Annotated in this window: 49 protein-coding genes; 31 read left to right on the forward strand and 18 right to left on the reverse strand. The window is 32.8% G+C overall.

What is annotated here, in order from left to right:
- The 17 genes from AC15TD_RS00780 to AC15TD_RS00860 form a co-directional block, all read left to right on the forward strand.
- A partial coding sequence (locus AC15TD_RS00780; RefSeq protein ID WP_484450275.1) for a 50S ribosomal protein L18 occupies positions 1-87 on the forward strand: 87 nt, incomplete at its 5' end.
- A gap of 6 nt (positions 88-93) precedes the next feature.
- Entirely contained in the window at positions 94-618 is a 525-nt protein-coding gene (gene rpsE, locus AC15TD_RS00785; RefSeq protein ID WP_484450230.1) for a 30S ribosomal protein S5, read from the forward strand.
- Between the two features lie 11 nt (positions 619-629).
- Positions 630-812, forward strand: a complete 183-nt coding sequence (gene rpmD / locus AC15TD_RS00790; RefSeq protein WP_484450231.1) for a 50S ribosomal protein L30 — start codon at positions 630-632, stop codon at positions 810-812.
- Positions 813-824: 12 nt separating this feature from the next.
- A complete protein-coding gene (gene rplO, locus AC15TD_RS00795; protein WP_484450232.1) occupies positions 825-1,277 on the forward strand; it encodes a 50S ribosomal protein L15 in 453 nt (150 codons plus the stop codon).
- Positions 1,278-1,291: 14 nt separating this feature from the next.
- Positions 1,292-2,638, forward strand: coding sequence for a preprotein translocase subunit SecY (gene secY, locus AC15TD_RS00800; RefSeq protein WP_484450233.1), 1,347 nt, complete (start codon positions 1,292-1,294; stop codon positions 2,636-2,638).
- 10 nt (positions 2,639-2,648) lie between these two features.
- Positions 2,649-2,864, forward strand: coding sequence for a translation initiation factor IF-1 (gene infA, locus AC15TD_RS00805; RefSeq protein ID WP_028289261.1), 216 nt, complete (start codon positions 2,649-2,651; stop codon positions 2,862-2,864).
- Positions 2,865-2,920: 56 nt separating this feature from the next.
- Positions 2,921-3,037 (forward strand): type B 50S ribosomal protein L36, encoded by a 117-nt coding sequence (gene ykgO, locus AC15TD_RS00810; RefSeq protein ID WP_074961360.1) that lies wholly within the window; start codon positions 2,921-2,923, stop codon positions 3,035-3,037.
- Between the two features lie 2 nt (positions 3,038-3,039).
- Complete coding sequence (gene rpsM / locus AC15TD_RS00815) at positions 3,040-3,414, forward strand: 30S ribosomal protein S13 (protein ID WP_484450234.1); 375 nt, start codon at positions 3,040-3,042, stop codon at positions 3,412-3,414.
- Positions 3,415-3,513: 99 nt separating this feature from the next.
- Positions 3,514-3,897: a 30S ribosomal protein S11 gene (gene rpsK, locus AC15TD_RS00820; protein ID WP_484450235.1), complete on the forward strand. Its 384-nt coding sequence runs from the start codon at positions 3,514-3,516 to the stop codon at positions 3,895-3,897.
- 118 nt (positions 3,898-4,015) lie between these two features.
- Positions 4,016-4,621 (forward strand): 30S ribosomal protein S4, encoded by a 606-nt coding sequence (gene rpsD, locus AC15TD_RS00825; protein WP_484450236.1) that lies wholly within the window; start codon positions 4,016-4,018, stop codon positions 4,619-4,621.
- Between the two features lie 95 nt (positions 4,622-4,716).
- Positions 4,717-5,709: a DNA-directed RNA polymerase subunit alpha gene (locus AC15TD_RS00830; protein WP_484450237.1), complete on the forward strand. Its 993-nt coding sequence runs from the start codon at positions 4,717-4,719 to the stop codon at positions 5,707-5,709.
- Positions 5,710-5,768: 59 nt separating this feature from the next.
- Positions 5,769-6,263 carry a 50S ribosomal protein L17 gene (rplQ, locus tag AC15TD_RS00835; RefSeq protein ID WP_484450238.1) on the forward strand — a complete coding sequence of 165 codons (495 nt, stop codon included), beginning with the start codon at positions 5,769-5,771 and terminating at the stop codon, positions 6,261-6,263.
- Positions 6,264-6,348: 85 nt separating this feature from the next.
- Positions 6,349-7,455 (forward strand): glutamine-hydrolyzing carbamoyl-phosphate synthase small subunit, encoded by a 1,107-nt coding sequence (gene carA, locus AC15TD_RS00840; RefSeq protein WP_484450239.1) that lies wholly within the window; start codon positions 6,349-6,351, stop codon positions 7,453-7,455.
- A 151-nt stretch (positions 7,456-7,606) separates the two neighbouring features.
- Positions 7,607-8,896 carry a phosphopyruvate hydratase gene (gene eno, locus AC15TD_RS00845; RefSeq protein WP_484450240.1) on the forward strand — a complete coding sequence of 430 codons (1,290 nt, stop codon included), beginning with the start codon at positions 7,607-7,609 and terminating at the stop codon, positions 8,894-8,896.
- A gap of 196 nt (positions 8,897-9,092) precedes the next feature.
- Positions 9,093-10,421 carry a citrate (Si)-synthase gene (locus AC15TD_RS00850; RefSeq protein ID WP_484450241.1) on the forward strand — a complete coding sequence of 443 codons (1,329 nt, stop codon included), beginning with the start codon at positions 9,093-9,095 and terminating at the stop codon, positions 10,419-10,421.
- Positions 10,422-10,557: 136 nt separating this feature from the next.
- The gene (locus tag AC15TD_RS00855; protein WP_484450242.1) at positions 10,558-11,844 is read left to right on the forward strand and encodes a citrate synthase; all 1,287 of its coding nucleotides are present in this window, start codon (positions 10,558-10,560) and stop codon (positions 11,842-11,844) included.
- Between the two features lie 65 nt (positions 11,845-11,909).
- Entirely contained in the window at positions 11,910-12,824 is a 915-nt protein-coding gene (locus AC15TD_RS00860) for a dimethylarginine dimethylaminohydrolase family protein (RefSeq protein WP_484450243.1), read from the forward strand.
- Positions 12,825-12,929: 105 nt separating this feature from the next.
- Here AC15TD_RS00860 and AC15TD_RS00865 read toward each other — a convergent pair whose 3' ends face one another.
- Both AC15TD_RS00865 and AC15TD_RS00870 read right to left on the reverse strand, forming a co-directional pair.
- Positions 12,930-14,387 carry an amino acid permease gene (locus tag AC15TD_RS00865; RefSeq protein ID WP_484450244.1) on the reverse strand — a complete coding sequence of 486 codons (1,458 nt, stop codon included), beginning with the start codon at positions 14,385-14,387 and terminating at the stop codon, positions 12,930-12,932.
- Positions 14,388-14,554: 167 nt separating this feature from the next.
- Complete coding sequence (locus AC15TD_RS00870) at positions 14,555-16,042, reverse strand: cytochrome C (protein WP_484450245.1); 1,488 nt, start codon at positions 16,040-16,042, stop codon at positions 14,555-14,557.
- A 181-nt stretch (positions 16,043-16,223) separates the two neighbouring features.
- On the opposite strand from AC15TD_RS00870, the gene ctlX reads away from it, so the two are divergent.
- A complete protein-coding gene (gene ctlX / locus AC15TD_RS00875; RefSeq protein WP_484450246.1) occupies positions 16,224-17,162 on the forward strand; it encodes a citrulline utilization hydrolase CtlX in 939 nt (312 codons plus the stop codon).
- On the opposite strand, the gene AC15TD_RS00880 is transcribed toward ctlX, so the two are convergent.
- Positions 17,163-19,220, reverse strand: a complete 2,058-nt coding sequence (locus AC15TD_RS00880) for a tetratricopeptide repeat-containing sensor histidine kinase (RefSeq protein WP_484450247.1) — start codon at positions 19,218-19,220, stop codon at positions 17,163-17,165. It lies immediately after the preceding gene.
- 394 nt (positions 19,221-19,614) lie between these two features.
- On the opposite strand from AC15TD_RS00880, the gene argS reads away from it, so the two are divergent.
- Positions 19,615-21,393 carry an arginine--tRNA ligase gene (gene argS, locus AC15TD_RS00885; protein WP_484450248.1) on the forward strand — a complete coding sequence of 593 codons (1,779 nt, stop codon included), beginning with the start codon at positions 19,615-19,617 and terminating at the stop codon, positions 21,391-21,393.
- Here argS and AC15TD_RS00890 read toward each other — a convergent pair whose 3' ends face one another.
- The 11 genes from AC15TD_RS00890 to AC15TD_RS00940 all read right to left on the reverse strand — a co-directional run bounded on the left by AC15TD_RS00890 (position 21,394) and on the right by AC15TD_RS00940 (position 30,862).
- The gene (locus AC15TD_RS00890) at positions 21,394-21,849 is read right to left on the reverse strand and encodes a tRNA (cytidine(34)-2'-O)-methyltransferase (RefSeq protein WP_484450249.1); all 456 of its coding nucleotides are present in this window, start codon (positions 21,847-21,849) and stop codon (positions 21,394-21,396) included.
- On the reverse strand, positions 21,839-22,063 hold the full coding sequence (locus tag AC15TD_RS00895; RefSeq protein WP_484450250.1) for a hypothetical protein: 225 nt from the start codon (positions 22,061-22,063) through the stop codon (positions 21,839-21,841). The genes AC15TD_RS00890 and AC15TD_RS00895 overlap by 11 nt, the downstream gene beginning before the upstream one ends.
- 3 nt (positions 22,064-22,066) lie before the next feature.
- On the reverse strand, positions 22,067-23,587 hold the full coding sequence (locus AC15TD_RS00900) for a carbon-nitrogen hydrolase family protein (protein WP_484450251.1): 1,521 nt from the start codon (positions 23,585-23,587) through the stop codon (positions 22,067-22,069).
- A 119-nt stretch (positions 23,588-23,706) separates the two neighbouring features.
- Positions 23,707-24,438, reverse strand: coding sequence for an SIMPL domain-containing protein (locus tag AC15TD_RS00905; protein WP_484450252.1), 732 nt, complete (start codon positions 24,436-24,438; stop codon positions 23,707-23,709).
- 28 nt (positions 24,439-24,466) lie between these two features.
- Positions 24,467-25,228 carry a tryptophan synthase subunit alpha gene (gene trpA / locus AC15TD_RS00910; RefSeq protein ID WP_484450253.1) on the reverse strand — a complete coding sequence of 254 codons (762 nt, stop codon included), beginning with the start codon at positions 25,226-25,228 and terminating at the stop codon, positions 24,467-24,469.
- Positions 25,229-25,231: 3 nt separating this feature from the next.
- Positions 25,232-26,413: a tryptophan synthase subunit beta gene (trpB, locus tag AC15TD_RS00915; protein ID WP_484450254.1), complete on the reverse strand. Its 1,182-nt coding sequence runs from the start codon at positions 26,411-26,413 to the stop codon at positions 25,232-25,234.
- A 52-nt stretch (positions 26,414-26,465) separates the two neighbouring features.
- Positions 26,466-27,110: a phosphoribosylanthranilate isomerase gene (locus tag AC15TD_RS00920; protein ID WP_484450255.1), complete on the reverse strand. Its 645-nt coding sequence runs from the start codon at positions 27,108-27,110 to the stop codon at positions 26,466-26,468.
- The gene (gene trpC / locus AC15TD_RS00925) at positions 27,107-27,892 is read right to left on the reverse strand and encodes an indole-3-glycerol phosphate synthase TrpC (RefSeq protein WP_484450256.1); all 786 of its coding nucleotides are present in this window, start codon (positions 27,890-27,892) and stop codon (positions 27,107-27,109) included. The genes AC15TD_RS00920 and trpC overlap by 4 nt, the downstream gene beginning before the upstream one ends.
- Before the next feature lies 1 nt (position 27,893).
- Positions 27,894-28,886, reverse strand: coding sequence for an anthranilate phosphoribosyltransferase (gene trpD, locus AC15TD_RS00930; protein WP_484450257.1), 993 nt, complete (start codon positions 28,884-28,886; stop codon positions 27,894-27,896).
- A gap of 3 nt (positions 28,887-28,889) precedes the next feature.
- Entirely contained in the window at positions 28,890-29,456 is a 567-nt protein-coding gene (locus AC15TD_RS00935) for an anthranilate synthase component II (protein WP_484450258.1), read from the reverse strand.
- Between the two features lie 2 nt (positions 29,457-29,458).
- Positions 29,459-30,862, reverse strand: coding sequence for an anthranilate synthase component I family protein (locus AC15TD_RS00940; protein ID WP_484450259.1), 1,404 nt, complete (start codon positions 30,860-30,862; stop codon positions 29,459-29,461).
- A 252-nt stretch (positions 30,863-31,114) separates the two neighbouring features.
- Between AC15TD_RS00940 and AC15TD_RS00945 the strand changes: the two genes are divergently transcribed.
- The 11 genes from AC15TD_RS00945 to AC15TD_RS00995 all read left to right on the forward strand — a co-directional run bounded on the left by AC15TD_RS00945 (position 31,115) and on the right by AC15TD_RS00995 (position 37,230).
- On the forward strand, positions 31,115-31,660 hold the full coding sequence (locus AC15TD_RS00945) for a TlpA disulfide reductase family protein (RefSeq protein ID WP_484450260.1): 546 nt from the start codon (positions 31,115-31,117) through the stop codon (positions 31,658-31,660).
- A 32-nt stretch (positions 31,661-31,692) separates the two neighbouring features.
- Positions 31,693-32,277, forward strand: coding sequence for a thioredoxin family protein (locus AC15TD_RS00950; RefSeq protein ID WP_484450276.1), 585 nt, complete (start codon positions 31,693-31,695; stop codon positions 32,275-32,277).
- A gap of 82 nt (positions 32,278-32,359) precedes the next feature.
- Positions 32,360-32,668 carry a rhodanese-like domain-containing protein gene (locus tag AC15TD_RS00955; RefSeq protein WP_484450261.1) on the forward strand — a complete coding sequence of 103 codons (309 nt, stop codon included), beginning with the start codon at positions 32,360-32,362 and terminating at the stop codon, positions 32,666-32,668.
- Positions 32,669-32,676: 8 nt separating this feature from the next.
- Positions 32,677-33,069: a rhodanese-like domain-containing protein gene (locus AC15TD_RS00960; RefSeq protein ID WP_484450262.1), complete on the forward strand. Its 393-nt coding sequence runs from the start codon at positions 32,677-32,679 to the stop codon at positions 33,067-33,069.
- Positions 33,070-33,312: 243 nt separating this feature from the next.
- Entirely contained in the window at positions 33,313-34,080 is a 768-nt protein-coding gene (locus AC15TD_RS00965; RefSeq protein WP_484450263.1) for a hypothetical protein, read from the forward strand.
- A 250-nt stretch (positions 34,081-34,330) separates the two neighbouring features.
- Positions 34,331-34,615: a hypothetical protein gene (locus AC15TD_RS00970; protein WP_484450264.1), complete on the forward strand. Its 285-nt coding sequence runs from the start codon at positions 34,331-34,333 to the stop codon at positions 34,613-34,615.
- 128 nt (positions 34,616-34,743) lie between these two features.
- Positions 34,744-35,283 carry a hypothetical protein gene (locus tag AC15TD_RS00975; RefSeq protein ID WP_484450265.1) on the forward strand — a complete coding sequence of 180 codons (540 nt, stop codon included), beginning with the start codon at positions 34,744-34,746 and terminating at the stop codon, positions 35,281-35,283.
- A gap of 242 nt (positions 35,284-35,525) precedes the next feature.
- A complete protein-coding gene (locus AC15TD_RS00980) occupies positions 35,526-35,837 on the forward strand; it encodes a hypothetical protein (RefSeq protein WP_484450266.1) in 312 nt (103 codons plus the stop codon).
- 319 nt (positions 35,838-36,156) lie between these two features.
- Entirely contained in the window at positions 36,157-36,492 is a 336-nt protein-coding gene (locus AC15TD_RS00985; protein WP_484450267.1) for a hypothetical protein, read from the forward strand.
- Positions 36,493-36,753: 261 nt separating this feature from the next.
- Entirely contained in the window at positions 36,754-36,939 is a 186-nt protein-coding gene (locus AC15TD_RS00990) for a hypothetical protein (protein WP_484450268.1), read from the forward strand.
- A 102-nt stretch (positions 36,940-37,041) separates the two neighbouring features.
- Positions 37,042-37,230, forward strand: a complete 189-nt coding sequence (locus AC15TD_RS00995) for a hypothetical protein (RefSeq protein WP_484450269.1) — start codon at positions 37,042-37,044, stop codon at positions 37,228-37,230.
- Here AC15TD_RS00995 and AC15TD_RS01000 read toward each other — a convergent pair.
- Positions 37,227-40,469 carry a WD40/YVTN/BNR-like repeat-containing protein gene (locus tag AC15TD_RS01000; RefSeq protein ID WP_484450270.1) on the reverse strand — a complete coding sequence of 1,081 codons (3,243 nt, stop codon included), beginning with the start codon at positions 40,467-40,469 and terminating at the stop codon, positions 37,227-37,229. The genes AC15TD_RS00995 and AC15TD_RS01000 overlap by 4 nt on opposite strands.
- Positions 40,470-40,717: 248 nt before the next feature.
- Between AC15TD_RS01000 and AC15TD_RS01005 the strand changes: the two genes are divergently transcribed.
- Positions 40,718-43,384 carry a glycoside hydrolase family 3 C-terminal domain-containing protein gene (locus tag AC15TD_RS01005; protein WP_484450271.1) on the forward strand — a complete coding sequence of 889 codons (2,667 nt, stop codon included), beginning with the start codon at positions 40,718-40,720 and terminating at the stop codon, positions 43,382-43,384.
- A gap of 289 nt (positions 43,385-43,673) precedes the next feature.
- On the opposite strand, the gene AC15TD_RS01010 is transcribed toward AC15TD_RS01005, so the two are convergent.
- From AC15TD_RS01010 to AC15TD_RS01020, 3 genes are all read right to left on the reverse strand, one after another.
- Positions 43,674-43,913 (reverse strand): CDGSH iron-sulfur domain-containing protein, encoded by a 240-nt coding sequence (locus tag AC15TD_RS01010; RefSeq protein ID WP_484450272.1) that lies wholly within the window; start codon positions 43,911-43,913, stop codon positions 43,674-43,676.
- Between the two features lie 490 nt (positions 43,914-44,403).
- Complete coding sequence (locus tag AC15TD_RS01015) at positions 44,404-45,651, reverse strand: cation:proton antiporter (RefSeq protein ID WP_484450273.1); 1,248 nt, start codon at positions 45,649-45,651, stop codon at positions 44,404-44,406.
- A gap of 714 nt (positions 45,652-46,365) precedes the next feature.
- On the reverse strand, positions 46,366-46,777 hold a 412-nt coding region (locus AC15TD_RS01020), incomplete at its 5' end, for a T9SS type A sorting domain-containing protein (RefSeq protein WP_484450274.1).

The raw sequence follows: 46,777 nt of genomic DNA on the forward strand, positions 1-46,777 counted from the left end.
ATCGCTTTTGATAGAGGTGGATATTTATATCATGGTAGAGTAAAATCATTAGCTGAAGGAGCTAGAGAAGCAGGACTTAAATTCTAAGAAATTATGTATCGAAAATACAAAAGCGCAGAGTTAGTAAAACCAGGTGGATTAGATCTTAAAGATCGTTTAGTTGGTGTACAAAGAGTTACAAAAGTAACTAAAGGTGGTAGAGCATTTGGTTTCTCAGCAATAGTTGTTGTTGGTGATGAGGCGGGAGTTGTAGGCCAAGGTTTAGGAAAATCTAAAGATGTGGCTAGTGCAATTGCTAAAGCCATTGAGGATGCAAAGAAAAACCTAGTTAGAATTCCTATAATAAAAGGGACATTACCGCATGAACAAAAAGGTAAATATGGTGGAGCAAGAGTAAACATTATTCCGGCTGCTCCTGGTACTGGAGTTATTGCTGGTGGAGCTGTAAGAACTGTTCTTGAGGCTGTTGGAATTCATGATGTATTATCAAAATCTCAAGGATCCTCGAACCCTCATAATGTGGTAAAAGCAACGTTTGATGCTTTATTACAATTAAGAGACGCCAGAAGAATAGCTTCAGATAGAGGTATTTCACTTGAGAAAGTTTTTAACGCATAATCATATAAGAGATGGCAAAAATTAAAGTTACTAAAGTTAAAAGCGCAATCAATAGAACGTTAAGACAAAAAAGAATTTTAGAATCTCTTGGTCTTAAAAAAATTGGTCAAGTAGTAGAGCACGAAGCTACATCAAGTATACTTGGTATGGTTAATAAAGTAAATCACTTAGTTTCTGTTGAAGAAATTAAATAATATAATACTGAAATGGATTTAAGTAATTTAAAACCTGCAGAAGGTTCAGTTAAAAATCAAGGAAAAAGAATAGGTAGAGGACAAGGTTCCGGTAAAGGCGGAACTGCTACACGTGGTCACAAGGGTGCTAAATCTCGTTCTGGTTATTCTAAAAAGATTGGATTTGAAGGTGGGCAAATGCCACTTCAAAGACGTGTTCCTAAATTTGGTTTTACCAATATTAACCGTAAGGAATATCAAGGAATTAATTTAGATACGCTACAACAATTAGTAGATGATAAAAAAATTAAAGATACAGTAGATTTAGAGGTATTGTTCTCAAATGGATTAACTGGAAAAAATGATCTGGTTAAAATTATGGGAAGAGGAGAATTAAAAGCTAAATTAAAAGTAACTGCTCACAAGTTTACTGCAACAGCAAAAGCTGCTATAGAAGCTGGAGGAGGAGAAGCTGTAACTTTATAAGATATCATAGGTATATGAAATTTATAGAATCAATAAAGAATGTTTGGAAAATAGAAGAGCTAAGAAACAGAATAGCTGTTACATTAGGTTTATTATTAGTGTATCGTTTTGGTGCACAAGTAGTATTACCTGGTATTGATGCCTCTCAGTTAGGTGGTCTAAGTGATAGCACTGATTCAGGTTTATTAGGACTTCTTAATGCTTTTACGGGGGGAGCTTTTGCAAATGCATCCGTTTTCGCTTTGGGTATTATGCCTTACATTTCTGCTTCTATTGTAGTTCAATTGATGGGAATAGCAATTCCTTATTTACAAAAGCTACAAAAAGAAGGTGCTAGCGGACAAAAGAAAATTAATCAGATTACACGTTGGTTAACCATTGCAATCTGTTTATTACAAGCTCCGGGCTATTTAGCAAGTTTACCAGCTTTAGGTATTCCTCAAAGTGCATTTTTATTGGGATATGGTCCTTTGTTTTATTTCTCTTCAGTTACGATTTTAGTAACAGGTTGTATCTTCGCCATGTGGTTAGGTGAAAAAATAACTGATAAGGGTATTGGAAATGGTATATCGCTATTAATTATGGTAGGTATTATCGCGAGAATGCCATCATCGTTTATACAAAATGCTGCGAACCGATTAGAGGGTAACAATGTTATGCTTATCCTGTTTGAGGTGGTTATATGGTTCTTGGTTATATTGGCATCAATATTATTAGTATTGGCTGTGAGAAAGATAGCTGTTCAATATGCAAGACGTACGGCATCTGGAAGTTATGAAAAAAATATTATGGCTGGGTCAAGACAATATATTCCATTGAAGTTGAATGCTTCTGGGGTTATGCCAATCATATTTGCTCAAGCTATCATGTTTGTGCCAGGTTTAATAGGAGGAACTTCTTTTTTAAAGGATTCTGCCACCGGTGCATGGCTACAAACACAATTCTCTGATATCTTTGGGTTTTGGTACAATTTAGTCTTTGCTTTATTAATTATAGTATTTACATACTTCTATACAGCAATTACAGTGCCTACAAACAAAATGGCGGATGATTTAAAACGTAGTGGCGGTTTTATTCCTGGTATTCGTCCAGGTTCTGAAACTTCTGAATATTTAGATAAAATAATGTCTCAGATAACCTTACCGGGTTCAATATTTCTAGCATTAATCGCTGTGTTCCCAGCTTTTATTGTAAAACTTATGAATGTGCAACAAGGTTGGGCTCTGTTTTTTGGTGGAACTTCACTTATTATTTTGGTAGGTGTTGCCATTGATACTATGCAACAAGTAAATTCATACTTGTTAAATAGACATTATGATGGCTTGATGAAAACAGGGAAAAATAGAAAGGCTTTAGCTTAATTTATATACCATGGCAAAACAAGCAGCAATAGAACAAGACGGAACAATCATTGAAGCATTATCAAATGCGATGTTTCGTGTTGAATTGGAAAATGGTCACATAGTGACGGCACATATTTCAGGAAAGATGCGTATGCATTATATTAAATTGTTACCTGGAGACAAGGTGAAATTGGAAATGAGTCCTTATGATTTATCTAAGGCTCGAATAACTTATAGATACTAATAGGATGAAATCATGAGATTTTATCTGACAGTAAAAAAACAACTAATAAGGAACAGATGAAAGTTAGAGCATCAGTTAAAAAAAGAAGTGCAGATTGTATAATTGTGCGCAGAAAAGGTAGACTTTACGTAATTAACAAAAAGAATCCTAGATTCAAACAAAGACAAGGGTAGTTATGGCAAGAATTGCAGGTGTAGACATACCAAAAAACAAAAGAGGAGTTATCTCTTTAACTTATATCTATGGGATAGGTAGAAGTAGAGCAAAAGAAATTTTAGCGATAGCTAAAGTTGACGAAAGCATAAAAGTTCAAGATTGGAACGATGACCAGATAAGTGGTATTCGTGAAGCTGTAGGTACTTTTAAAATTGAAGGTGAATTGCGTTCTGAAACACAAATAAACATTAAGCGATTAATGGATATTGGATGTTACAGAGGGATTCGTCATAGATCGGGTCTTCCTTTAAGAGGACAACGTACAAAAAACAATTCTAGAACTAGAAAAGGTAGAAGAAAAACAGTTGCTAACAAGAAGAAGGCAACTAAATAATTAAAAGTCATTAGTATTTAGGGGTTAGATGAATCTGCTTGAAATGTAAAAGTTTAGGATTCTATAAACTAACAACTAACATCTAGAAACTAAAAAAATATGGCAAAGACAAGTACTAAAAAACGTAAAGTTATTGTAGATTCTGTTGGTGAAGCTCATGTTACGGCTTCTTTCAACAACATTATTATTTCACTTACCAACAAAAAGGGCGATGTTATTTCATGGTCTTCTGCTGGTAAGATGGGATTTAGAGGTTCTAAGAAAAACACACCTTATGCTGCTCAATTAGCAGCAGAAGATGCTTCAAAAGTAGCTCAAGAAGCTGGTTTAAAGAAAGTAAAAGTGTATGTTAAAGGTCCAGGAAATGGTAGAGAATCTGCTATCAGATCAATTCATAATGCTGGAATTGAAGTGACAGAAATTATTGATGTTACTCCTTTACCACATAACGGCTGTAGACCTCCAAAACGTAGAAGAGTTTAAGTTCACTGAATAATTCAGTAATTAATATTAATTAACAAGTATCACAAAGAGATCAACGATTATCGAAGGATAAGATTAAGACCTTAATTCATAATCACTCTTATAATAAATTAAAAAAATGGCAAGATATACTGGTCCTAAAACTAAAATAGCTCGTAAATTTGGCGAGGCTATTTTTGGAGACGATAAGTCTTTTGAAAAAAGAAATTACCCTCCTGGTCAACATGGTGCAAACAAGCGTCGTGGAAAAAAATCTGAATACGCTATCCAATTAATGGAGAAGCAAAAAGCTAAATATACCTATGGTATTTTAGAAAGACAATTTAGAGGTTTATTTAAAAAAGCTAGAGCAGCACAAGGTATTACAGGTGAAGTTTTATTACAACTTTGCGAATCTAGATTAGACAATGTAGTATTTAGAATGGGAATTGCTCCTACTAGAAGCGCTGCAAGACAATTAGTATCTCACAGACACATTACGGTTAATGGTGAAGTGGTAAACATTCCATCTTTTTCATTAAAAGCAAGTGATGTTGTAGCTGTAAGAGAAAAATCAAAATCACTTGAAGCTATTGATAGATCTCTATCAAATTCAAGTCACGTATACGAATGGATTACTTGGAATACAGAAACGATGCAAGGAACTTATGTTTCTATCCCTTCAAGAATTCAAATTCCAGAAAATATCAATGAGCAATTCATTGTCGAATTATATTCTAAATAATAAATTAATCATATTGGTATTTGGCCAAAGGATTTATTAGTCTTCTTCAAACTTTTAAATCGCGCAACTAAATAACAATTAAAACGAAGAAAGATATGGCAGTATTTAATTTTCAAAAGCCTGACAAAGTAATCATGATCGATTCTACCGATTTTGAAGGTAAATTCGAATTCAGACCTTTAGAACCAGGGTATGGCTTAACAGTAGGAAATGCTTTGAGAAGAGTTTTATTATCTTCTTTAGAAGGATTTGCAATTACTTCGGTTAGAATTGAAGGTGTAGACCATGAATTTTCTGCAATTTCAGGTGTAGTTGAAGATGTAACAGAAATTATTTTAAATTTAAAACAAGTATGTTTTAAAAGACAAATTGAAGATATAGATAATGAGTCTATTTCAATTTCAATTTCTGGACAAGAGCAAATTACCGCAGGTGATTTCCAAAAGTTTATTTCAGGATTTCAAGTATTAAATTCAGAATTAGTTATCTGTAATTTAGATCCTAAAGTGAGTTTAAATATGGAAATTACTGTTGAAAAAGGTAGAGGATATGTTCCTGCAGAGGAAAACAATAAAGCTTCTGCGCCCGTTGGAACCATCTTTACAGATTCAATTTACACGCCTATAAAAAATGTTAAGTATAGTATAGAAAACTATCGTGTTGAGCAAAAAACTGATTATGAAAAATTAGTTTTTGAAATCATTACAGATGGTTCTATTACACCTCAGGATGCTCTAACAGAAGCCGCTAAAACATTAATTCACCACTTTATGTTGTTCTCTGATGAGAGAATTACTTTAGAAGCTGATGAAATAGCACAAACAGAAACTTATGATGAAGAATCACTTCACATGAGACAATTGCTTAAAACGAAGCTAATTGATATGGATTTATCTGTACGTGCATTAAACTGTTTAAAAGCTGCTGAAGTTGATACATTAGGAGACTTAGTGTCATTTAACAAAAATGATTTAATGAAGTTCCGTAATTTTGGTAAAAAATCTTTAACCGAGCTTGAAGAGCTTGTTATTGTAAAAGGTTTAAATTTTGGAATGGATTTAAGTAAATATAAATTAGATAAAGATTAATTAATCATATTTTGCTCCTCGCAAGTCGAGTTTGGTAGCAAGATGATAAAATAAATGTCATGAGACACGGAAAAAAAATAAACCATTTAAGTAGAAAAACCGCACATAGAAAGTCAATGTTGGCAAATATGGCGTGTTCATTAATAGAACATAAGCGTATTAACACTACTGTTGCTAAAGCAAAAGCTTTAAAGCAATTTGTTGAGCCAATGATTACTAAGTCTAAAGAAGATACGACTCACAACAGACGTATTGTGATGGCGCGTTTAAGACAAAAAGAAGCTGTTGCTGAGTTGTTTAGAGATGTTGCGGCTAAGGTTGCGGATAGACCAGGTGGTTATACAAGAATCATTAAACTTGGAAATCGTTTAGGAGATAATGCTGATATGGCAATGATTGAGCTTGTAGATTATAATGAAATTTACAATGCGGATAAACCTAAGAAGAAAACGACTAGAAGAAGTAGAAGAGGTGGAAGTAAGACGGAAACACCAGCTGCTCCAGTTGCTGAAGCTCCGGAAGTTGAAAAGCCAGCTTCAAATGAAGAAGAATAAATGTTATTAACAAACATAAATTTTAAGGATAAACTTTTTTAGTTTATCCTTTTTTTTGCAATTTTGCGAAACCTTTCGAAAAAAAATGAAGTATCAAAAAAAACAAATCGCTATTATTTTATTGGCTGATGGAACCATATTTTATGGTAAATCAATAGGAAACAAACAAGGGACAGCTTTTGGAGAAGTCTGCTTTAATACTGGAATGACTGGTTATCAAGAAATTTTTACAGATCCATCTTATTTTGGGCAACTCATGGTTACTACCAATGCACATATTGGAAACTATGGCACGAATGTAGATGAAGTTGAATCGGATTCTGTTAAAATAGCAGGGTTGATATGTAAAAATTTTAGTTATAACTATTCACGAGAAGCTGCAGATGCTTCATTAGAAGATTTTTTAAATTCAAATAATTTGTTTGCTATCTCTGATGTTGATACAAGAGCCTTAGTAAGTTATATTAGAGATCATGGCGCTATGAATGCTGTCATAACTACAGATGTAGAAAACATTGAATCGCTAAAAAGACAACTAGCTCAATTTCCAAGTATGAATGGTCTAGAACTTGCTTCAAAAGTTTCAACGAAAGAACCATACTATTTCGGCAATGAGAATGCAACGTACAAAGTATCTGCACTTGATATTGGGATAAAAAAGAATATTCTTAGAAACATTGCAAAACGAGATGTTTATATAAAAGTATTTCCTTATAATGCAACGTTTGAAGAATTAGAGTCTTTTAATCCGGATGGTTACTTTTTATCAAATGGGCCTGGAGATCCCGAGCCATTGGTTGAAGCCCAGACTTTAGCTAAAGAAATTATAAAACGGGATTTGCCTCTTTTTGGGATATGTTTAGGGCATCAAGTAATAGCTTTAGCTAATGGTGTATCAACTTATAAAATGCATAATGGTCATAGAGGAATCAATCATCCTGTAAAAAATTTAAAAACAGGTAAAGGTGAGATTACATCTCAAAATCATGGTTTCGCCGTTAATAGAGAAGAAGCAGAGTCAAATCAAGATTTAGAAGTAACTCATGTGCATTTAAATGATAATACGGTTGCAGGGATTGCTATGAAATATAAGAATTGTTTCTCCGTGCAATATCATCCTGAAGCTAGTCCGGGTCCACACGACTCATACTATCTTTTTGATCAGTTTATAGAAAACATTAAAAATAAATAGCCAAAAGCCTTAAAAACATGAAAACTTTTTAAGGCTTTTATGTTACTAAAACGTTATAGGGTGAAATTTGTGTAATTCTTTAAAAACATATAAATTAAAACAAGATTAAACCGTAAATTTGAATATTAAACAAAGTTAAAATAGAGTACTTATGAGTATAATAATTAATATCCATGCTAGACAAATTCTAGATTCTAGAGGAAACCCTACTGTTGAGGTAGATGTTGTTACAGAAAATGATATTTTAGGAAGAGCTGCAGTACCATCTGGAGCATCTACAGGAGAACACGAAGCTGTTGAATTAAGGGATGGTGGAAAAGCCTATATGGGAAAAGGTGTTTTAAAAGCTGTAGAAAATGTAAATTCTATTATAGCTCCGGAATTATTAGGAACATCTGTATTTGAACAAAATTTAATTGATCAATTAATGATTGATTTAGATGGCACAAAAAATAAATCTAAGTTAGGTGCAAATGCTATTTTAGGTGTATCTCTAGCGGTTGCTAAAGCTGCTGCTTCAGAGTTAGGTTTGCCTTTATATCGTTATGTTGGAGGAGTTTCTGCAAATACACTTCCAGTACCGATGATGAATATAATTAATGGGGGTTCTCATAGTGATGCGCCTATTGCGTTTCAAGAGTTTATGATTATGCCTGTAAAGGCTAAAAGCTTTACGCATGCAATGCAAATGGGAACTGAGATTTTTCATAATCTTAAAAAAGTGTTGCATGATAGAAACTTAAGCACTGCTGTAGGTGATGAAGGTGGTTTTGCACCAACTCTTGATGGTACAGAAGATGCTATTGAAACGATAGCAAAAGCTGTGGAAAATGCTGGATATAAGTTTGGAGAAGAAGTAAAAATTGCATTGGATTGTGCTTCTGCTGAATTTTATGAAAATGGAAAATACGACTATAAAAAATTTGAAGGTGATACAGGTGTTATAAGAACATCGAAAGAACAAGCTGATTATTTAGCTGAGTTAGTAGCTAAATACCCAATTATTTCAATAGAAGATGGCATGGATGAGAATGATTGGGAAGGTTGGAAATATTTAACTGAGCTTGTTGGAGATAAAGTGCAATTAGTTGGTGACGATTTATTTGTTACTAATGTTGAACGTTTATCAAGAGGTATTGAAGAAGGTATTGCCAATTCAATTTTAATAAAAGTAAATCAAATAGGTTCTTTAACAGAAACTATTGCGGCTGTTAATATGGCTAAAAATGCCGGTTATACATCTGTAATGTCTCATCGTTCTGGTGAAACGGAAGATAATACGATTGCAGATTTGGCAGTTGCATTAAACTGTGGACAAATCAAAACTGGTTCTGCATCACGTAGTGATCGTATGGCAAAATATAATCAATTACTTCGTATAGAAGAAGAATTAGGAGAAGTTGCTTACTTTCCACAAGAAAAAGCGTTCAAAATAAAGTAAAAAGGATACTCAATATATTTAAAAAGCCAAATTCATTTATGAATTTGGCTTTTTTTATGACTAGAATATTTTATATGCTATCTGTAACTATTGTTACAAGTCTATTATTTAGTGACATAAGTCATATTTTAAGTCTTAATTATGTAATAAATTTAGGGGATTTACTCTTTAGACAGAACAAACTAATATTACGATTATGAACAATTTAAAAGATATACTATATCAAAAAATCCAGGAGCATAGACCGAGAACTTCAAAGTTATTAAAGGAGCATGGAGATAAAATTATAGATCAGGTTTCTGTATCCCAAGTTATTGGCGGTATGAGAGGTATCAAAAGTTTAATAACTGATATTTCCTATTTAGATCCTTTTGAAGGAATTCGTTATAGAGGATATACATTACCTGAGGTTTTAGAAAAATTACCAAAAGCAGATAATGCTGAGATGCCCTATGTAGAGGGATTATATTATTTACTTTTAACAGGTGAAGTCCCCACAAGGGAAGAAGTTGAGTCGTTGGTAATAGATTTTAAAAATCGTCGAGTGGTTCCAAGATATGTGTGGGACGTTATTGATGCATTTCCAAGTAATAGCCACCCAATGGCTATATTATCTGCAGCCGTAATGAGTTTAGAAAGAGAGTCTCATTTTAGTAGTAATTATAAGAAAGGGATGAGCAAGATGGATTATTGGAGCTGTACTTATGAAGATGCTACGAATCTACTTGCTAAAATGCCGTTAATTGGAGCTTATATCTATAATAAATTATATCATCCAGAACATGGTCATCGTTTCCCAGATCCATCTTTAGATTTAGGAGCGAATTTTGCTTACATGATGGGAAAGGATAAACCATATGATGATGTTTCGAGAATGTATTTTATTATTCATGCAGATCATGAAAGTGGAAATGTAAGTGCGCATACTGGACATTTAGTAGCTAGTTCCCTTTCTGATATTTATTATGCAACTTCTGCAATGATAAATGGATTAGCTGGTCCACTCCACGGATTAGCTAATCAAGAAGTGCTTAGATGGTTACAAGGTTTACGAGAACAAATGAATGGCGTATTACCAACTGAGGAAGAAATGAAAAAATATGTTTGGGATACTTTAAATAGTGGGCAAGTTATTCCTGGTTATGGTCATGCTGTTCTTCGTAAAACGGACCCAAGGTATTCCGTTCAAAGAGAATTTTGTTTAAAACATATGCCGAATGATGAGTTATTTAAATATGTGGACGCTTTATATAAGGTTGTTCCTGATATTTTAAGAGAGCATGGTAAGGCAAAAAATCCTTGGCCCAATGTTGATGCTCAATCTGGCGTAGTTCAATGGCATTACGGTGTTACACAATATGATTTTTACACGGTGTTATTTGCCATTGGCAGATCTTTTGGTGTATTGTCAAATATCATTTGGGATAGAGCGTTAGGGTACTCATTAGAAAGACCTAAATCGATTACAACAGAAATGTTAGAAAACATGGTTGAAACCGAAAAACATCTTTCTCAACCTGTTTAAATTTATTTCCAACAGGAAGCTATTTATAATTTTTTTGTATCACATCCAATCAATAATTATAGTAAGTTGATATAATAATAGTAGTTATTTTTGTAAATTAGCATTCCGCAAAAAACAAGAATTAATTAATTTATTTATGTTAGAAAAAGCCACCTTAGAAGTAAACGGTAAAAAATATGATTTTCCGATTGATATTGGAACAGAGAATGAAACTGCTATTGATATATCAAGCCTTAGAGGTTCAACGGGAGGAGTAATTACACTAGATGCTGGTTTTAAGAATACAGGTTCTTGCAAGAGTGCTATTACTTTTTTAGATGGTGAAAAAGGTATTTTGAGGTATAGAGGATATTCAATAGAGGAATTAGCTGATAAGGCAGATTTTTTAGAAGTATCTTATCTTTTAATTTTTGGAGAACTTCCAACAAAGGAACAACTTGATAAGTATCATGCAGATATTAAAGCCCAGTCTGTAGTAGATGAAGATATTAAAAAGATATTGGATGCATTTCCTAAATCAGCCCATCCTATGGGAGTGTTATCGTCGCTTACCAGTGCTTTAACAGCTTTTAATCCGTCTTCAGTAAATGTTAATTCTGAAGAAGATATGTATAGAGCTATTGTTAGGATTATGGGGAAATTTCCTGTACTTGTAGCTTGGACACTTAGAAAGAAGAATGGATTACCACTAGATTACGGAGATAAAAATTTAGGTTATGTAGAGAATGTCTTAAAAATGATGTTTAGACAGCCTAATGAAGATTATGTTCAAAATAAGGTCTTAATTGAGGCTTTAGATAAATTATTAATCCTCCATGCAGATCATGAGCAAAATTGTTCGACTTCGACCGTAAGAGTTGTGGGGTCATCTCATGCTGGATTATTTGCATCTCTTTCTGCGGGAATATCGGCACTTTGGGGTCCACTTCATGGTGGTGCGAATCAGGCCGTATTAGAAATGCTTGAGGCAATAAAGCTTGATGGTGGTGATACTAAAAAGTATATGGCTAAAGCAAAGGATAAAGAAGATCCGTTTCGTTTAATGGGATTTGGTCACAGAGTTTACAAGAATTTCGATCCTAGAGCGAGAATTATTAAGAAAGCAGCTGATGAAGTATTAGACGATTTAGGAATTGAAGATTCAATTTTAGATATAGCAAAAGGATTAGAGCAAGAAGCCTTGAAGGATCCTTATTTTGTTGACCGTAAATTATATCCAAATGTGGATTTTTATTCTGGAATTATTTATAGAGCTATGGGTATACCAACCGATATGTTTACAGTTATGTTTGCATTAGGACGTTTACCTGGATGGATAGCGCAATGGAGAGAAATGAGATTAAATAAAGAGCCCATAGGAAGACCAAGACAACTTTATATTGGTGCAACAGAAAGATCTTTTGTTGAAGTTGATAAAAGATAAATTTATTTTATAGTGAAAAGAGAAAGCTTCATATTTTGTATGAAGCTTTTTTTTATCTTAGGCCTATGTTAAAACTTAATATAAAAAATGAAACCTCACGCTTGCGTGCCGTTGTTTTAGGAACTGCTAAGAGTAATGGACCAGTCCCAAAAATAGAAGATTGCTATGATCCTAAAAGCATACAGCATGTAAAAGCAGGTACCTATCCAAAAGAAGAAGATATGATTTTGGAAATGGAGGCTGTTGCTGCTATTTTAAAAAAGTATAACGTACAGGTTTATCGGCCAGAAGTTATTAAAGATTGTAATCAAATTTTTTCAAGAGATATCGCCTTTGTTATAGAAGATAAAATAATTAGAGCCAATATTTTACCTGATAGAGATGAAGAAATTCATGCTATTGATTATTTATGGAATCAAATAGCGCCAGAAAATAGAATTATATTACCTGACGAATGTCATGCCGAGGGAGGCGATGTTATGCCTTGGAATGACCATATTTTTATTGGAACTTATTCTGGTGATGATTACGCAGATTATATTACTGCAAGAACGAATCTAGATGCTGTAATAGCCATACAAGAATTATTTCCTAACAAAACGGTTAAGAGTTTCGAATTGCGAAAGTCCAATACAGATCCAAAAGAAAATGCACTTCACTTAGATTGTTGTTTTCAGCCTATAGGAAAAGATAAGGCCATTATTCATAAAAATGGATTTCTTATTGAAAAAGAATACGAATGGTTAGTGGAATTTTTCGGAAAAGAGAATATTTTTGAAATCACAAAAGAGGAAATGTATAATATGAATAGTAATGTGTTTTCTATTTCTGAGAAAGTCATTATTTCTGAAAAAAACTTTACCCGTTTAAATACATGGTTAAGACATCAAGGTTTCACGGTTGAAGAAGTCCCTTATGCTGAAATAGCCAAACAAGAAGGTTTATTACGTTGTTCTACACTGCCTTTAATAAGGGATTGATTTTTAAAGTTTTATTTAGTTTCTTGTTTTTTAAACGGAATTTGAATTCGTTTGAGATCTCTGCAAAAAGCTGTAATCTGTAATTTTATGATAAGAACATTTTGCTTACTTCTTTAGTGGATTCAACCTATAGTCACGTAGAGAAGCGTAACGCAAAACCAAACCTAATCCGATCAATATGAGAGGTCCTACATATATAATACAGACGTAAATCCAATCAATTTTTTCAGCCTCCAAAGCAAATAAACCAGCGCCAAGGTATCCGAAAGTAGAGACCAATAACACGATGATGCCGATTGTGATAGCAAGTGGAGTTGATTTTACCATCTTGAACGGTGCATCCATACCTTTTCGACGCGCTTGGATATAGGCTAGTGCTATGAATACATAAGGAATTACAAGTGAAAGCGATGATAGATCGTTCAATAAACCGACCAAATGTTCTGAGCCACCGGAACCCGTCAAGTTTGAGGTTAATGGAATTAGAATCAACAATATAACAACTAGAGCTTGCAGCCACAACGCCTGCTTATGAGTTCCGCTAGAGTCTCTGCGGATAAGAGCTTTAGGGAAGGTGCCAGGAGGTATCTCGGTAAACATAGCTCGGATAGGACTTTCAGCCCAAATAATGAAACTAACGATTGAGCCTATGGTTATCAGGCTCATACATACTTTAGCAATTGGTAAACCGGGCAGACCCAACATTATTGCCAATTTAAACCAGATATCGTAAAGTCCTGTAGACTTGGTTAATTGGTCTAGAGGAAAAACGATTGCAACCGCAAGACTTGCCATTATATAAATTGCAGCTATCAAAAAGGTTGAAATCAAGATGGCTCGTGGAAAACCACGAGAAGGGTCTTTGACCTGCTTTACATAAGGGGCGGCTACTTCGGCGCCAGCTACAGCGAATAACAACCAAGAAAATGTGGCGAAGTATTTAATATCTAGAGTTGGACAAAGTGCATCATAACTGAATTTGTTAGCTGGTGAGACTTTTCCTAAAAAGGCTAACAGTAAAGGTGCCACTATTAGAAAGGCTACTAAAATCAGAGTGCCTTTACCTACCCAGTCGGCTAGATGGGAAAATAACCGTATGCCACGACTCGCAAAATAGGTAATAACTATGCAAACAATTACTGCGAGCAAAGGCAACAATGTTGCTTTAGAGGCGAATTGATCTACACCAGTTATTGAAAGTGATATCCTAATAGGTAACTTACTGAATGCTGATTGCAAGAATACGAGATTTGCGACGAAATAAGACCAAGTTCCAACGAAGGCCCAATGAGCACCAAGACCACGTTCCATGTAACTGTAGATGCCTCCTGATTCTGTTGTGTCTGATGCAAATTCCGATAGGATGAGTGCTAATGGTAGAAAATATAGCATGCCTACTAAGAACCATGAGGGAATGGCTGTTAAACCCATCTCTACCATATTGTCAATAACGTTTGTAATACCAAATGTGGCTACTAGAATTAGCATAGCGACTGTGATTACCGACATCTTAGTAGACGATTTTTGCTTTTCCTGTCTAATTATTTTTTTGTTTTTATGCATTTATAATCTACGTGTTGGTTGGCGAATTTTATCACATTAAAAAAAAACCAATAAGGCTCATTTCGTAATTGAAATTATATTTATTTCATATAAATTAATTTCATTATCAAAATTATTCCTAAGGGGAATTTGAATGGTTTTCAAAATATAAATCTGCTATTTCATTTTTATAAACACATCATATAAGCAGTTAAAGCCTCTTTCTCTTCTTTTTTTAAATCTAAATCTAATACTAAATTAAAAAACTCAACGGTATCATCTAAAGTTGGAAGCCTGTCATCGTGCAGATACGGGGGAGAATCTTTTATACCTCTTAAAGGGAAGGTTTTAATAGGGCCTTCAGGTCTTCCTTTGTAGAATCTTTCAACTTTTAAATCATGCATATAGTCATCTACGAAAGCCGGACCATAATGGCAAGTTATGCATTTGGCTTTTCCATTAAACAATTGTTCGCCTAATAATTCTTTTTTAGTGGCTTTTTCAGGAATTAATTTTCCCATTGCATCTAATTTTGGTGCAGGAGGAAAATCAATAATGGAATTAAAATCACCCATTCTATTAGCAATGGCCTTTTGATGAGCCCTCGCACCTATATGTTGCATCATGCCTGGGTCTCCATCAAAATATTCTTCTATTTCTGAAAAGTGATCCATACTTCTTATAGACCGTTTTGATGCTAATAACTGTAAATTATAATTTCCTCTCATGGAAGGTGTGCCAACCCGCAATCGGGCTAAGTGCGGTCTGGAGTCAGGCGCTAATTCAAAAGCACCGTTTGTATGGCCGTTAACATGGCATGAGAAGCAAGATACTCCAGCGCTTGGTGCTTCTGTAACCCTATGAGTGGTTTGATTAAACCATGTTGTTGGTGTTGTTCTAAGTAATTCTTTTAGCCCTTCCATCTGTTCAGGAGTTAATATTCCATTAAATATTTCATAGTAATTACCAAATGTGATTTCTCTTCCCTTGGCTACGTCACCTAATTCCTTATGAGTAGTTAAAAACATTGCAGGCGGGAATTCAGGAAGGTATTGATCTGGATAATCATGGTCAACATCAATTCTAATGTGTTCAGGGTGTACTTTATTCCAACTATCTGGAAAAACCATATGGGCTGTTGATGCCAAAGGATGTGCCAAAGGTTTAAATGGAAATAAATCCTTTTCCTTTATTTCATCAGCAGATAATTTCGCTAAGTCTTCGTAGGAGTTAACTTTTTCTGAAAGTTTAGAGATTGGACCTTTCATTATTTGTTTTCTACCACCAGACATATATTTTCCTTCAAAGACTTCTCCAGTAAAATTGTAGCGAGAATTCATATATTTTTTGGTGTCATCCATCAACTTAGGTTTTTGGTTTTTATGAAAAGACAACCATTCATTCCATTCCATAGGAAGATTTGGATCCATAAAAGAACTTTTACCTTTGCCACCGTATTTCCAAAGATCAAAAGGAGTTCTTTCTCCTTTTTCTACATCGGGATAGGGCATAAGAGAATCAATATGCCCACTTCCCAGCTCATAGTCCGGTTCAACATAGTTCTCAATTTTAGCTCCCGGAGATTGCAGTAAGTGCAGCCCTAATTTATCTGAGACTTGGAATGCAGTCAAAATTAATACTCCTGAAAACAAGAGCAACAGTAATTTTTTTTTCATTTTTATGATTATTTAAAACAATATATATTTTTATTAAATAACTAAATTTAAGGTGTCAATCATTTACCCATATCATTGCCCAATTTATAATTTTTTATTTTAAAAACAAAGTAAAATTAAGTACTGCAACATCTTATTATATATGTTTAATTGTTATACTTTTGTGCCGAAATTCATATAGATGCAACAAGCCACAAATACTATTTTAATGGTTCGTCCTGTTAGTTTTAGGATGAATGAACAAACTGCCGTAAACAATTATTACCAGCATGTGATTGACGGTTTGTTACCCGCAACGGTTAATGCAAAAGCACAGCAAGAGTTTGATACCTTTGTTGAAAAACTTCGGGGTATTGGTGTTAATGTTATTGTGGTTAATGATACCAAGGACACCGATACACCAGATTCTATTTTTCCTAACAATTGGATTTCATTTCATCAAAATGGAACAGTTGGTTTGTATCCTATGTTTGCAGAAAATAGACGACTAGAGAGACGCGAGGATATTTTGGAAATACTTGAAGCTAATGGGTTTGTTGTAAAAGATATTATAGATTATACAAGTGCAGAAGAAGAATCTTTGTTTTTAGAGGGTACTGGAAGCTTGGTGTTAGATAATGTAAACAGAAAAGCGTATTGTGCACTTTCGCCCAGAGCCGATGAAGATTTGTTAATAGAGTTTTGTGAAGATTTTGAATTTACACCGGTTATTTTTACAGCTAATCAAACGGTTCAAGGTGAGCGAAAGGCTATTTATCATACAAATGTTATGATGTGTTTGGGAGTAACCTTTGCGGTTATTTGTTTATCTAGTATTGACGATAAGAAAGAGAGAAAAAATGTCATCAAACATTTAAAAGATGATGGTAAAGAAATTATTGAAATTACCGAAACTCAAGTTAATAATTTTGCGGGTAATATGTTACAAGTTAAAGGAAGGGATAATGACTTATATTTAATTATGAGTCAATCTGCTTATGATTCGTTAACAAAAACACAATTGGAAACATTAAAAAAACACAATAAAGATATTCTGTCGAGTTCTTTAGATACCATAGAAGCCTGTGGTGGTGGAAGTGCAAGATGTATGATGGCAGATATTTATTTACCTAAAGCGTAATTAAGCAGGTTTAGATTTTGGGAGTTGTACATAAAATGTACTACCAACATTTAAACTACTTTCTACCCAAATTTTGCCGTGGTTCAGTTCTACCAATTCTTTACAAATTGACAATCCAAGACCTGTTCCTTTTTCGTTTTTGGTTCCGGTGGTAGTAAATGAATTACTTTTAAAGAGCTTTTCTATATTTTGTTTAGAGATACCTGTTCCTGTATCAGCAATACTTATAATACAACTACCATTACTAATATGGTTTGAAATAGTAATTGAATCACCTTCTTTACAGAATTTCACAGCGTTAGCTAATAGGTTTTGAATAACTATTTCAAACATACTTCTATCAGCATAAACAAAATCGCGCAAGGAATGGTCTATTAAATCAATACCTTTATTATCAAGTCTCTGTTCAATTAGTTTAACTTTATCTTCAAAAACTTCCTGAACATCAAACAATGTAGGCTTTGCGTCAAGTGAATGCATTTGGGATTTTGACCAGTTTAATAAATTAAACAATAATAAAGAGGCATTGTTGGCATTTTCGCTTAATTCAGGAATTAGATTATCAAATTCTTCTCTTGATAAGGAGCCGTCTTTTAGTAAATCGATAAAACCATTAATTGATGAAAGGGAATCTTTTAAATCATGGGATATAATTGAAAACAATTTATCCTTTACGTTATTTACATTTTCAAGATGCTTGGTTTGTTCTTGAAATGCTTTGTTTTGAATCTCTATTTTCGCGTTTTTTTCCTCTAATTCTTGGGTGTATTTTATGCTATTATTGCGTTTTAAAAATATGAGAACTAAGAATGTAGAAACAATAGCCAGAGCACCTAAAAGCGCATAAAAAATTAATTGAAAACGGTTACTTTCATCTTCCCTTTTAAGCGTTGCTTTATTTTCTAAATCAGTTGTTTCTTTATCTGAAAGATTTTGATCAAAGTCAGGGTTAAGCTCTAGCGAAGCAGATGTTAAAGTGTCTTTTATAATGCTTTTGCTTTTTAGGCTTTCTTTTAAACTGTAGTATTCTCTTTGCCAAATATAAGCTCCAAAATAGTCTTTTTTGGTAGAGTCTAATTCTTTCATCAGTTTATAAAACTTGAGTAATTCCTCATTATTATTAATAGACTTAGCAAGAGATCCTGCCTCAAGGAGTTGTTGTTCTGCAAGTTTTAATTCTTTTAGATTAAGATTTAATTCGCCAATATTATTTAATGAAATTGTTAATCCTAACTTGTTTTTTAACTTTCTGTTTAAAACTAAGCCTTTTACTAAATATTTGGCAGATCTATCAAAATCGTTAAATTTTAAATATTCTCCACCCAATTTTGGCAAAATCCTAGCCGTAATAGAGTCATTATCATTTCCAACTAATTTTAAAACCGTTTCGTAATATTCGATAGATTTTCTGTATTCTTCCTTATTAGAATATAATTCAGCTAATCTGCTATTAGATTCTATAATGCCGTCTGTTTTATTTAATTCTTTTTGAAGATTTAAGGCTTTGCTGTAAAACTCAATAGCTTTTTCTTCAGCATTCATTTTGTAATAGGCTTTTGCTAAATTACTGTATGCCAAACAGAGCTCTTGTTTTAAGTTCCTTTTTTCAAGTTCTTTTATAGCCGATAAAGAATACTGTAGGCCTTTTGCATAATTACCGCGTTTTATTTCAATGAGTCCAATACTGTTATTAACCTTTGCAATACCAAGCGTATCTTTTAATTGTCCAAAAAGCGCTTTTGATTTGGCATAACCAGTTACAGCATTAATGTAATCGTTTCTTTGAGAGTATATTAAAGATTTAAAATACGCGATTTCGGCAATGCCATATGTGTAATTCATAGCATTAGAAAGTTTTTCACTTTCATAAATATATTTTAAAGCTTTATCATAATCTTCAATGTCATAAAGTTGCTTTATAATTTTTAAAGAGGTGTCTACCTTTAATGAGTCTGATTCTTGAAAGGCTAATTCAATGTATAAGCTATCTATCTCTTTGGTTTGAGCATAACCAGAGCATACAAGTAAGAATATAAATAAAGTAATTATTTTCCTCATACAATATTTAACATACAACCTTCAATATCACATTTATATAAGGTTTCTTATTGAGTGAATTAAGAATTCTTATATGGTTGAATTATGTCTGTTAATCTATAATTTTACCTTTTTAAAATAAAAAAGCACAATAGCAATACACTAACAAAAGTTGCGAAAACCCTGTTAAAAATCTAATTTTTGCGTTTTTCTACCAATATATTAGATTAAATGAATATGTTAATTTTTTAAATATTCGATGAATAGATGAACGGCATATAATACAGAAAAACGGCATACTTTTTTATGCTTTTTTTTTTAAAGTGAAATTTGGAGGTTTGTTTTATTAAACTCATTTATACAATCAAACATTAATAAAAGTTTTATCTTTGCTCTCTTAAAAAAGTTATAATTAATGAGCCTTCAAGAAACCTTATCAAATCAGGTTATAAAAGCGGTAGAAACGCTATATAATGTTACCTTAAATACTATAGAATTTCAAGCAACGCGTAAAGAATTTTCGGGAGATATTACCGTCGTTATTTTTCCTATGCTTCGTTTTTTTAAAGGAAATCCGGTTCAAATAGGAACTGATATTGGCAATCATCTAGTTAATCATGTGGAGGAGGTTAAAGCTTTTAACATGGTCAAGGGGTTTTTAAATATTGAAATTGAAGATCGTTATTACCTTCAGTTTTTTAATAGTATAAAAGACGATGCGCATTTTGGTTTTATAAAACCAAATAAAAATGACACAGCTTTTATGGTAGAGTATTCATCGCCAAATACTAATAAACCACTTCATTTAGGGCATATACGAAATAATTTATTAGGGTACAGCGTTGCGGAAATTTTAAAGGCTTCAGGAAAGAAAGTCTATAAAACCCAAATTATTAATGATAGAGGTATTCACATTTGTAAAAGCATGTTGGCATGGAAACGTTTCGGAAATGGAGAAACTCCTGAAAGCACTGGTTTGAAAGGGGATAAGTTGGTTGGGAATTATTATGTGAAATTTGACCAGGAATATAAAAAAGAAGTTAAAGAGTTAGTTAGTAAAGGAATTTCTGAAGACGACGCCAAAAAGCAATCACCTATTTTATTAGAGGCTCAAGATATGCTTTTAAAATGGGAAGCTGGTGATGAAGAAACTGTTGCGCTTTGGAAAATGATGAATCGTTGGGTTTATGATGGTTTTGATATAACTTATAAAAATCTAGGAGTAGATTTTGATGTCCTGTATTTTGAAAGTAATACGTATTTGCTAGGAAAAGAGTTTGTAGCAGAAGGCTTGACATCTGGTGTCTTTTTTAAAGAAGAAGACGGTTCTGTTTGGTGTGATTTGACCGAGGACGGATTAGATAAAAAAATAGTACAACGTGCCGATGGAACCGCGGTGTATATGACTCAAGATATAGGTACAGCCATTCAACGTATAAAAGATTATCCAGATGTTGGAGGTATGGTTTACACCGTCGGAAACGAGCAAGATTATCATTTTAAAGTGTTGTTTTTAATCTTGAAAAAACTTGGATTTGATTGGGCTAAAAACCTGTATCATTTAAGCTATGGTATGGTTGATTTACCTTCGGGAAAAATGAAGAGCAGAGAAGGTACCGTAGTTGATGCTGACGATTTAATTGATGAAATGGCTTCAACTGCTGGAGAAATATCAGAGGAACTTGGTAAACTTGATGGGTATTCTGTTGAAGAAAAAAAGGAGCTTTATAAAACAATTGGTTTAGGTGCTTTAAAATATTTTATATTAAAAGTAGATCCTAAAAAGCGAATACTATTCGATCCTAAAGAATCTATAGATTTTCAAGGAAATACTGGCCCTTTTATTCAATATACCTATGCTAGAATACAATCCATTATTCGTAAAGCACATTTTGATACGACAAAAGAAGTAACCACACTTACTTTGCATGAAAAGGAAAAGGAACTTATTAAACAGTTACAAGTTTTTCCAGAAGTGATTCAAAATGCGGCAGAGACTCATAGTCCAGCTTTAATAGCTAATTACACGTATGATTTAGTTAAGGAATTCAACTCGTTTTATCAGAATGTATCTATTTTGGGTGCAGACCAACTAAACGATAAGATATTTAGAGTCCAGCTTTCAAAAAAAGTAGCTTTAACCATAAAAAATTCTTTTAGTCTATTAGGTATTAATGTGCCTGAACGGATGTAATTAGGGTATTAAAAATTTTAAGCCTTCATAAACTACAATGCCTACAGCATTAGCTAGGTTTAAGCTCCTTACATGTTCGTTGTATAGAGGAATTTTATAAAGATTATTTAAGTTGCTGTCAATCAATTGCTTTGGTAATCCTACAGATTCTTTACCGAAGATTAAAAACAGATTATCCTTAAACGGAATATCCCAATGATTTTTTGTCCCATGGCTGGAGAGAAATACCATACTTTCATTCTTGTTTACATTGAAAAATTCTTCCATATTTTCATAGAAGATAACGTCAAGATGTTTCCAATAATCTAGTCCGGCACGTTTTAAACGCGTGTCATCAATTTCAAAACCAAACGGTTTTACTAAGTGTAATTTAGAACCAGAAGCGAGTGCTAACCTTCCAATATTACCTGTGTTATTAGGTATTTCAGGTTCAATTAAAACAATGTTAAGTGCCATTATTTTTTAACAATTTTAGAACAATAAACCGAATCAAAAGAACAAAAGGGAACCCGTGAAGTACGGTGTCAAACCAATCCATGAGCTGCATGCCTTTTGCTCCGCCCGCAATCCAACGAATTTTACCTAAAACATGTGGTTCGGGAAAAAAGGGAGCTAAGCCTAAAGTTAGGCAAAGCAGTAGAATGAGTTTCCAATTATTAAATGGTGACATGAATTATTTCTTTTTCAATTCAAAAAGATCCTTACGACGGTCTTTTAGGTTTCTGACACTACCAAACTGATTTAATTCTCTTAACAAATCAATATCAACATCGGCTATTAAAATCATTTCTGTATTCTGAGTAGCTTCAGCTTTAACACCATTGGTTGGAAAGGCAAAGTCACAAGGTGTAAATACCATTGATTGCGCAAACTGAATATCCATATTTTGAACTTTTGGCAAATTACCAACGCTTCCAGCAATGGCTACATAACATTCATTTTCAATGGCTCTGGCCTGAGCACAATGTCTTACCCTTGAAAACCCATTTTGTGTATCGGTTAAAAATGGCACAAATAAGATGTCCATACCTTCATCAGCTAATAATCTACTCAATTCTGGAAACTCAGAATCGTAACATATTAAAATACCTATTTTTCCACAATCTGTATCAAAGGCTTTTAATTGGTTACCACCAACCATTCCCCAAACCTTCGCTTCATCTGGTGTTACATGTAGTTTTTCATAGCGTTCCATACTACCATCACGCCTACATAAATACCCTGCGTTATGAAGCTTACCATCTACCATTTCTGGCATACTCCCTGTGATGATGTTAATGTTATATGAAATAGCTAACTTGGAAAAACGTTGTACAATTTCATCTGTGTGTTTCGCTAATTCTCTTATGGCTTCTGGCGTCGATAAATGATTGTTTTCAGCCATTAATGGCGCATTGAAAAACTCTGGAAATAAAGCGAAATCACTGCGGTAACCTGATACGGCATCAACAAAAAATTCAGCTTGCTGCATCAATTCGTCCATGTCTTTGTATAAACGCATTTGCCATTGTACAAGACCAAGTCTAACTATTTTTTTTATGGTAGAGGCTTTTTTGTTTTTCTTTTCATAATAGATATTATCCCATTCCAAAAGGACAGCATAATCCTGAGATGATGCATCACCTTCTAAATAATTTTTTAAAATTCGTGCCGGGTGAAAATCATTAGAAATTTGAAAGTTTAAAACAGGGTCGTGAATTTCCTTGCGTCTTACTTTTTCAATATATTCTTTCGGAGTTAATTTGTCTGAATATTTGTGGTAATTAGGAATTCTGCCCCCAAAAGCAAGCCCTTTTAAATTCAAGCGTTCACACAACTCTTTTCTGTAATCATACAACCGGCGCCCTAAACGGAGGCCTCTAAACTCAGGTTTAATAAACACATCGATACCGTAAATAACATCGCCATTATTTGTGTGGGTATTAAAGGTGTAATTTCCTGTAATTTCTTTATACGTGTGGTAATCATCAAATTTGTCGTAATCGACTATAATTGATAGTGCACATCCTGCAATATGATTATTAATTTTAATAACCACTTGACCTTCAGGGAACTTCCTAATTAATGTTCTAATATGATCTTCATCCCAAATCGCATCTGGCATGGTGTTATAAGATTCTATCATAGCCTTTTTAAGTTCTTGATAGTCATCTAAATTTAAAAATGCTAATTCAATATTCTCAATGTCTTTCATAGTAGTGTAAGTGGTATTCTATAGTTTCGTGAATATCATAAAAAATAAACAAATAATTAGAATTGTAAGTTGATAATTATAATTATTTTAAAAAAAGTAAAAGTATAAGTTAATGAGAACTACTTAACAAGATAGGTTAGCTTCATTGTGATAGATGCTGTTTTTTCTTTTGAAGACGTATTAAATGCCCCACCCCATGAATAATCTTCGTTTGAGTTTTGACCTGTTATTTGGAAAATTCCCATATTCGCTACAGAAAGTTCTCCTAATGTAGCTCCAGAATTTTCTGAAATGCTTTTAGCTCTTATATGCGCATTCTCGGTAGCTCTAGAAACCATTTCAATTTTTAAATCTTCAAGTTTTGTGTAATAATATCTTGGAGCCATAGAATATAATTGAATGCCTTTGTTTAGTAACTCTGTCACTTCTCTTGATATTTTTTCAACTTTTTCAACCTCTTTAGAATTTATTTGAACCGTTTGACTTAAGGTATAACCGGTAAATTCTTGTCCTAAATATTTACCGTCTGGCGTATAATTTTGTTTGAAATTTTTATTGGTTTCTACAGCATTGAAAACAATGACACTATCACTTAGCCCTTTGGAATTTAAATATTCAGAAATGGTTTCTTTGTCTTTTTTCAAATCATTATAAGCTTGTTTTAAATCGCTGTTTATTTGAGAAAATCTGGCTTCCCATACAATAAGGTCTGATGTGAAATCTGTTTTTCCTAAACCAGTAACAGAAATGGTTCCTGTTTTTTGGTTTCTATTGATAACTGCATTTCCTAAAATTATAGATGCTGCTATGATGGCAACGGAAAAGACGATGGCACTTAGATGTTTTTTCATTTGAAGATGTAATAATTTTAAACGCTACTTAACGAATGGTTTTTATGAATTTATTAATATTTTTCAAAGCATTTTTAGAAATGTATTTTATAAAAGCACTTCCAATAATTGCACCTTTTGCGTATTGTGTTGCTTGATTAAAAGTAACACGGTTATTAATTCCAAAACCAACAATTTGTGGATTCTTTAAATTCATATTTGATATACGCTCAAAATATTGCTTTTGGTCGTCACCAAAACCAGATTGACTTCCAGTGACGCTTGCACTACTCACCATATAGATAAATCCGTTTGAGATAGAATCTATAAATCGAATTCGTTCATTTGATGTTTGAGGCGTGATTAAAAACACATTAATGAGTCCGTATTTTTCAAAAGTTGACTTGTATTTTTCACTATAAACATCCACTGGTAAATCTGGAATAATTAAACCGTCAATACCTATGTCGCGACATTTTTCACAAAAAGCTTCCACCCCATATTGCAGCATGGGATTAAAATACCCCATTATGATTAATGGAATTCCAACCGATTTCCTAATGTCTTTTAATTGGTCGAAAAGGACCTCGGTAGTCATGCCGTTTTTTAGAGCATTGGTGGAACTCGCTTGAATAATTGGTCCATCAGCAAGTGGATCACTAAATGGCAAGCCTATTTCTATCATATCAACACCACTTTTCTCCAAATTTTGAATAATGGTAACCGTATCATTAAGATTAGGATATCCAGCCGTAAAATATATAGAAAGAAGTTTTTTGTTTTCTTGTAATTTTCGATGTATTCTATTCACAATTTAAATTTTAAAATATTCAACGTAATTCTGTAAGTCTTTATCTCCACGACCCGATAAACTCACTACAACAACGTCATTTGGGTTGAATGTTTTATGTTCAAAAATAGCTAGGGCATGGGCAGTTTCTATGGCGGGAATAATACCTTCTAATTTGCTTAGGTCTAACCCTGCATTCATGGCATCTACATCTGTAATGGACATAAATTCTGCCCGTCCGGTTTTAGATAAATGCGCATGCATAGGTCCAACACCCGGATAGTCTAAACCTGCCGAAATAGAGTAAGGCTCAGTAATCTGACCATCTTTTGTTTGCATCAGTAATGTTTTGCAACCGTGAATAATTCCTTCTTTTCCCAATACAGAAGTCGCGGCACTTTCACCGGAATCAATACCTAATCCCGCGGCTTCAACAGCAATAATTTTTACGTCTTCTTCATGAAGAAAATGATAATAGGTTCCGGCCGCGTTACTACCACCACCAATACAAGCGACTACATAATCTGGGTTTTCTCTGTTTTCATGTTCCTTTAATTGCCATTTTATTTCTTCGGAAATTATCGATTGAAACCTTGTTACCATATCTGGATAAGGGTGGGGTCCAATGGCAGATCCAATAATATAATGTGTGTCAACAGGATTGTTAATCCAATCTCGTATCGCTTCGTTTGTGGCGTCTTTTAAGGTGCGACTTCCTGATAATGCCGGAACAACGGTGGCACCTAGCATCTTCATTCTTGCAACATTTGGTGCTTGACGCGCAATATCAATTTTACCCATATAAACAATACATTCTAATCCCATTAAAGCGCAAACAGTTGCCGTAGCCACGCCATGTTGTCCAGCACCGGTTTCAGCAATAATCCGATGTTTACCCAAACGTTTAGCCATTAAAACCTGACCAATAGTATTGTTAATTTTATGAGCTCCTGTATGATTTAGGTCTTCACGTTTTAAATAAATTTTAGTGTTGTATTTTGCGCTAAGGCGTTTAGCAAAATATAGTGGAGATGGACGACCTACATAATCTTTTAAAAGCTGATTGAATTCTTCTTTGAACGAAGGTTCTGCCATTATTTCAAGATAGTTTTGGCGTAATTCTTCAACATTGGGATAGAGCATTTCTGGGATGTATGCACCACCGAACTCCCCATAATATCCTTTTTCGTTTACGTTGTAATTCATATAATTATTTTTATTGTCACTGCGAATGAAGTGAAGCAACCTTTTGAAGAGATTACTTATTCATTCGTTTCTCATTTCTCGTTATGACGATATTTTTAAATTCTTTTAATAACTCAATATTCTTCATTCCAGGTTCTGTTTCAAATTTACTGTTTACATCGATGGCATAACAGTATTTTGATTCGTCACTCTTTATAAATGATTTAATATTCTCAATTTCGTTTAGCCCAATACCACCACTTAAGAAATAGGACTTCGTTGATGAATATTTTTTTAAAACATTCCAGTTAAATGTGTAACCATTACCTCCAGGTAATTTTCCTTTGGTATCAAATAGGTAGTAATCACAAACGCTTTCATATGGTTTTAACGTATCAAAATTAAAGTTGTCTTTAATGGAGAAGACCTTGATGATTTCTATGTTTTCTGTATTTAGTTTTTTGCAATATTCGGGAGATTCATTACCATGAAGTTGAATAGCTTGTAATTGATGCTTTTTAATTTTTGTAATAACTTCTTTTGAATCCGCATTAACAAAAACGCCTGTTTTTTTTATGTTATTAGATATTTCGGGTATTTCTCCTTCAAAATATCTAGCAGATTTTTCATAAAATATAAAGCCCAAATAGTCAGGTTGCAAATTTGCAACACTTATGATATTATCTGGATATTTCATTCCGCAAACCTTTAGTTTCATGATTCTAATGCTTTGATAAATTCTTTGGCACTTTCACCTGCATTATCAGTTTTCATAAAATTTTCACCTATTAAGAAGCCTTGATAACCAAAGGGTTTTAATTCTTTAATCGCTTCGATATTGCTGATACCACTTTCAGACACTTTTACAAAATCATTTGGGATGAGTTCGCTTAAAGTTTTGCTGATATCTAAACTAACTTCAAATGTTTTTAGGTTTCTATTATTCACACCAAGCATGTCCAAACTAGGCATGATAGATTTTTGTAATTCGTCTTCATTATGTACTTCTAAAAGAACATCAAGTTGTAAGCTTTTTGCCAGTTCAGAAAATTGCTTTATTTCTTCTTTTGTTAAAATGGCAGCAATTAACAAAATCACATCTGCTCCATGAGCTTTGGCTTCAATAATTTGATACGCATCAATAATAAACTCTTTGCGTAATAAGGGTAAATTACAACATGCTCTAGCAAGCAAAATATCATCTAGAGAACCTCCAAAATATTTACCATCAGTTAAAACAGATATCCCACAAACACCGGCATCTTCATAACCTTTAGCGACATCATACACATTTAAGTTTTGATTGATAATAGATTTTGAAGGTGATCTTCGCTTATGTTCAGCAATAATACCGGTATTACTTTGTTTTAAATTTGTCGCCAATGACATAGTTGGTTTAGTAAATAAAACAGATGCTTCAAGCTGTTTAATAGGAATCAAACCCTTTTTTAAGGCGACTTCTCTGCGCTTATCAATTACAATGTTATCTAAAATAGTCATACTACTTGCTTAATTCTTGAATGGTTTGTAATGCTTTTAGACCTTTGCCAGAGAGTAATGATTCTTTAGCCAATTCAAAGCCTTTTTTATGGGTTATTTGTTTGGTAGTGGCAATAGCTAAACCAGCATTGGCACAAACGACATTGTTTTGGGCTTCTGTTCCTTTTCCTTGAATTACATTCATAAATATTTTTGCTGCATCTTCAACCGTACTTCCTCCAAAAATGGCTTCTTGTTTTATTTGTGAAATACCTAAATCTTCTGGCGAGAACATACTTTCGGAATGGTTGGAAATTACTTTTGTATTACCAGTTAACGAAATTTCATCATAGCCATCTAAAGCATGAACTATCGAATAGTTTTTATCTGTATTTTGATATAGATATCCATATAAACGAAGCAGTTCTAAATTAAAAACGCCTACCATTTGATTTTGTGGAAATGCTGGATTTACCATAGGTCCCAACATATTAAAAAAAGTTTTAACACCTAGTTCACGACGAATAGGCGCTACATTTTTCATGGCTGGATGAAACAGCGGTGCGTGTAACACACAAATACCTGCTTTGTCAATAGAACGTTTTAAAAAATCTTCATCATTTGAAAATTTTATACCTAAATATTCCATGACGTTAGATGATCCACATGCTGATGATACACCGTAATTTCCATGTTTTGCTACATGCACCCCTGCACCCGCTGTAACAAAAGACGATAGTGTTGAAATATTAAAAGTATCTTTACCATCACCGCCAGTTCCGCATAAATCTATAGCATTAAAATCTTTTAAATCTATGGATATGCATAATTCTAAAAGAGCATCTCTAAAACCTCTTAGTTCTTCAAGGGTTATATTCCGCATCATATATACCGTTAGGAATGATGCTATTTGACTTTGGTTATACATGCCGTTAGATATATTAACCAAAGCTTGTTTAGCTTCATTGCTTGATATGCTTTCGTGATTTATAAGTCTATTTAATAAATGTTTCATCGCTTAAGAATTTAACCAGTTTTTAAGAATTTGTTTTCCATTTGGTGTTAAAACAGATTCCGGATGATATTGTACACCTTTTACATCATAAATCTTATGGCGTAAAGACATAACTTGTCCGTTTTCGTCAAAAGAAGTCGCTTCTAATACCTCTGGTAAATTGGGATTAACTACCCAAGAGTGATAGCGCCCAACTTCAATAGTTTTATCTAAACCTTTAAATAGAGGTTCATCATCAACACTTATGGAAACATTGGTTGAAACGCCATGGTAAACATCCTCCAAATTAATGAGAGAACCGCCAAAAACCTCTGCAATCGCTTGTTGACCTAAGCATACCCCTAAAATACTTTTTGTAGCGGCAAATCTTTCAATAATGGGTTTTAATAAACCTGCTTCATCTGGAATTCCCGGTCCGGGCGACAGCACTATTTTATCAAAGGGCTCTGCGTCATCCAACGATAATTTATCATTTCTTACAACGGTTACGTCACAATTTAAATCTTCTAAATAATGAACTAGGTTATAGGTGAAACTATCGTAATTATCTATCACTAAAACTTTCATCATTTTCAAATATTTTCTGCTAATTCAATAGCTTTTGTTAATGCTCCTAACTTATTATAAACTTCTTGCAATTCTGTTTCTGGATTTGATTTCGAAACTAACCCAGCGCCTGCCTGCCAATGTAATTTGTGGTTTTTACTTATGAACGTTCTAATCATAATAGCATGATTAAAATTCCCTTGAAAATCCATAAACCCTATGGCACCGCCATAAAAGGAACGACTTGTTTTTTCATATTGTTCAATAAGCTGCATGGCACGATGCTTAGGTGCGCCACTTAAGGTTCCTGCAGGGAAAGTGTCTGCCACCACTTGCATGGTTGAGGTTTCTTGATGTTTTTGCCCTGTTACTTTACTTACTAAATGAATAACATGAGAAAAGAACTGAACTTCTCTATAGGTGTCAACGGTAACATGACTTCCATGTCTACTTAAATCATTTCTAGCTAAATCAACCAACATAACGTGTTCGGCATTTTCTTTGTCATCAATTTTTAATTGTTTGGCTAATTCGGCATCTTGTAAATCATTTCCAGTGCGCTTAAAAGTTCCTGCAATAGGATGGATTTCTGCTTTTTGGTCGCTAACGATGAGTTGGGCTTCAGGTGAACTTCCAAAGATTTTAAAATTTCCGTAGTCAAAATAAAATAAATAAGGAGACGGATTGATGCTTCTTAAAGCTCGGTACACATTAAACTCATCACCTTTAAATTCTTGTGAAAAACTTTTTGATAACACCAATTGGAATACATCACCACGAGCGCAGTGTTTTTTTGCTAATTCCACATGATGTTTGTATTCTTCGTCGCTTAAATTAGAAGTAATATTTCCATTAGGAGCAAATTCATATGAAGCAAAATTTCTAGCTTTTATTAAGTGGTCTATGTCATCAATATTACTCTCACTTTCAAAACAATGGGCAAAAATATAAGCCTCGTTTTTATGATGATTTATGGCAATAATGTTTTGATAAACGGCATAATAAACATCAGGAATAGTTATGGAGTTTTCTTTTTTGGAGATATCTACATCTTCAAAATATCTAACAGCATCATAAGCTATATATCCAAAAATACCATTATTAATAAACTTAAAATCTGTATCAGAATTTACTTCAAAGCGTTGCGTGAATTGATGAATTTCTTGTGATACGTTGGTGCTCTCATCTATTTTAGTTGACAATGAACTTTTATCAGGAAAACGTTGTACAATTTCTTCATTCTCTACTTTAATCGACGCAATGGGGTTAAAACAGATATAAGAAAAGCTATTATCATTCGCATGATAATCGCTACTCTCAAGAAGAATGCTATTGGGATATTTATCTCTAATTTTCAAATAAATACTAACAGGAGTTATAGTGTCTGCTAGAATTTTTTTGTAATGGGTGTACAAGTTAAATGTTTTCATTTTTATTCATTAAAAAAAGGCTTGTCGTGAATGACAAGCCTTTTTGATATTTTTAATTTAAATATACTAAGTGACTACTTCACGAAATTTTGTTTCGAAAGCTCCACCACCATGTATTATTTAAAATTGAGTTCATATTTTTATTTGGTCAAATATAGAAAAGACAATATAATTATACAATACTTTATAGTTTTTTTATTTAAAAATTTGTTAAACCCTCTTTATATGAACAAGTAATAAGTAAATTTAAAAATGAAATTTATTTGGTTATTTGTTTTATTAGGTGTTTTTTCAAGTTGCAATCAAAATAAAAGCAATAACAATGTATCTATTAAAAAGGAGAATGTGGTTGAAAATACCATCATCAATACAGATAGTATTTATCTTGATATATATGATTTTAATGGTTTTAAAAACTTCTTAAACAAAAAAAATGACACAGTTTATGTTATAAATTTTTGGGCGACTTGGTGTGCGCCTTGCGTGAAAGAATTGCCTTATTTTGAATTATTAAACGAAAAATACAAGGATAAAAATGTTGAAGTAATTTTAGTGAGTTTAGACTTTCCGCATTTATATGAAACCAAGTTAAAACCTTTTATAAAGGAAAAAAAGATAGCGTCAAAAGTCATTGCGTTAGATGATGTTGATATGAATTCCTGGATACCACAAATAAGTAAAGCTTGGTCTGGTTCAATTCCAGCAACGATTATATATAAAAATAATATTAGTAAATTTTTTGAACGGTCGTTTACATTTGAAGAATTAGAAAAAGAAACATTAAAAGTTTTAAATTAAAAATGATGAGAACACTCATTTTAATTTCAGTAATGTTAATTACATTTATTACTGATTACACAAGTAATGTTGTTTTAAACGAAGGTTATAAAATTGGAGACGTTGTATCTGATTTTGAACTAAAGAATCTTGATGGAAATATGGTCTCATTATCAGATTATGATGAAGCTAAAGGTTTTATAATCACTTTTACTTGTAATACGTGTCCGTATGCAGTGGCCTATGAAGATAGAATTATAGCCCTTGATAAAAAGTACGCATCAAAAGGGTATCCGGTAATCGCGATAAATCCAAATAACCCTATGGCAAAACCAGGAGATAGTTATACTGCTATGCAAGTAAGGGCAAAAGAAAAAGGATTTAGTTTTCCTTATTTGCTGGATGAAGGTCAACATGTGTATCCTAAATTTGGTGCTACAAAAACACCTCATATGTTTGTGTTACAAAAAACAAAACAAGGAAATGTTGTTAAATATATAGGAGCTATTGATGATAACTACAAAGACGCCTCAGCAGTAAATACAAAATATGTAGAAAATGCTGTAGATGCTTTGTTAAAAGGTGAAGAGGTTATAGAAAAAGAAACAAGGGCCATTGGTTGCTCAATTAAAGTTTAGAGCTTTTGATGTTTATTACTTCAGTGTTTTTTGCATTGTAAATCATTTAGAAACATTATTTTTGCAATTCAAAATTTTTAAAATGGAAGATTTAACACAAGAAGAATGGGTAGAACAGCTTGAAAATGATACTAATGCTGTGATTTTAGATGTAAGAACTGATGCTGAAGTAGCGCAAGGGAAAATTCCTAATACCATTCATATAGATATTTATAGAGGCCAAGATTTTGTAACAGAAATAGAAAAGCTGGATAAGAGTAAAAATTACTATGTATATTGTAGATCAGGTAATCGAAGTGGTCAGGCTTGTAGACTTATGAATCAATTAGGATTTAATAATGCCTATAATCTTATGGGCGGGATATTGCAGTGGCAAGGTGAGATAGAATAAATTATAATATGAAACATATACTATTAATAACAACACTTATGTTCTCCTTAGCTTTTTCAAGTTGTAAGGGGCAATTAGATACTGAAATTGATAATATTTCTGTTGAAGAGATGCAAACACTATTAAAAAATGATGATATTCAGTTAGTAGATGTTAGAACTCCTGAAGAATTTACTGAAGGGTTTATTGGCTATGCTCAAAATATAGATTATGCTTCTCCTACTTTCGATGAAGACATTAAGAGTCTCGATAAAGAAAAACCGGTTATCTTATATTGTCATTCGGGAAGAAGAAGCGCTATATCCACAAGAAAACTTTTAGAAGCAGGATTTGTCAAGGTCTACAATTTAGAAGGAGGTATTTTAGAATGGAAGAAAGAAGGGTTAGAAATTAATAAATAATAAAAAAGCCTCGCAATTTTGAGTGGCTTTTTTATTATTTAAGGTCAACTTTTTTAAAACACACATTTTCAAAAATTTAACGAATAAATTGTTATATTTGATTAAGTCGAAATAATGATCCTCTATCTTAAATGGATAAGTTTGCTTGCTCATTTATTATTTACCAAAAATCCCTAATTTAATTTTTTAGCTTAAACCATATAATAGTTATGTGGTCAATTAACCAACCAAACAATTTTAATTATGATTAAAAAACCAATTTTATTAGTGTGTATCGTTGCCATGATATTTGGTAATATGTATACAATCAATGCACAAGATGATTCCAAAGATTATAAAATGTGGGAAGATATTATGTTAACTCCCGACAATACAAAACTTAAAGTTTTGCAAGAAAATATGAGGAAGCATAATGCAACCTATCATAAAGAAGGGCCAAATAAGGCAACCGTTTATAATATTGCTTCAGGGCCAAATGCTGGTAACATTATTTGGGAAATGGGGCCAATGATGTATAAGCATAATGATATACGTCCAGGAGAAGGTGCCCACGATGCTGATTGGAGAGATAATGTGATGCCTTATATAAAAAAAATTCAAACTATTGAGTATTGGAGAGCTGATAATAAGCTCAACCATACAGATATGATTGAAAAGATGTCGCAATTTCCTATATCTTTTGTAAGATATTTTGAAGTAGTTGATGGGCCAGCACCAGGTGTTGAGACCTTCTTTGAAAGAATTAGCAAGACTGTAAAAGCTTTAGATGGTGTAAATCCTTGGGGAGTATATTATAATGAGTTCAGACAAGGGAACTTGGGGCGTCATATCGCCACTTTTTCGTTTAGCCCAAATTGGGCCGATTTCGATAAAGATAGAAACTGGGCTGAAACCTTTAAAAAGGTTAACGGTGAAAATGCCTGGCAAAATCAACAAGATTTATATCGAGCAAATTTTAAAAATACGTGGGATGAAATATGGGTGTATAACGCCAAAATGAGTGGAGATTAAATGGTTTTAATAGAGGTCAATTGTTTTTAGCTTAATCTAAAAAACCTTCATTATTAAGAAATAATGAAGGTTTTTTGTTGGGATACTTAATTTTAACTACTTTTTGAGTTCTTCAACTATTAATTTTTATACTATGTGTCAATTTCTTTACTTTTGATTTAAAGTTTAATTATTCTTAAAAATTGTACTCTTTTTTGAGGAGAATTAAATTTTCAATTGATTTTTTGTTAATTAATTAAATTCGTCCCTCATGGAAAATGGTTACATCATTTTAGGTATTGTTGCCTTATTATTTTTAAGTATGTATGGGTATGCCTATGCAACAGTTGCTTTAGATAAGATTCGAGAAAAGAAAATTCAAAAGCTAGAGATTAAAAAGGAAGAATTGAGACGTGAAAGAATGGCAATGAATCAAAAAGCTCGAGAAGAGAAAATGAATCAGCTTAATAAACGTAGTGAAGAGATTAAGCGTGAGTTAGAAAAACTTGAGCAAAAGAAAGAGCAGCAAGATGTAAAAAAGTTAAAAATAAGCTAATACAGTTCTTTTTTAATTAGCTATCTACAAGTATTATGTTATAAATATTGTTGATTTTTAATAGGTTATGTTAGATTGAAGTTATTTATAACTAACTTTAAAAAAATAACAAACTAAAAATCAATATTATGAAACAAACCATTTCCATTTTATTTTTTGCACTTATTTTTATTGCTTGTCAAGAAAAAGTTGACAATTCCGCACAGGAAGCATTTGAAAAAAATTCCAAAACTGTATTGGCTAATATTGAACAATGGCAAAGTGAAAATATAGATTATTCCATGTATTCTGAAGACTTTGTAATGCGCGATACTGGTGTTAACGGAAAGGATTCTTTAAGTTTAGATGATATTAAGAAAAATGATATCGACTTATGGAAGAATTACGATTTTAAAATGCTAACTAATCCAATCGTATTATTACCTGGAGTAAATCCAGAAACGAAACAGCCTGATGGTTCGGTTAGATATTATGCAGATTGGGAAGTAACTATTCCAGCTACTGATTCAACAGAAGCTAAATCTGGTATTTTAAAAATGTATGAATCATTTGATTTTGATGAAAATGGTAAAATCTTATATCAACAAGGTTATGGAGATTTTGGAGGTCTTATGATGAAATTGTATGATGATGATGATGGTGAAGATGATGACTCTATTGAAGATTAACTAACAAATTAATATATTAAATAAAACCCCATATAAGGCCAAAGGCTTATATGGGGTTTTTTGATAGTAGATTTTACAATGTTTTTTGGTCTGATAAATTAAATGCTATGTTTAGATTTGAATGCCGATTTATATTAACTATTGACTCATTTTATTAGAATTATATAGAAAAAATTACAGGGCGTTTATCGGCCGCAAGTTATAGTAATTTCTTAAAGATTAGAAACGATAATCATAGATTAATGACGCGGTTTTCTTTAGAAGCCAATCATATAAATAATTCTAGAATTTCTGTAGAAACTTATTTGAATTACAGACAAAATTTGTATCCAAAGGGCGCATCCAGTACATCAAAAAAGAGTGATTTGAATGTGTTTAACTTAGCTTTAAAGTATGATGTAGATTCAATATTTTCTATTACAGCAGGTAGAAAAATTAATTATAAAATATCATCTTTAGGGGCTATTGATGGTTTACAGGTAGAAAAGTTTTTTGGAAATAGTTATGTTGTGCTATTGCTGGTTTTAGGCCAGATATTTATAATTATGGGTTAAATACGAATCTACTTCAGTATGGTGGTTTTGCCTAACAAAAAAACATGAATGAGATTGATAGGTGATTTACCTATTTTCAGCATTCAAGTACTATTTTTAAAAAGCTGAATCCTTTTTCAAGTTTAGAAATTGATTTATATAATAAGTTTTATGACTCTATAAAAGACAACATAAGCGTTACTAATTTATACGTATCTGGTCGCTATCGTTTTAACAGAGCACTAAATGTGGCTTTATCTTATGATTCAATGAAACCAATTATAGAGTAAACACTCAAATTATTAAACGCTTTTTTAGAAGCAAAAAAAAGGAATGAATTATGAATGTTAAAATTTTAGTAATGGTCATAGTTACATTTGTTTTTGTCGCCTGTAAGAACGAATATAAAGTGATTCCTATAACATCTAACAATGCCAATCCAGATGCTTCAGATGTTTCATCTAATCATAATGAAAATCTAATTAACCCTGTGTCTAATGAATTTCATACAGTGGTTGTAAACGAAGTACTACCTACATCTAAATATGTATACCTAAATGTAAATGAGGGAGAAGAAAAATATTGGATAGCTACTAGCAGCATGGAAGTAAAGGTAGGCGGAACCTATTACTATAAAGGAGGTCTTTTAAAAACTAATTTTGAAAGTAAAGAGTAAAATAGAGTTTTTGATAAGGTTTATTTAATTGGAAGTTTAGTTTCGGCAGATCATACTCATAACGAAAAATTTGATAAAGTAGGTGAATTTGCTAATACAAAACAAGGTGATACCGAAAAAGGTGATATAGCAATGCGCACTGAAAAGGTAATCCAACAAAAAGGATCTATAAAAATAGCCGAGTTAGTTGAAAATCCTAAAAAGTATGAAGGAAAAACAGTTTAGTTAGATGGTATTTGCACAAAGATTAATGCTGGAATTATGGATAGAAACTGGATTTATATTAAAGATGGTAGCAAGGATGATTTTGATTTAGTAATTACTTCAGATGCTTATGTGCCAGAAGGGACAACATTTACCATTAAAGCCATTGTTGTTTTAAATAAAGATTTTGGTGCAGGATATATATATGATTTGATTTTAGAGCAAGGCGTACTTGTGAAATAATAATTGAATAGTAGCAAACATAAAACATGACTTTTGTCATGTAATTTGTAAAGATATTTTTGTAAATTATTTGATAATTCAAACGTCTTTAAACTAATTAAAATGGATAGTGTTTTTCTCAATAAATTAGATACTCTAAAGAAATTCGAGGGGTCTAAAACTAAATACAATACTCCTTATTCAATGTATTCAAATCAGTATTTAAATGCTGATGACGAACAAAAAAAGTGGATGGACAAAAACTCAGATTATATTTTAAATAAAATAAAAACTTTAGAAAGTAAATATTAATCTAATATAGGCGGTACTCCAGCTTTTAATAGTTTGTCTTCCATTTGTGGAATATCAGTTTTAATGAATTTCTCCAGTTTTGGTTTAACTCTATTAAACAGTTCTATAGCTATGTCTAGATTTTCCATATGCATTATTGTTGGTCCATAAGTAGTACTAAATCCTCTTTGAGCAACTGATAATCTTGAAGAAATTGAGGGTATGTCTTTTTCTCCAATTTCCTTTTTTGAGGCATTACCATTAAGTATGTTATTTAAAGAATGCATTTGTTTTTTTATGACGCTAATTTCTTTTTCTAAATTACCTGGTTCGCCATGAATATATACCGTTGCCTTTTCAAAGGCAGCTAATTTTTTTGATGCATCATTGAAGTCTTTCAAAGTTGATTCCAATTTAAATTTAAATGCTTTTAGATCTTCAATATAAGTATCCATGTCTTTACTGAGTGGATTTTTTAGAACGTTCTCTCGAATTCTGTCCACTTCAAAAGGTTGAGTTTCTGATAATGGTATAATTTCACCATTTATTTTTGAAAACATAGAAACTGTATAAGTACCTTCTTCTGCAAAAGGATTAGAATAATATGATGACGGATTATCGCTAATTCTATCCATATTTAAAGATGTTGTTATGGGTATTTTTAAGTTCCATGACACCCGGTTGAATCCCTTTTTATAGGGTCCGTTTATTCGTGTTATAAAATGTCCATTGTTATCTTTTATTACTAGTATAATAGAGGCACCATCTTCATTTTTTTCTTCATCTAAATTATCCCAACCAGGAAAAGGAATATTTTTATCTTCTTTTTTTAAAGTCTTTTCGCTTTTCTTACGTTTAGATTTTAAGCTTTCAAAATTATCTGGAAGGTAGTACGTGAACGTGGCTCCATAATCTGGATTTTCAGCAGTAAAATAAGAGGCGCCTTGGCTAGATGTTCCTCCGCTAACGGGTTTGTATTGTAGTGCTTTTCTTGGTTTAAATAAAGATGGTTTAGAAAATGCTGCGGCATCCATACTACGCAAGACACTGTAATCATCTAAAATATAAAAGCCACGGCCAAAAGAAGCAACAACCAAATCGTTTTCACGTTTTTGAATGGCTAAATCTCTAAATGAAATAGTTGGTAGACCTTCTGAAAACTTCATCCATTTTTCACCTTGGTTAAAAGAAATATAGATGCCATACTCTGTTGCTAAAAACAATAAATTTGGATTGACATGATCTTGAACAATACGCCATACCATGCTGTTTTCTGGAATTCCATTAGTAATTGATTGCCATGTTTTACCACCATTGGTGCTTTTTAATAAATACGGTTTATAGTCCCCAAATTTATGATTATCAAGCGCAACATAAACAGTGTTTATATTGTGTAAATCGGCTTTAATATCATTTACAAATGCTGAGGAGGGAACTCCAGGTAAGTTTCCAACTAATATTTTAGTCCATGATTCGCCACCGTTTTTAGTAAATTGAATAATACCATCATCCGTTCCGGCATATAGCATATTTTCATCTAAAGGTGATTCTGAAAGTGAAGTAATGGTATTGTAAGTAGACATGGCATAAACGTCCCAAGCAGCATCCCAACTTTTTTGTTTACCCATAATAGGCAATGTAATGCGTTCTTGATTCTTGGTTAAATCTTTTGAAATTGGTATCCAATTATCCCCACGGTTATCAGACCTCCAAACACGTTGCGTTCCAAAATAAATCCGTTTTGGATCATGATTACTAACTATAATAGGTGAGTCCCAGTTGTTACGTTCATATGGTTCGTCGATGCCTTCTTGTGGTTTTATAAAAACAGCTTCGCCTGTCGTTCTATCTACACGGTTTAAGTATCCTTGTTGAGATTGTGCGTAAACAATATTAGGGTTTCCCGGTTCTGTAGCTGGTTGATGGCCGTCACCACCTAAAAGCACAAACCAATCGGCATTAGATATACCATTGGTTCTAAAAGTTCGCGATGGGCCACCCTGAGAGTTATTATCTTGTGTACCCCCATAAATATTGTAAAAAGGATAAGAATCATCTACAGCCAACTTATAAAATTGTGTAATAGGTAGGTTGTTTACAAATTTCCAAGTTTTAGTATTATCGAAAGATTCATAAATACCGCCATCGGTTCCTACTAATAAATAGTTAGGGTCGGTTGTTCTAAATGTTAAGGAATGATTATCAGAATGTTTATTGTTTTCATTCATGGTATAAAACGTTTTTCCACCATTTTCTGAAATTTGTACTCTAACATCCATTAAATATATTTTATCAAAAACATGAGGAGAAGCAACCAATTCTTGGTAATAATGAGGCCCTGTGCCTCCCGAAACCGTATTCGACATTTTTGTCCAACTAGCGCCTTTATTATCAGAGCGGTAAACAGCTCCTTTTTTTCGGTCTAATTCGATAGCGGCGTACAAAACATCTGGATTCATAGGCGATATTGCCAAACCTATTTTACCCATTTCTCCTCCAGGTAAGCCATTTTTTAGTTTGCTCCAAGTCTCACCACTGTCTGTACTTTTATATAAAGCCGTGCCTTCGCCGCCACCTACATAAGCTGCTACAGTTCTATGTCGTTGCCATGTTGCTGCATAAAGCGTTTTCTCATCTCTTGGATCGATAACAATATCAGTGACGCCAGTCCATTCATTACTACTTAAAACAAGTTTCCAAGTATCACCGCCATCCGTAGTTTTGTATAAGCCGCGTTCGCCACCCGAACTCCAAAGAGGACCTTGAGAAGCCACCCAAATTTCATTAGAGTTTTTCGGATTTACTATAATTTTCGAAATATGTTCCGAGGTTTTTAATCCTTTGTATGCCCAATTTTTACCACCATCATGGCTTAAAAAAATACCATGACCAATGCCTACATGTCTTCCGCCCACATTTTCTCCAGTTCCCAACCAAATTGTATTTGAATTGCTTGGGTCTAGAGTTATGCATCCCGTTGAGTAAAACTTTTGACTATCTGTTAAGGGTATCCATGTTGTGCCAGCATTTTCAGTTTTCCAAACACCTCCAGAGCCCACTGCGACATACCAGATATTTTGGTTGTTAGGATCTATGACCATGTCGGCAATTCTACCCGACATAAAAGCAGGTCCAATACTCCTAAATTTTAAACCAGAAAGCGTAGAGTCTGTTTTTTTTTCTTGCTTTTCTTGAGCGAAAATTATATGTGTAAAAAGGAATAAAATAATTAAAGAAATGAATGGTTTTATGTTAAGCATGTTTTTATGTTTTCATTTTGAATATCAGGAATAAAAATAAATATTTTTCTATGAAAAATATGTTTTTATCAGCTAAAATATATTTAATTTAGGTTTGTTATGTTAGGTAAAGGAAGCAAAAGAAAATCTTGCAATAATTATTTTAGAACTTGCTCTATAAGTCTTATTATTTCTTTTATTCACTAATGACATTTGTTTAATTATATCTAGATTTTATAAAATAATATAAACAGCTTGAATGATTTATAATGAATAGAATACAATCTTTAGTAAAGTATTTAAATTTGAGTTTAATACTTTCTACAATCTTTATTATGGTTACTTCGTGTAAAACAAATGAAAAACAAGAAATGAATTATAAATATAAATTTCAAAATGCATCATTGTCCGTTGAAGAAAGAGTTCAGGATATAGTAAGTGAAATGACGCTTCAAGAAAAAGTATCTCAAATGCGTTATGATGCTCCAGGAATTGAAAGACTTGGACTTCCAAGATATAACTGGTGGAATGAGTGTTTGCATGGCGTAGCAAGAGCTGGTGAAGCTACTGTTTTCCCTCAGGGCATTGGCATGGGAGCTACTTGGAACCCTGCTCTAATTTTTGAAATGGGAACAGCGGTATCAGACGAAGCAAGAGCTAAACACCACAAATTTATAAAGGAAGATAAAAGAGGTATTTATCAAGGGTTAACTTTTTGGACACCTAATATCAACATCTTTAGAGACCCAAGATGGGGAAGGGGACAAGAAACCTATGGAGAAGACCCTTATTTAACAAGTAGAATTGGCGTTAATTATATTAAAGGCTTACAAGGCGATGACCCTAAATATTTAAAATTAGTAGCCACAGCAAAACACTTTGCCGTTCATAGTGGTCCAGAAAAATCGAGACATGAAGATAATTACCAGACGTCTACTAAAGATTTATATGAAACGTATTTACCAGCTTTTGAGGCTGCCGTAAAAGAGGCCAATGTGCACTCAGTAATGTGCGCATACAATCGTTTTAGGGATGAAGCTTGTTGTGGAAGTAATTTATTATTAAATAGAATTCTTCGAGATGATTGGGGATTTGGTGGGTATGTAGTATCCGATTGTTGGGCTATCAATGATTTCTGGGAACCTAATAGACATGGCCTTACAGAAACACCAGCCGAAGCAGGAGCTTTAGCAGTGTCGAGAGGAACAGATTTAAATTGTGGGAGTGTTTTCGACCCTAATTTGAATGAAGCTGTTCTCAAAAAAATGATTGATGAAGAAAAAATTGATTTGGCATTAACAAGATTGATGACTGCGCGTTTTAAACTGGGCATGTTCGACCCTGAAGAGGATGTGAAATGGTCAAAAATTCCATATGAAGTTGTTGCTAGTCAAAAACATTATGACCTTTCTGAAAAAATCGCAAGAGAATCTATGGTAATGCTGAAAAATGAAAACAATACACTGCCTTTAAGTAAAGATATAAAGTCTATTGCTGTTATCGGGCCTAACGCCAATTCTAAACAATCACTTTTAGCTAACTATCATGGTACACCCAATCATTATAACACACCTTTAAAAGCAATTACAGATAAACTGCCTAATGCTAAAGTTAATTATGCTTTAGGTAGTGATATAGCCATTGGTTGGCCCATTTTAAATACTATTCCAACCTCAGTACTAAAAAATGGTGATACTAAGGGTTTAAAGGGAGCGTATTATAATAATAGATATTGGGAAGGGACACCTGTATTTATAAGAAACGATAGTGTCGTAGATTTTATTTGGATGCCAGAGAAACCTATCCAAAACTTAAAAACAGATGTGTTTTCTATAAAATGGACCGGTCAACTAGTACCTAATCAAGATGGAAAATATCGAATAGGTTTTAGGGCTAGCAGTGCTGGTAAATTATATTTTGATGATGATTTGAAGTTCGAATTTAGTGATGATCACGAACCAAAATCGAAATACTTTGATATTGATTTAAAAGCTGGAGAATCTCATGATGTTAGAATTGAATACTACAACTATCACTCAGATCCCCAAGCGCAATTTGTGTGGGCCAAAATGGATCAAGATTTATTGACACCAGCTATTGAAGCAGCAAAAAAATCTGAAGTTGTGGTGCTTTGCTTGGGCCTATCTCCAGATATAGAAGGTGAAGAAATGCCTGTGCTGTTGGAAGGTTTTGATAAAGGAGATCGATCAGATATTACGCTTCCAAAAACGCAAATGGAATTAATGAAAATAATCCATGCTTTAGGGAAGCCTACGATTATCGTTTTAATGAATGGTAGTGCGCTAGCAGTTAACTGGGCTGCCGATAATATTCCAGCCATTTTAGAAGCTTGGTATCCTGGAGAATTTGGAGGAAATGCCATTGCAGATGTTTTGTTTGGAGATTATAATCCAGCAGGAAGGCTTCCAGTAACCTTTTATAAATCGGTTAATGATTTGCCAGATTTTAAAAATTACAATATGGCAAATAGAACCTATAAATATTTTAAAGGAAATCCTCTTTTTCCATTTGGTCATGGATTAAGCTATACAAATTTCACTTATAGTAATTTGAATATTTCCAATGAGGTTATTGTAAATAATGATATTATAATTGGTGTTGATGTTACAAATACGGGTGCAATTTCTGGAGACGAAGTTGTTCAGTTATATGTGTCACATGAAGAAAAGGATCATGTAGCCGTAAGAACTTTAGTGGGTTTTGAAAGGATTCATTTAAAAAAAGGTGAGACAAAAAAATTAACCTACAGCATTAGTCCAAAACAATATGCCTTAATAGATAGTAAAGGTAAATCTTTGATAGAACCAGGATATTTAACAGTAAGTGTTGGCGGAAAACAACCAGGTTTTAAAGGTGTTGCAAATACTAGTTCTACGAGTGTCTTGATAAAAAAAATAGCCATAATTAATAGATAGTATGGTTAATTAACTGTCCTTAGGATTTTATTTATGCAATAATGTTGTAATAAAATTTTATTGGAATAAAAAAGGCTCTAAATCAACATCAATCCGTCAAGACGATATTAAAAAAGAGCCTTTATAAATTATAGAAAATGAGTGTTTCTTGAAGAAGCTATTAACAATCTCTTTGTGTTTCACTCTTTTAATTCTTGATACAAACGTAATAAAAGTTTTTTGAATAATCGTCAAAACACTTATTTATTCGATGAAATACATTAAATATGTTGTCTTTTATAAAGAAATACTATAAATTTTTATGTGAACCATCACAAAATGCGGGTTGAGACGTTTGTTTACAATTGCATAAATAGGCTGTTTTTGATTCTTCTGCTACAAAAACTTTCGGAGCAAAAGCAGAGCCTTTATGAGACCCGTCGCAAAACGGTTGATTCTCAGATTCTCCACACGAGCACCACGCATAGGTTTTTCCAGCTTCTAATTGAACGGGTAGAGGTGTTTTTCCAGCAATAGTTGGTTTTTTCATATTATTTGTTTTTGATGTAAAGATAAATTTAATTATTAGTTAACTGTTTTCAATAAAAATAAAATATATTTTTTTGAATCGTACTAATTTTCAACAGAAATACCCAATGATGTTTTCGCGATTGGTCTTACATATAGACAAGGTTTTAGAGAATAAAAAAGGAGAACAATGCTGAAATAAATTGAAATTGTCCTGTCTAGTGAAGTCGTAGGGGCAAAGGTTGAACTTTTTTGATGAGTATTTATTATTAAAACATCTTTTTATAATTTCATTTTCTTTCAAAAGGTTATCTATTTGCATTCAGTCAAGGTCACAATTATAACCCTAACGCATGATATTACTATGTTAGGATACCGAATTTAATAATATAGTATCTAGATTAAAGGGTTTCCATTGTCGGAAGACTTTACTTATTGATGAAATCTCATTATTTTATCGAAAAAAAACTAAGTTCCAAAAAAATGTTTATTATCGTTGAGCCTTTCAAATGTTAATTTGTTATTTTCTCCAATCTTTCAACTAATTTACCTACAGTTAAACCTTGTACGATAATTGAAAAAACAACTACTATATAAGTAACTACTAAAAAAAGTTCTCTGTGCATTTCTTGGGTTAAACCTAATGCCAATGCTATAGAAATTCCACCACGCAAACCTCCCCAGGTCATAATAAGATTAGTATAGGGGACAAAATCGAGCTTCTTTTTAAAGAAATTAATAGGCATCATTAAAGAAGCATAGCGGCATATCAAAATAACAGGGATGGCTAATACCCCGGCAATAATATAATTCCCTTCAAATACCAGTACTAGCATTTCCATACCAATAAGTACAAAAAGGATGGTATTGAGTAAAATATCTATAAGTTCCCAAAATTTATCTACATAGGTTTCTGTAGTGTTTGACATGGCATTACCGCGCACCGTGTCGTTGCCTACAAAAAGTCCAGCAGATACCATCGCTAATGGTGCAGAGAGATGTAATTTTTGTGCAATGGCAGTCCCTACCATAACGGTTGCAAGAGTAATAATAACTTCAATATCATAATCATCAATGGATTTTAACAACCTATAGGTTACCCACCCTAAAAATAAACCAAGAGCTATACCACCAATAACCTCTTGACCAAACAGTTCAAGAACATCACTTACTTCTATATTTTGGTTACCAAAAGAGGCAATCTGGAAAAGCGTAAGAAAAACCACGACACCTATGCCATCATTAAAAAGTGATTCACCTACAATTTTTGTTTCAAGTTTTTTAGGAACCCCCGCTTTTTTAAGAATGCCAAGTACGGCTATGGGATCTGTGGGCGAAATTAAAGCACCAAATAACAAACAATAAATATAGTTAATATCAAGTCCTAACCATTTAAGAATAAAGAACATAGTAGTTCCAACTAAAAAAGTGGAGACCAAAACGCCTAATGTGGAAAATACTAAAACGGGCCATCTCTGTATCTTTAACTGCTCAAAATTGGTGTGTAAAGCACCTGCAAACAGAAGAAAGCTAAGCATGATATCTAAGAGTACGCTTTTAAAATTAATCTGACTGATTATAAACTTTTCAGCATCCAGGAGCCTCGTATCAAAATAACTCAATGCAAATATAGCTAAAGTGAACAGGATGGTGATTACCATCAATCCGATACTATTAGGAAATTTTAGAAACCGCACATTGATATATCCGAAAAAAGCTGATAAAGCAATAAGAATGGTAATGATAAAAAAGTAATCCATGAACCAAGTTATTTTTTTTAAAAATAATCATTTCAAAATACATTCATTCAAATAAATGAGTTTTAAAAATACAAAAAACCCTCTAAATTTCTTTAAAGGGTTTCAGGTTCTATTGTGTAACTAAAAGTAAAAAATTCAAACTTTTTCAACAGGGATTTACAAAGTTTATCTTGTAAAAAGAGATAAATAAAATTCAAAGTTTATATTTTAAATTGAAAAAGTAAAGTAAGAAAAAAAACACTTTAAGAAAAAAATATTTTCATTTTAGATAGTCAAATAATTTATTCATGATGGAATCGATTTTGTCTTGGAGTTTCTTAACTTTTTCAGGATAAGTATTAGCTAATTTTTGTTAGCAATGTCCTCCTCTAAATTGAAAGTTTGGGGTTCCTCTTCCAAGCCGGATTCAAGTTCCTTTTATTAATAATGTATAAACATTAAAAAATTATGGTGTTATGAAACATTTATAGCGTCTGAAAAAAATGATGAATCTAACACATAATTTGGAGTTAGTAGAAAAGTCCTTTTGTACGTTTCAAACTAAAATTCACGAAACATCAACGCGATCTATTATTAATCAGCATATATTATAAAAGCTTTTTTATATTGGATTATTTTTTATATTTTCATATAATTTCAAGGTCATAAAGAAAAGCCTTGAACTTCCTTATAATCTTATATTTTAGTTATTAATATTTCTTAGGAAAATAAAATTTACTTTTTAACCACCTTATTGTGCACCACTTGATCATCTGCTATGATCTCCAAAATATGAATGCCTTTAGCTAGACCGTTTACTTCAATTTGCCACTTGTCTTTTCCAGTGTCAGCCTGCTCTTCAAAAACTAATTTACCAAGCAGATCATAAAGCCTAAATTGAACATTTGAAAAACTTGCATTCGGTATTTCAACGTGAATAAAACCATCTGCAGGATTAGGGTATACGGAATACATTTGCTTCTCAAAAGTTGAAGTGCTCAATGGAGCGGTTACACTTATGCCAGTCATAGGTGTGCCTGAAGCTAATCTTTCTGCAAAACCGCCATCAACAGTAGTTAAAAAAACGGCGTATCGATAACCGCTTGAAATTGGTGTACTGGCGCTAGTTGCGATATTTACCAATAGC

This window comes from Yeosuana sp. (assembly GCF_057126245.1).

Excerpts from the sequence above, each read along its gene's own strand:
- rpsD (WP_484450236.1), top strand. The coding sequence starts at position 4,016 with ATGGCAAGATATACTGGTCCTAAAACTAAAATAGCTCGTAAATTTGGC.
- AC15TD_RS00945 (WP_484450260.1), top strand. The coding sequence starts at position 31,115 with ATGAAATTTATTTGGTTATTTGTTTTATTAGGTGTTTTTTCAAGTTGC.
- rpsK (WP_484450235.1), top strand. The coding sequence starts at position 3,514 with ATGGCAAAGACAAGTACTAAAAAACGTAAAGTTATTGTAGATTCTGTT.
- AC15TD_RS00880 (WP_484450247.1), bottom strand. The coding sequence starts at position 19,220 with ATGAGGAAAATAATTACTTTATTTATATTCTTACTTGTATGCTCTGGT.
- AC15TD_RS00900 (WP_484450251.1), bottom strand. The coding sequence starts at position 23,587 with ATGAAAGACATTGAGAATATTGAATTAGCATTTTTAAATTTAGATGAC.
- AC15TD_RS00855 (WP_484450242.1), top strand. The coding sequence starts at position 10,558 with ATGTTAGAAAAAGCCACCTTAGAAGTAAACGGTAAAAAATATGATTTT.
- AC15TD_RS00970 (WP_484450264.1), top strand. The coding sequence starts at position 34,331 with ATGGAAAATGGTTACATCATTTTAGGTATTGTTGCCTTATTATTTTTA.
- AC15TD_RS00935 (WP_484450258.1), bottom strand. The coding sequence starts at position 29,456 with ATGATGAAAGTTTTAGTGATAGATAATTACGATAGTTTCACCTATAAC.
- AC15TD_RS00995 (WP_484450269.1), top strand. The coding sequence starts at position 37,042 with ATGGATAGTGTTTTTCTCAATAAATTAGATACTCTAAAGAAATTCGAG.
- rplO (WP_484450232.1), top strand. The coding sequence starts at position 825 with ATGGATTTAAGTAATTTAAAACCTGCAGAAGGTTCAGTTAAAAATCAA.
- AC15TD_RS00965 (WP_484450263.1), top strand. The coding sequence starts at position 33,313 with ATGATTAAAAAACCAATTTTATTAGTGTGTATCGTTGCCATGATATTT.
- AC15TD_RS00985 (WP_484450267.1), top strand. The coding sequence starts at position 36,157 with ATGAATGTTAAAATTTTAGTAATGGTCATAGTTACATTTGTTTTTGTC.
- rpsM (WP_484450234.1), top strand. The coding sequence starts at position 3,040 with ATGGCAAGAATTGCAGGTGTAGACATACCAAAAAACAAAAGAGGAGTT.
- AC15TD_RS00860 (WP_484450243.1), top strand. The coding sequence starts at position 11,910 with ATGTTAAAACTTAATATAAAAAATGAAACCTCACGCTTGCGTGCCGTT.
- trpB (WP_484450254.1), bottom strand. The coding sequence starts at position 26,413 with ATGAATTACAACGTAAACGAAAAAGGATATTATGGGGAGTTCGGTGGT.
- trpD (WP_484450257.1), bottom strand. The coding sequence starts at position 28,886 with ATGAAACATTTATTAAATAGACTTATAAATCACGAAAGCATATCAAGC.
- argS (WP_484450248.1), top strand. The coding sequence starts at position 19,615 with ATGAGCCTTCAAGAAACCTTATCAAATCAGGTTATAAAAGCGGTAGAA.
- rplQ (WP_484450238.1), top strand. The coding sequence starts at position 5,769 with ATGAGACACGGAAAAAAAATAAACCATTTAAGTAGAAAAACCGCACAT.
- AC15TD_RS00830 (WP_484450237.1), top strand. The coding sequence starts at position 4,717 with ATGGCAGTATTTAATTTTCAAAAGCCTGACAAAGTAATCATGATCGAT.
- AC15TD_RS01010 (WP_484450272.1), bottom strand. The coding sequence starts at position 43,913 with ATGAAAAAACCAACTATTGCTGGAAAAACACCTCTACCCGTTCAATTA.
- AC15TD_RS00975 (WP_484450265.1), top strand. The coding sequence starts at position 34,744 with ATGAAACAAACCATTTCCATTTTATTTTTTGCACTTATTTTTATTGCT.
- AC15TD_RS01015 (WP_484450273.1), bottom strand. The coding sequence starts at position 45,651 with ATGGATTACTTTTTTATCATTACCATTCTTATTGCTTTATCAGCTTTT.
- infA (WP_028289261.1), top strand. The coding sequence starts at position 2,649 with ATGGCAAAACAAGCAGCAATAGAACAAGACGGAACAATCATTGAAGCA.
- AC15TD_RS00890 (WP_484450249.1), bottom strand. The coding sequence starts at position 21,849 with ATGGCACTTAACATTGTTTTAATTGAACCTGAAATACCTAATAACACA.
- AC15TD_RS01005 (WP_484450271.1), top strand. The coding sequence starts at position 40,718 with ATGAATAGAATACAATCTTTAGTAAAGTATTTAAATTTGAGTTTAATA.
- AC15TD_RS00980 (WP_484450266.1), top strand. The coding sequence starts at position 35,526 with ATGACGCGGTTTTCTTTAGAAGCCAATCATATAAATAATTCTAGAATT.
- AC15TD_RS00960 (WP_484450262.1), top strand. The coding sequence starts at position 32,677 with ATGAAACATATACTATTAATAACAACACTTATGTTCTCCTTAGCTTTT.
- rpsE (WP_484450230.1), top strand. The coding sequence starts at position 94 with ATGTATCGAAAATACAAAAGCGCAGAGTTAGTAAAACCAGGTGGATTA.
- AC15TD_RS00895 (WP_484450250.1), bottom strand. The coding sequence starts at position 22,063 with ATGTCACCATTTAATAATTGGAAACTCATTCTACTGCTTTGCCTAACT.
- AC15TD_RS00865 (WP_484450244.1), bottom strand. The coding sequence starts at position 14,387 with ATGCATAAAAACAAAAAAATAATTAGACAGGAAAAGCAAAAATCGTCT.
- AC15TD_RS01000 (WP_484450270.1), bottom strand. The coding sequence starts at position 40,469 with ATGCTTAACATAAAACCATTCATTTCTTTAATTATTTTATTCCTTTTT.
- AC15TD_RS00870 (WP_484450245.1), bottom strand. The coding sequence starts at position 16,042 with ATGAAAAAAAAATTACTGTTGCTCTTGTTTTCAGGAGTATTAATTTTG.
- rpmD (WP_484450231.1), top strand. The coding sequence starts at position 630 with ATGGCAAAAATTAAAGTTACTAAAGTTAAAAGCGCAATCAATAGAACG.
- AC15TD_RS00850 (WP_484450241.1), top strand. The coding sequence starts at position 9,093 with ATGAACAATTTAAAAGATATACTATATCAAAAAATCCAGGAGCATAGA.
- trpC (WP_484450256.1), bottom strand. The coding sequence starts at position 27,892 with ATGACTATTTTAGATAACATTGTAATTGATAAGCGCAGAGAAGTCGCC.
- AC15TD_RS00940 (WP_484450259.1), bottom strand. The coding sequence starts at position 30,862 with ATGAAAACATTTAACTTGTACACCCATTACAAAAAAATTCTAGCAGAC.
- AC15TD_RS00950 (WP_484450276.1), top strand. The coding sequence starts at position 31,693 with ATGTTAATTACATTTATTACTGATTACACAAGTAATGTTGTTTTAAAC.
- AC15TD_RS00955 (WP_484450261.1), top strand. The coding sequence starts at position 32,360 with ATGGAAGATTTAACACAAGAAGAATGGGTAGAACAGCTTGAAAATGAT.
- ykgO (WP_074961360.1), top strand. The coding sequence starts at position 2,921 with ATGAAAGTTAGAGCATCAGTTAAAAAAAGAAGTGCAGATTGTATAATT.
- AC15TD_RS00920 (WP_484450255.1), bottom strand. The coding sequence starts at position 27,110 with ATGAAACTAAAGGTTTGCGGAATGAAATATCCAGATAATATCATAAGT.
- eno (WP_484450240.1), top strand. The coding sequence starts at position 7,607 with ATGAGTATAATAATTAATATCCATGCTAGACAAATTCTAGATTCTAGA.
- secY (WP_484450233.1), top strand. The coding sequence starts at position 1,292 with ATGAAATTTATAGAATCAATAAAGAATGTTTGGAAAATAGAAGAGCTA.
- ctlX (WP_484450246.1), top strand. The coding sequence starts at position 16,224 with ATGCAACAAGCCACAAATACTATTTTAATGGTTCGTCCTGTTAGTTTT.
- carA (WP_484450239.1), top strand. The coding sequence starts at position 6,349 with ATGAAGTATCAAAAAAAACAAATCGCTATTATTTTATTGGCTGATGGA.
- AC15TD_RS00990 (WP_484450268.1), top strand. The coding sequence starts at position 36,754 with ATGGATAGAAACTGGATTTATATTAAAGATGGTAGCAAGGATGATTTT.
- AC15TD_RS00905 (WP_484450252.1), bottom strand. The coding sequence starts at position 24,438 with ATGAAAAAACATCTAAGTGCCATCGTCTTTTCCGTTGCCATCATAGCA.